The sequence below is a fragment of the Clostridium sp. YIM B02555 genome (assembly GCF_022320955.1).
GTDB classification, from domain to species: Bacteria; Bacillota; Clostridia; order Clostridiales; family Clostridiaceae; genus Clostridium; species Clostridium saccharoperbutylacetonicum.
This window is the reverse complement of record NZ_JAKJJY010000002.1, coordinates 1-57671: the sequence shown is the minus strand read 5'-3', so window position 1 is coordinate 57671 and position 57671 is coordinate 1. Positions and strand designations below refer to the sequence as shown.

Here is a 57671-nt window from a genome sequence, read left to right as displayed (position 1 = left end):
TTATTTTCTATAGCTATTCCTCTAATATCAGTACCGTTTATTAGTTTTTTTAATGATATACCTAAATCGTCCTCTTTGAAAGAATAGTTTGTAGTCATTGTTATGCCTCCTTTTTAAGATTATTTTAGTTCTTTAGCTGCTTCAACAATAGCTTCTGATGTAAGTCCATAATGTTTTAGTAATAAATCGGGCGTTCCTGATTGTCCAAATACATCTTTAAGTCCTATTCGCTTAAGTTTAGTTGGATATTCTTCTGATAAAACTTCTGCTACGGCTGAACCTAATCCACCTATTATACTGTGTTCTTCTGCTGTAATTACTTTACCTTTATTTCTAGCTAAACTTACTATAAGTTCTGTATCAAGTGGCTTTATGCTAGCTATATTTACAACAGTTGCTTCTATGCTTTCTTTACTTAAAATCTCTGCTGCTTCTAGTGCTTTTGCTACCATTATTCCTGTAGCTATTATTAGTATATCGTTTCCTTCTCTTAATACTTCACCTTTTCCTATTTTAAATTCATAGTTTTCATCATGAATTACAGGTGTTGCGGCTCTTCCTAATCTTATATATACCGGTCCATAATATTCTGCTGCTGCGTATACTGCTTTTTTAGCTTCCACTGCATCTGACGGGTTTAAAACCACCATGTTTGGTATACTTCTCATTAATGATATATCTTCTATAGCTTGGTGGCTCCCCCCATCTTCTCCTACTGTCACACCTGCGTGAGTTACTGCTACCTTAACATTTAGCTTTGGATATGCTACAGAGTTTCTTATCTGCTCAAATGCTCTTCCTGCTGCAAACATAGCAAAAGTTGTTGCAAATGGTATTTTTCCGCAAGTAGCTAATCCAGCTGCTGTTCCAATCATATCTCCTTCTGCTATTCCCATATCAAAGAATCTATCAGGTGCCGCTTTCTTAAATTCTATACTTTTAGTTGCTTTTGCTAAATCTGCATCTAATACTACTATATTATCGTTTACTGCTAATTCTTTTAAAGCTTCTCCATATGCTTCCCTTGTTGCTATATTCATTATTCTTCTCCTTCTTTTAACTCATTTAGAGCTTGTATTTTTTGATCTTCATTTGGTGCTGTTCCATGCCAAGAGGCTTGGTTTTCCATAAAAGATACTCCTTTTCCCTTTATTGTTTTTGCTATTATTGCTGTTGGTCTTCCTTTTACTTCTTTTGCCTTTACTAAGGCTTCTTTTATTTCTTCGAAGTTATGACCATCTATAACTAATACATTCCATCCAAAGGCTTCAAATTTCTTATCTACTGGACTTACATTCATAACCTCTTTATTTGATCCATCTATTTGTAGTCCATTTAAATCCACAAATGCTGTCAGGTTATCTAATTTATAATGAGCTGTACTCATAGCAGCTTCCCATATTTGCCCCTCTTGAAGTTCTCCATCTCCTATTATTGTGTATACTCTATAGTCTTTTTTATCTAGTTTTCCAGCTATCGCCATTCCATTAGCTGCTGATAACCCTTGACCTAATGAACCTGTTGACATATCTACTCCTGGAGTTTTCTTCATGTCAGGATGCCCTTGTAATATCGATTCAAATTTTCTAAGAGATTTAAGTTCTTCTTTTTTGAAGTATCCTTTTTCAGCTAAAGCGGCATAAAGTCCTGGTGCCGCATGTCCTTTGGATAATACAAATCTGTCTCTATCTTCCCATTTAGGTTCCTTCACATTTATGTTCATCTCTTCAAAATATAGTACAGTTAGTATATCTGCTATTGATAATGATCCTCCTGGATGTCCCGATTTTGATTCTGTCAGCATTTCTATAATATCTACTCTTATGGCCTTTGCTATATCTTTTAGTTTTTCTGTATTCAACTTTTATTCCTCCTACTATTGGTTAAGGGGATATCGCATAAATAATAGATCCAGTAATATATAGTATAGTAATGAAGTTTCAATACCATCACTATATATTGCCACTGTATTTATTAGTGCGACACCCCCTTGACTTTAAACTTCTTTAATATTTTATAATTCTATCAAGCTTTGTTGCCTTTTAAATTAGTTTGCAGTACTCTTTCTAAAATCGTCTATGATCTTACGAATCTTTCTTGCATTTTCAGCTATATCTTCTGAGCTTCCTTGGGTTAATAAGCCACCGAATCCACAAACATCTACTTTACTTTCCAGCCACATATGCAAATTATCAAGAGTAATTCCACCACTAGCTAGAATTGGCATATCAGGGATTGGTGTTTTGAATACTTTACTTAGTTTTGACCCATAGAAATCTGAAATTGGGAAAGCTTTAATAAATGCAGCTCCTAAACTCAATGCATCCACTGCTTCAGTTAATGATGTACACCCTGGTGCATAAGGAATCTGATATCTATTGCAGATTTTTGCTACATCTTCACTATAATTTGGTGCAATAATGAACTTTGCCCCGTGTAAAATAGCGTGACGAGCAGTTTCACTATCCAAAACTGTCCCTGCTCCAACACAAAGTTCTTCACCATACTTCTCGCTAAGTCCCTCTATGATTCTTCCAGCATTGTTTAATGTATAACTCATTTCCATAACTGGTATACCACCTTTAATACAACCTTCAGCGATTTCGCATGCGCGATCAAACGTTTGTGCTCTTACTATTGCAAGTGCTCCGACTTCCGCCATTTTTTTTGTTATATTCATTTTTTTCATGCCATTCACCTCAATATTCGTTATTTAATTATTTATTTAATTTTGATTAAATTTTCTATTAATACAACCCTTTATTAAATGTAGCTTTGTAAGCTTCAACTACACGCTTGATCTCTTCAAGTTTTTCACCAGTAGGTTGTGTTGCAGGAAGACGTGCAGCGCCAACATTTATTCCATTTAACATAACAGTCTGTTTAATAACAGATGGAATTGTTCCAAACTTAATAATACGACGAAGTTCTTCAATACTGTTTTGTGCTTTTTGAGCTGCTTCCAAGTCACCTTTGATAAAGTTGTTATAAATTGCCACATCAATTTCTGCTAGAAAATTTGCAGTTGCTGCAACTGCACCTTGTCCTCCAGCCTTCAGTATATCAAGAATAAGTGAATCTGAGCCAGAGAATACGCCAAAGTCTTCATCTTTAGTTACTTCAAGATAAGCTTTCATGTTCTCCAATTTTCCACCACTATCCTTAATACCAACAATATTCTTAACCTTAGCTAATTCACGCACTGATTCTGGTTCAATATTAATTCCTGTTTTACCTGGCATGTTATACATCAAAATTGGTAAGTTGACTGCAGAAGCAACTGCTTTGTAATGTTCTATTAATTCCTGCTGTGTTGGAGGCACAAAATATGGTGTTATAACCGATAGCGCACTTGCACCAATCTCTTCCATCCTCTTTGATAAATTTATAACTTCACGAGTGGAATTGCCACCTGTTCCTACAAAAACAGGTACACGATTATTGGTATGCTCTATAACAATTTTTGCAAATTCAACTTTTTCATCATCTGTGAGAACATGACATTCCCCATTTGTTCCTAAAATAAACAATCCATAAACACCTTTTTTTATTAAGTAGTCAACTAATTCATGTGTAGCTTGAGTGTTGATATCTTGATTTTCATCAAGAGGTGTGATCATTGCACATATAATACCTTTATACTCCATTAAATTATTTCCTTTCTAATAGATTCTCCTAAACTTCCGCCTGGATGCCACTTTAAATATTGCTCTGCGTCAAGCCCTTTAGCATACTGCAATGCAATACTTAATGACTGAAGTGCTATTGTTTCCGCAATAATTGACCCACGAGGTGCCTTATTAAGAGAATCTCCTTCCTCTCTAATTCCTGCAAAAATGAATACGTCTGAAGCATTTTTTAGCCATGAATCAGAATTACCACTAACTCCAATAATTTTAGCTTTATTAGCTTTTAATGTCTCAACAGTTGCTTTTAGTTCTTTAGTTTCACCACTATTTGATATTGCTATAACCACATCTCCAGGAACCACTTGTCCACTTGATCCATGTACAGCTTCTGTACCATGCAATGTATATGCAGGTGTTCCAGTAGATGAAAGTAATGAAGAAATATATCCTGAAACATGACCTGGTTTACCAATACCAGTAACATGTACACGTCCATGATTCTTTTCTGATTCAATAATAAGATTGCAAGCTTTATTAATAGCAATTTCATCGATTGAAGCTATAAATGTTGATATTTCATTAGATAATATGTCTAAAAATTCAGGTACTGTATTTTCAATCATAATTTTTCCTCCTTAAAACATGGAGCTGTAACACAAAGAGTAAAAGCAACAATGTTTTATATTAGACTACTAAATTCTAAAAACATATTGTATTTATATTTCTTAATGCAACAGCCCAATATTAATTAGCTTAAATAGGTTTTATTATTTGTAATATGTTATGTAATATGTTTCCAATTACATTGTAATCTATGTTAGGGAATGTAGCGCCTTCTATACCAAGTGTTCCATAAACTGGATATAACAATGTTGGAAGGAATGCAAGGAATAATCCAGCAACGAATGATCCAAGAACGGCACCTCTCCATCCACCTGATGAATTACCAAATACTGCTGCTGTACCACCTGAGAAGAAACAGATGTGAGCAGCTGGTATAATTACTACTGGAAAGACACTAGGCAGTGATACCATAACAATGATTGCTAATAGACCAGCAGTATATGAACAGATAAATCCTAAAATAACTGCATTTGGTGCATATGGGAATACTGTTGGTACGTCTAACGCTGGACGTGATCCTGGAATATATTTTTCTGCTATTATAACAAATGCAGCAGTTATTTCAGCTAAGAACATACGAACACCTGTCATTAATACTGACATACCAGCTACGAATGTAAACGCTTGTACTATAGGATAAACTAACCAGTGCTGTGAACCAGCAAGTGTTTGAGTAAATTCTTGACCTGCTTTTAATGTTGCAACATAGAATAATGCTAACATAACTATTGATAGACCCATTAAAAAGTCTTTAAAAACTGATAACCATTTTGGGAATTCAATTGTTTCTGTAGTTTGATCTTGATATTTTGAGAATATACGACCAAGATAACCCGATAAACCATAACCAATCATATTGAAGTGACCAATCGCTTGTTCATCTCCACCTGTCATCTTACGCATAAATGGTTGACAGAATTGTGGTAATGCAGCAGACATAAATCCTAAAATTGCTCCTGCAACTAAGATTGTAGTCATATCATCAAATCCGTGCGCTTTCATAATTAATACTAATACACAAGAAAAGAATAAACTATGCCCTGTTGTAAAGAAGATGTTCTTAAACTTAGTAATACGTGCAAAGACCAAATTTAATATAAATCCTAAAATTAATGTACACGAAACTGCAAAACCGTATGTCTTTTGAGCAAGCGCTGTAGCAGCTTCAGGTGACGCTATAACTCCTGTTATTCCAAAACCATATTGGAATAACTTGTTGAAATTTTGTAATGAGCCAGTCATAGCAGAAGCACCAATACCAAATACTAAGAAACCTATAAGTGTCTTTGAAGCACCAGTAAATACTTCCGTAGGTGATTTCTTTTGAAGAATCAGACCTATACATGCAACCACACCAAGTAAAACGGCAGGTGTGCTCAATAAACTAATAATAAAATCCATATATATTTCCCCCTCATTTTAATTAAATTTTATTTTTGTTTTGAAGCAATGAATTGTTCTAATGCTGTTTTTATTTCATTACGATCAACAACATTGCGTATTCCAATAACATCAAATTTTAAATTTTTCTGTTTTAATTCCTCCGCAACATCAATTACTGTTTCTACAGCATCTCCATTAAATCCATTTAATGAATCTAATGAGCCATGCTCAACTTCTATTGGAAAATTATTTTCCTTTATTACTTGTTGGGTCTTAATTTTTAACATTAAACTTGAGCCAACCCCTGCTCTACATGCTACTAAAATTTTATACATAGTTATTTCCTCCTTTTATGCTTCATGTGATTTAATAAAATCTATAATTTCCTTAGGATCTTTAGCATCATCTAAAGTTTTAAAGAATTCTTCCATTTCAAATAATTCAACAAGTTCAGACATTGCATGTAAATGACTATTATTATCTACAGCACTTAAGCAAAATATGTATTTTACAGGATCATTATCTGCATGCCCAAACTCAATAGGATTTTCTAAAGTGGCAATTCCTATTGCAATTTCTTTTGTTCCAGCTTCTGGTCTTGCATGTGGCAGTGCTACATGTTTCGTAATTACAATATAGGCACCAGATTCTTTTGCAGTATTAACCATAGCGTCTACATATTCTTCTGTAGCTTTACCATTTTCAACTAGAACGGATGCAGACTGCCTTATAGCATCCTCCCAATTTTTAGCTGGAACCTTTAGCTTTACTAGTGTTTCATTAATAAGATCACTTAACATAAGTCCTTCATCTCCCTTAGATGTAAAATTCTCGATTTGTGTAAAATAAGATAATAATTCATTTGAAAGTAGACTTTCAGAAGTTACTTTTGCATATTTTTTTATTATATGCATAACCTCGTCTATTTTCGGTTGTCTTAAAAAAATATCACCCAATTGAATGTACACTTCACGTGTAATCTTATATTTTTCTTTTTGGGTCATAACAGGACTAACTTTAATTACTGGTACATCTATTTCTAAACCCTCCGCTTTATAATTAGTAGTAAACACAATATCTACATGTTCATCGAAATCTTTTAGTTTAGAGGATTCTAATGGTGATAAAAAGTGTAGTTCTGGAAATAAATTTGTGAGTTCTGCATACAATATAGCTGAACTACCTACACCATTTGAACAAACTATTAATGCTGTTCTTTTTCTAAGAACATCAAATTTTTTCCCATTTGAAAAAATAGCCGCGAAGTGCATTGTTAAATAGGCCAATTCCTCTTCTTGAATTTCTTCTCCAAATAGACCACAGAATTCTTTCATTGCATTGCTTACAATCCTATATACTAATCTATATTCTTCTTTTATTTTTTCACAAAGCGGATTATATATAGGTAGTTTAAATAACATTCTGTAATAAGCTGGTCTGAAATGAGAATATAGTTGTTTGAATATTTTTTCTTTACTTATATAATAAACTCCGCTTAAATACTCAAACTTTGTCATCATTTTGTTCACAATTTCTGAGATTACTCCCCGGTCCATTGTATCTTCTTCAAAATTTCCTACTGATATACCCAAAATCCAAGCACTGATATACATTATATCGTGCGATCTTATCTTATCTTTGCTATTGTATACTTCTAATAATTCTTCAGCAAATCTATACTCCTTCATAGAAGCGATAGCTAAAATATTAGGAATATCTATATTTTCTGAAGTAATCTTTTTCTTTGATAGCATTCTAGCTTTTAGAAAAATGAATATATAAATAAATTCAACTAACCTGTCCTCAACAAAAGTAATTTCGTGTTTTCTTACAAGCTTTGATATAATATCCTTTGCTTTTCCATAACTATCTAATTTATACTCTTTTATAAAAATATCTAATACTCTCGAACCCTCCTCATTAGATAGAGTCTCTAAAATATTTTTAATAAGTATTCTTCTAATTTCCATCTCAGACCCAACTAAATAATAGCCATTTGTACGATTGTTTTTAACTTCAATACCTTTTTTCTCAAGATCCGGTATAAATTCTTTAAAATCAAGAATTACAGTAGATCTACTTACCTTTAGAGAATCTATAAAATGATTAATTGAAATATCCTCTATGTTGATAAAAAGCATTAAATACATATATAAAAGTCGTTCTGCTTTATTAAAGTAGTAAGTGTTTTTAGAATAGTTATTTTTTAGAATTTCTTTAATTACATCCTTTGTCTCTTTTTGAATAATTATATCTTTATTTGCTCCTGAAGTTATTAGTGGAACTTTTTTAACTTTAAACATGTCATTAATTTTATTTAGTCTGTACGTAATTTGTCTTTTTGTAGAATTTGTTTCTTCCTGCAATCCTTTTGTAGTTATCAGTGTACTATTTAATAAAATCTGAAGAATTGATACAATTTCTTTATCCATTTATAATAATCCCCACTTTCTCATTAAGATTAATTATAATCTCATCTTTAGATTTTTATTTTCATCCCCTCCTTGATATTATTTTATTTTAATTGTATATCGTTTTCAATTCAATTTAGGTTCAACTTTTGTCAGCTAATTAGACAAAATTTAAATATAGTTGACAAAACTGTGTGAATTTCTAAGTTCCCTAGCATTTATCAAACACACATCGACAGTATGAGCTTATTTTTTATATCTCTCTTTATCTCTTACCAACAATATTTTTCCTATCAGCTTTTAAAATACCTTATTTAATAATTTCACTTTATATTTTGGTATATAACAATAGAGCTGTTGTTACATACTCCACTTATTGTCTTTATATATTTTAGCTTTAACAACTACTTTTATACAGATCCTACATCATCCCCTTCAAGCTAATATTTTCAAAAATAGAAAAAACTATAAAAATAATATTGTTACAAATGCAAGAATTAGCAGAAAAGTTAGATGCGTATAATGTAGTTAGGGCAATGCCTGGAGTAGGAGATGTTTTAACACCAATATTAATAGGCTCTATTGGAAATATAAGGTGATTCCATAATGGCAAAGCTAATAGCTTATGCGGGCATAGACGCACCAACATTTGAGTCAGGTAATTTTAAATGGACAAGGCAAAAGATATCAAAACGAGGATCTGCATATTTGAGAAAAACAGGATATGAAATAATGACTTCTTTAAATGCCATAAAGCCGATAGTGGATTCAATTGTATATGACTATATGTTAAAGAAAGAATCAGAAGGAAAAGCTAAAAAAGTGTCTAAAATAGCAGGATTGAATAAGTTCTTAAGAATTTATTATGCAAGAGTAAAGGAAGTATATAGCAATGTTAAAAGTAAGCGTCAAAGAATCGACGCGTAGCGTCAGCCTAATTTAAGTGATAAAATATACCCAACGGAAAAGTTTAAATTCTCTGTTGGGTATAAATTTATATGTAAATAATTATTTGGTAGTCTTGGCACACAGTTGATCTGGATTATTTTCTGACCATGGCATACATTTTTCTAGTATATCCCTTTCTTTAATTTCTGAACTAGCTAACACTTCAAATAAATATACTAAATACTTTTCCGCTGCCAAGCCATTGGCTTTAGCCGTTTCAATAATACTATAAAGAAGTGCGCTTGACGATGCGCCTTTTGAAGTCTTAGAAAACATCTAATTTTTTCCACTAACTACAAATGGCTTTATAGCTCTTTCAGCTGCATTATTATCAATTTCAAGATATCCATTCGTTAAGAAAATTCTCAGCAAAAATTTGGTTAGACCGTACATTTCCAATGGTTGAAGAGCTTCCACATACTTTTGTTCCTAGACATCCAGGTAAAAAATTAATAACTATATTTGCTCAAGGAATCTTAGATTCTAATAAAGGTGTAGAAGCCATTAAATATGTTAAGTCCGTATATCCCATAATTCTTTCTGCCCTAATCTTTACCTCCTACTTACCTTGTTGTTCAAAAATATTTGCAAATGCTTGCAATCCTAATGTATAAACTTGTGATCCAAGACCTACAATAATTCCTGTAGCTAGAGGTGAAATAACTGAATGATGACGGAATTCTTCTCTTGCATGTACATTTGACATATGCAATTCAATAACTGGCACTTCTAAAATTGCAAGAGCATCAGCCATACCATAACTATAATGTGTCCAAGCACCTGCATTTAGCATTAAACCATCATAACCTTCAAAATATGCTTCATGAATTTTATCTACAAATTCTCTTTCACTATTTGTTTGAAAATTAGTTACTTCAATATCTAATTCTTTTGCTAAAGTATCTACACTTTGATTAATTTCATCTAAAGTAATAGTTCCATATTGCTTAGGATCTCTCTTTCCAAACATATTATGATTAACACCGTGTAATAACATTACTTTTTTCATTTTAACCATCCTTTCTTTTATAACCATGGATCAATATCCAAATATTCTTGTACTCCATTTTCTTTTACTTGAATTACTTCAATACATAATCCGTCTGATACCTGAAACCAATTATGCCCTTGAGGTAATTCTTTTACATTTCTTGCATAAGCTTTATCTAAAACTTCTTTTTGATTTTCTGTCATAATTCCTAAATGAGCACATCTTCCTTCTGGTCCATCAAAAGATAAATCTTCAATAAGCTGAAGCCCTCCATATAACCACACTTGTCTATTAGGTGCTTCCTTCTGATTTGTCATACGTACATCCATTCCTAACACTTCCTTAAAAAATTCTAAATGCCAGTCTAGATCTTTAACACGTAAAGCCATATGTTCTAAATAAGATGCCATAAAAATCCTCCTTATTGCTTATTAGCATAATCTTTTAACCAACGTTCAATTCCTGTTACACAAGCTACAAGAGTTTCATTTACAGGTGTTGGAATTCCATATTTTTTACCCCATTCAACTACTGATCCATTTATAAAAGTAACTTCTGTAGGACGTCCCATTTCTATACTTTGTAAAATAGATGCTTTAAATGTAGGTGGTAATCCTTCGCTTGCTGCATTCCATGCATATTCTGGATCTTCACTTTTTAGTTTTACTCCTACTGCCTTTGCCACATTTATACCTTCCTGTACTGCTGCAACTGCACAAGCTTTTATTCTAGGTTCATCATAAAGACCACCGTATGGCAACCTTGTTATACCACTTAAAGCTCCTGTTGCTACATTTATAAGAAGCTTATCCCAAATCATACCTGTAATATTATCACTAACTTCACATAAAAGTCCTGCTTTATTAAATTCATCTGCAACTGCTTTTACACGTTCTGTCATCTTACCATCTAATTCACCGATATAAGTGTATTTTCCTTTCACTCCTGCACTTACATATCCAGCTTCTAGTAGAACGCCTCCTACATAAGTTTTTCCCCCTAATACTCTTTCTTTTCCTACTACTTCAGCAATAACTTCTTCATTACCAAGCCCATTCTGTAAAGACATAACAAGTGTATTTGGTCCTATAATTGAGGAAGCATTTTCAATCGCTGTTTTTGTTGCGAAAGATTTTACTAATACAATAACTAAATCTGCATACCCGATTCCCTCAGGACTTGTCTTACCTTTTACATTTACAAAATAATCTTCTTTTCCGTCAGTTAATTTCAATCCTTTTTCATTAATCTTATTAATGTGTTCTTCCCATTGATCAATAAAATAAACTTCTGAACCACCTTTTGCTAAAGTACCTCCTATTGTGCTACCTAAGGCTCCTGCACCTAACATACAAATTTTCATTTATTTATTCTCCTCTCTATACTTATAATCTTTTTAATACATGTTTATCCTATCAAAATCTACATTATTTAAATAAATCTTCAGATAACGTTTTCACTAATTAAATCTTATATTTTAAGATTTAGATAACTATTACAATAATGTAAACTTAAGCGAAATGAAAAATTGTTTAATAAAGCTATTATTATTTATTTTCCATTAGTTATTTTGCGTTTTTTTTCACAAATATAGTTATGCTCTTTCTTATTCTGATAACTAAAATCACACTCCCGTTATCAATTTATATTATACTTATTACGTTAATGTTTTAATATAAAACAAATTGATTTGTATTCAAATTATCTTGCTATTTTATTAATAGGTTTATGGGCTTTTTTGAGCATTCTTTATAGGACACCATAATTATATTGCTTTTTCCTCAAATTATATTGTTGTTTAATAAAAGTATCTTGTTATAATTAAATTACCTAATCAAATAAAGCAGGAGGTTATCATATGTTTTCATATAACTTTGACCAGAAGTTTGAAGATATTTTTGAAGATAATAAATATCCTCAAATGGTAAGACTATGTCATAATTATAATAATCCTGGCTGGACTTATAACTATCACATTCATAAAGATGCAACGGAAATTGTTTATATTGCTGACGGAAAAGCAGAATATACAATAGATATGACAAAATATACTTTAGAAAAAGGACAATTACTTATTCTTGAAAAAGGTATATTGCATTCAATTGCTTCTGATAAAAAAGAACCTATTGATGCCTGGACATGTATCATAAATAACTATAAATTAAAAGCTTTTACAGATGATACACGAATGTTATTTTCAGATATGCACCAAATTATTTCAGCTGGTTCAAATGAGAACTTTATAAAAGGTGTAATGGAAGAAATAAGTTTTTTATGTTTACAAAAAACTCCTTCTGCTAATTTTATATGCAATCTTCTTGCGACTTCATTAGCCTCTGTAGTCTTTGAGCTATTGCCAAAAGAAAAAAAATCTGATAGAAAATTAGAATCTTCTTTTGTAAGAGATATCCTTATATATATTGGTGAACATTACAGAGAGACTATCACAATAAAGCAATTATCAGAAATTTTTCATATGAGCCCAGGACACATAAGCCACTCATTTGCAAAGGAGTATGGAATTTCCCCTATTAATTACTCAATTGATCTTAAAATGTGTGAAGCCAAGTGGTTATTAATTAATACAACAGAATCCCTCACTTCTATATCTGAAAAAATTGGTTACGATAATGCTACTCATTTTACTAATATGTTTATAAAGCGGCTTAATTATTCACCTTTGGAATATAGAAAACTATTTTCATCACAAAATGCAATAAGCGAATCTTATTGTAATGTATAAATATTTACTGAAATTTAAAATATAATATTTAAAAACTTGTAAATGAAAAGGGTTACTTATCTTATTAAAAGTAACCTTTTTCATTTACAAAAATAATATTAGATAAAGAACAATTCAAATATGACTTATTCTGGTAAATCAGTAGATTTTGCAAAATTTTCTCGATATTGTAATGGTGAATAATTCGTTCGTTCCATGAAAAGATTTGTAAAATGATTAGGATTTTCATATCCTACTTTATTTGCTATTGAAATAAGAGAATCTTGTGTATTAATAAGAAGCCACTTTGCATCACTTAAACGGCGTTCAATAACATAGTTAATTGGAGAAATTCCATAAACCTTTTTGAATTCATGGCTGATATGATAACTACTTATATGAAATTGCTCTGACAGTTTCTTTAAAGAAATATGTTTTGAGTAATTTTCATTGATATAAATAATAATGTCCCTAATAAAAGAGGATTTTTTCTGAGCTTTAATTTTAGATGAGTCTTTAAATATATCATAGTATATAGTAATTAAGGTAGAGGCAATCATGTTACATACACATGAAGTGTAAGGTGATTTTTGAATTCGTGCCAAATTCATTTCCACCATGGATCTATGAATAAATTCCCCATGTTTACCTGCTTGAGCAACTGGATGAGTATCCATATGTAAAAGTTGATTAACTTCATTTATGTCTTTAATTGTATAGTCAGTAACACCGCATGTCCATGCATCAATTGGGAATTCATTATTAGAAGCAATTGAATGAATGCATCCACGATCAATTACAAGCACATCTCCTTTTTTCACAGTGTAAATTTCATTATTGATTGAATAAATTCCCATTCCATTTAGAATATATACTAATTCCGTTTCACATTTATGAAGATGATAGTTATAAGTCCAATTAGGATTGTCATGACTATGTGATAACCAAATTGCTTTTGGAGATGAATTGTCTTCGAATATATTAACAATTTCTTTATCAAAATTATATAAAAACATACTTCCTCCTATCATAAATAACAATATAATTAGTAAAAATAGCAAGATAATTTACTAGATAAATGAATTCTATAGCTTAAATAATATATGAAGCAAAAAGAAATAGCAAGATAATTAATAAAGTTAACAAGTCACCTTGTGGTTAATATATTAAATAAATTTATAATTATATATAACAATCCAAAAATTAATTTTTTTAGATTATCCAACAACTAAATCAAAACAAATTATTTAATAGATAAAAAAAACTTATCAAGGAGGAATTAGAGCCATGAAAAAACCAACTAAGATAGAAAAAAAGGTTCCAATTTTAACTGCCGAAGAAGCTGTTTCATATATTAATGATGGAAATACATTAGCAATATGTGGTGCTGGTGGTGGTATTATTGAAGCTACAGAACTAATATCAGCATTAAGAAAACGTTTTTTAGAAACTGAATCACCAAAAAATTTAACTCTTTGGCATTCTAGTGGATTAGGCGATAGAGGAGAACGTGGAATGTCACCTCTTGCAATTGAAGGAATGGTAAAACGTGCTATTGGTGGACATTGGGCACAATCTCCTAGATTAGCTGATATGGCTCAAAACAACTTAATTGAAGCTTATAACTTTCCACAAGGAGTTATGAGTCAGCTTTCTAGAAGTATTGCTTCAGGTCATCCTGGAATTCTTACTCATGTAGGTCTTGGAACTTTCATTGATCCTAGACAAGATGGTGGAAAATTAAATGAAAGAACCACAGAGGATTTAATTAAATTAATGGAAATTAACGGAAGAGAATATTTATTTTATCCATCTATTCCGCTAGATGTTTGTTTTATTCGTGGAACAACAGCTGATGCAGAAGGTTATATTTCATTAGAAGATGAAATATGTTACATGGATGTACTTTCAACCGCTCAAGCAGTTCATAATTCTGGTGGAATTGTAATAGCACAAGTTAAAAGAGTGGTAAAAGAAGGAACAATTCATCCAAAGAAAGTTAAAATACCAGGATATTTAGTTGATGCATTAGTCGTTGTACCAGATCAGAATCAAATGTATAACGGTTCTGACCGTTTCTTATCAGGTGATTATATTGCCGTTACTGGAGAATCAGAGCCAATAAAGCTTGATCAAAGAAAAGTTGTTGCAAGAAGAGCTTTAATGGAAATATTGCCTGGTAATGTAGGTAATGTTGGAGTAGGAATTGCTGATGGAATTGGAGTTGTAGCTAAAGAAGAAGGTGTAGATAAAGAATTTACACTAACCGTTGAGACAGGGCCTGTAGGAGGAACAACTGCACAAGGTATTTTCTTTGGAGCTAGTATCAATGCTCAAGCCGTAATGGATATGCCAGCACAATTTGATTTCTATGGTGGTGGTGGATTAGACGTTGCCTTCTTAAGCTTTGCTGAAGTGGATATGAATGGTAATGTAAATGTTCATAAATTTAATGGCAAAATTGTAGGTACTGGTGGATTCATTGACATTTGTCAGAACTCTAAAAAAGTAGTATTCTGTGGAACATTAAGAGCAGGAGGATTAAAAACTTCCATTGGAGAAGGCAAAATGATTATTGAACAAGAAGGTAAGTTTGAAAAGATGTTAGCTAAGTTAACAGATATTACGTTTAATGGTCTCGATGCTGTAAAACGTGGACAAGAAGTTGTGTTTATTACTGAACGTGCTATTTTCCATCTGGAAGAACGCGGTTTAGTATTAACAGAAGTAGCACCTGGTATAGATATGGAAAAAGATATCATTGAACAAATGGGCTTTAAACCAATTATCTCTGAAAATTTAAAAGAAATAGATAAAAAAATATTTATAGATACACCTATGAATATACGTGATGAATTTATAAATCGCTAACAATTAAAATTTTAATATAAAAAAGATGAGGAGAATAACTATGAATAATTTAAAAGTACCTTTCGAAATTGGAGACACAATATCTTATACAAAAACAATCAGTGAATCAGATGTATATCTTTTTGCCGGTATCACTGGTGATTTTTCACAAATGCATATGAATGAAGAATTCATGAAGACTACAATGTATAAAACAAGAATAGTACACGGAGTATTAACTTTTGCTCTTGGTTCCACAGCATCTACATTAATTCAAACACAAGCAAAAGCTGAGATTCCAAGTGTATCTTACGGATATGACAAGCTTCGTTTTATCAAACCTGTTTACATGGGAGATACTGTAACAGCTGTATACACAATTAAAGACATTGATAATGAAAACTTAAAATCTTATGCAACTGTTGAAGTATACAATCAAAATAAAGAAATAGTAGTTGCTGCAACACATATTTTAAAATTCTTTCCTGTAGAAGGTAACTAGATATAATATGCCATTATTGAACAAGCGTTGTTAAAAAACTAATTAATTAGTTCTTTAACAACGCCCTTTTGATTTATAAATAACTATCTGGCGACAATAATAATTAATCCATAATATGTAAACATAAGTTTTAAATCTTTTCTACAACTAAAATAATTTTTCAGATATGTTTTCTGAAGATAAGTAATGATTATGGATCAATTACTTAATAACTACATAATTTAATTTATGCAAATTTCCCTCGTAGTATGTCTTTTTCTTCTTGAATAAGTTTAATTTTATAATTGGACCTAAACAACTAGATTGTTGTTTAACTTACTAAATATATCAGTATATTCCTAACCTCTCTTACAAAGATAATACACTTGAGAATATTATAAAAAAAGAGTTATAATCAGAAATTAATGAAATGTTAAGTATCTTAAAAGAGAAGGATAGAGAATTGTTTTACAAATTGTATATAGAAGAAAAAGAAATAAGCTTTGAAATCCACCAATAAATTTCATTTTAATTTTAGTCCCCAATATATTACATATTAACAACTTTACTTATAAAATCAACCTCAGTATTTATCAATGTATATGGTGAATACTCCTTATAACTTTCTAAGTAATTTAATGTTACTATTTGTACACCACGTTCTAATGTTGTTACTGTTAAATATTTAGATGCGTATTTTTCCTTCCTGTCTAAAATCAATAATATTTTCACAGTATTCAATAAAACAACTCTTTTTAATCATTTCTACATATGTCCATATAAATAATAAAACTAATTTTATATTATTTTACTTATAACCACAAAACATAAGCTGGAAATATACCTTAAATTAGATACTTCCAGCTTACAACTTGTTATTGAATAAATTTCTTTCATGAGATTGATTAGATCATCATAATTTTATTTGTAATTATGTCTTTTATATCGTAAAAGCACTTTTTATTCCTCAAGTGATTTTGTCCAATCTTTTCCTAAAAATAGTCTACAAAAGAATCCACTTGCTTGTGCTAATGAAAATGCAAGTGCTAGTCCATAAGCAAAAAAGAATATTAATTGTAATGAACCTATAACTGGTGCATTTGCAGGTTGTATCAAAAAAGTAAAAATGGTTTCAACAAGACCTATCAATACAATAGGCGCCATTCCAAATGGAGTTTTACCTAAAAGAATCGGATGAACAGCTAGTATTGCAAAAACTATAACTGTAGTTAAAATTCCAAAAGTTAATTCAGGAGACCATCCAGCTGCACTCATTACACCAGCTAAATATTTAAATATTATCCCCCATATAGCTCCACATACATAGCTTAAAAACATTGGTGGTATTAATTTACATTGAACACCCAAACAAAAAAACAATATAATTGGAATAAATGCCATCCAAGTATACGATACATAGGGTGTTAAAGCTTGGAAAGGTATTAATAAAACGGTAATTAATATTCCTCCAAGTATAGCTTGAATAAAAAGAGCCTTATTTTTTGTCGACATTACTATTTCCCCTTTCCTTTTGCTTTAGAACCAGTTATCTTTTTCTTCTCTATAAACATCGGGTAAGATACGTGCTAAGTTTGAAAATTCTTTAACATTGTGGTTTAATAAGCTTACTGGTCCAATCGATGGAATTTTAAAGCCTTCTGGAATACATTTAACTGGTTTACCATCAACAATCTGCCATCCAAACCAAAAACGCGAACGTAATTCTGAACCGCCTTCTACAGGACGTAAAAAATGAGTCATAACTACAGGTACATCTGGCATATCTCCACCGCCAATAACTTGTACATTAGCACATACTAATGCATTGCAAGCTTCTGTTCCAATTTTACTCATATCATATCCAAGGTCAGATGGCTTTTTAAAACTTATTCTAAGCAAATCAATATTTCCAGTGCCAATGTCCTCCCAAATATTATGGACGCTATCCCAATGTCTCTCTTGCATAGTTAAACTCATATCTCTTGAATGTGCTGGATCATCTAAATAAACATCGTAGTGATCTTCATTATCCCAAATTGCATAACGTAGACGATCTAATGGATGCCATGCAAACCACCAATCAAACATTTCTCCATCTATATTTGGAAAAAATGTTCTATTTGATATTAGAGCTGTACCATCATCCAGAAGCCACCATCCAAATTCTCCTGGTAAATCTCCTGACTTAAACAAATCATTTCTATCATGGATGCTTAATGCTGTTGAATTATCATAAGGTTCTGATGTAATTAAATCATATTTATCCTGCGCTCCTACAGAACACTCTTCTTGATAGTACTTGAAATACCTTTTCTCGCGATCATTATTTGTTACTGGAACTTTCTTTGCCATATTGAACACACTCCTTTAAATTTATTCAAATTATTTTTCAGTATATTTAATAAGCAAAAAGTATGCCAAAGTTTTCAAAACCTCTAAAGCCGCTCTAATTGGCAAAATATTTGTTTTATATTTTAAACAAATTGTATAATTATTATACAATTGTGCAGACATACGACTTATATATTATACATATGTTGACTGTAAACATTTTCAATAATATACTTATGTTAATGAATAGGAGGTAATTCTAAATGTATTTTAACTTTACTTTAGATGAAATTAAGACACGAGGTGGCATTCTAGACAAACTTCTTGATACAGCTTTTGATGCTGCTATTATAATAGATAAGAATGGGTATATTATTCATTGTAGTGAAGGATCTGTGAAACTTACAAATATATCATTGGATTCTGCAATAGGCAAACATATCAGCATTCTTGACGCCGAATCCCCTTTTGAGCATGTTCTAAAAACCGGCAAACCTGAGACAGGAATTATGGTTGTTCTTAATGGCCGAAAATGCATGACTAATTTAATCCCCATTATTTCAAATGGAGAAATTATCGGACTAATTGGAATGGTTCTTTTTCAAAATTTAAATACTTTAAAAAACATATTAAAGAATATAACTAAACAAACCCAGTCCGAATTCACAAACATAAACGATATAGTAGCTAGGGTTGATTCAAACTATACTTTTGATGATTATATAGGGGAAAATCACATGATAGAAGATATGTTAGAAGAATGCAAAAGAGCCGCTAGAACAATTTTTCCTGTTCTAATTATTGGTGAGACAGGAACAGGAAAAGAAATATTAGCAAATGGATTTCATTCTGAGGGCATGGAATCTTTTTCACCTTTTATAAAGATTAATTGTACCGCCATACCGGATGAATTGCTAGAGTCAGAACTATTTGGATATGAAAAAGGAGCTTTTACGGGCGCAGTATCTACAAAAAAAGGGAAATTCGAGTTAGCTTCAGGTGGTTCCATTCTTTTAGACGAAATTGGCGACATGAATTTACGACTTCAAAGCAAATTGCTTCGTGTTTTAGAAGAGAGAGTATATGAAAGGATTGGTGGAAATAAACTATTGCCACTCAACGCTCGAGTAATTGCTTCTACAAATAAGGATCTTAAAGAACTCTGTAAAGAAGGTAAATTTCGTCAAGACTTGTACTATCGACTAAATACAATAGAAATTAAGGTTCCACCTCTGCGAGATCGAAAAGATGATATACCTCTTCTAATTGAGCACTTTATTCATCAAAACAATTTAAATGTTTCGTTTTCTAATGAGGCATTAGAAATATTCTTTAAATATAATTGGCCTGGAAATATACGTGAATTACGTAATGTGGTAAACCGCCTAAGTGTTAATTATTCAAAAAAGGAAATTAAACCAGAGCATCTGCAACAAGTTATAAAAGATTATTTTAATTTATCTTCTACTTTAACTGATGAAAATTTATTCCAACCCCAAACTAGCTCTACATCATTAGAAAGTTCATTTGAATCTCATGAAAAAGAACTTCTCATGAACACTTTGCAGAATTGTAATTATAATATTTCAAATGCAGCTAAACAACTCAAAGTTTGCCGAAGTACACTTTATAATAAAATAAGAAAATATAATCTTACTTTAATCAAAAAGATATGACTTAGCATGATTTGTGCATAATTTGGAGTAATTTCCTCTAAAGCTGCGGTTATTTCTTCAGTATCAGCTGCCTGCGATTCTGCAATCATATTTGTACTATTAATTTCACCAATAACTCTATCTATAGATTTTCTCATTTCAAGAAGTAAATCTGATATTTTCTTTGCTGCTTCACCACTCATTTGTGAGAGCTTTTGCAATATAGACAAAAATTAAAGACCCACGAAAATCAATTTTAGATTTTCGTGGGTTTCATGGTGGAGGCGAAGCGTGACCTTTAAAATCCACTATAATTAAATTTTATGATATTTGTGCTGTGGTCTACCCACTTTACCGTATTCCACCAACCTTTCAACTTTATGTTCCTTTCCCATATATTCAAGATATCTTCTTACTGTTACTCTTGCTATCCCTAATTTTTCTGCTAGATTCTCCGCTGTAAAATCCTTGCACCTACTTTTTTCTATTTCTCCCCATATAGCTCCATATGTATATTTATTAAGCCCCTTAACAAAATCATCTTCCTCTTGAGAAATATTAGCGCTAGATATCATTTTATCTAAATCCTTTTGTTCAATTTCATAATTTCTTTCAAACTCATAATACCTATTTTTAAATTGAATAAGTGCTTCTTTAAATCGTTTGAAACTAAAAGGTTTTATTAGATAATCCACAACCCCATATCTAAAAGCTTCTTCTATTCTTTTAATAGACTTGTCTGCTGTAATTAAGATAATATCGGTATCAATCTCTTGTGCCCTTATCCATTTTAATAAGTCAATTCCGTTTTCTTTAGGGAGATATACATCAAGTAGTATTAAATCTGGCTTATTAATTGATATAAGTTTTTTTGCTTCATTAAGATTTGAAACAGCTTTATATAAAACAAATCCTTCAACTCTTTCTAAAAACCTAGAATTTATTTCTCTGACCATAGGATCATCTTCAGCAATGATTACTTGAATCAATCTTCTCACTTCCCATCATTGGTATTGTTATATTCCAAAGAACACCATCATTTTCCTCAAAATATATTGTACCATTAAACTCATTAATTATTTTTTTTATAATATACATACCTTGACCACGTTGGCCTTCCTTCGTCGAAAACCCTTGCTCATATATTTTTTCTTTATATTCTTCTGGAATTTTACCACCGTTATTTTTCACTTTTATATTTAAAAAATCATTATTTTCAACTATTTTTATAAATATATATCCGTTTCCATCATTTTCAACTGCATCTATAGAATTTTCTATTAAATTTCCTACAACTGATACAATTTCTTCAGAGGTCATATGCTGTGGAAGTTTTGTAAGTGTTGAATTTTCATCTATTTTGAGCTTAACCCTAAACTCCTCAGCTTTATTATATTTTGACAATAACAGTGCTGACAAAGAAGCATCTTTTATATTCTCTGTTAATATATTATTTATATTGTTTCTTACCTTTGCCACATGTGATATAAACTGTAATGCTTCTTCATACTCTTCTAGCTGTATAAGTCCTGCTATAGTATGAAGCTTATTCATAAATTCATGATTTTGAGCTCTTAATGACCAAGCCATCTTTTGAGCTCCAGTAAGTTCTTCTGCCATTCTTGTAACCTCGGTTTTATCTCTAAAGCTGGCAATAGCTCCTACAATTCTTCCTCTACTTATTATAGGAACTCTATTGGTCACTATAATAGTATTATTAATTCTTTGCTCTTCCTCAAACTCTGATTTCCCAGTTTCTAAAACATTAATTAAGCGGGTATTGGGAATAACAACTTCTGCGTTCTGCCCTATAATCTCTTCCTTATTAATATTATTTTCAAAACGTAGTATATTTAAGGCAGAATCATTTATAAGAGTTATTCTAGCTTCATCATCAACAGCTACTAATCCTTCATGAATAGCATCTAACATTCCAATTTTTTCATTATAGAGCTTCGAAATTTCATCAGGCTCAAGTCCAAGTAAAGTGTTCTTTATGTTGCAGGCTAATAAAAAAGCTCCTATTACACCTGCCATAAGCCCTCCAAGAGCAATTAAAGCTATATATAAAACAGCTGTTTTCTTAGATGTCTCAATGCTTTGTGTAAGTGTGCCCACACAAACAAAGCCTATTCTTTTACCATTTTCTGAATCATATATTGGTGTAAAAGCTCTCAAAGATTTCCCTAGTGTCCCAGCCGCCTCAGAAATATATGTTCCTCCATTTTCGACTACTCTATACTCATCTCCGCCCTCAAACTTTTCTCCAATCATTTCAGGATTTGGATGAGCATATCTAATTTCTTCGTTATCTGCTACAATTATATATTCAACTTGTTCTAACTCCTTAAGCTGCATATTAACATAACTTTGAATCTCTCCACTCGTATCTCTACTCTCTAGAGCCTTTACTATCTCAGTAGAATGCGCTTCCATCTCAGCTACATTCATAATATTAGTCCTAGCTTTACTTTCAATATTTCCAGTCATCCAAGGAACAACGAAAGAAACGATTATAAAGATAGAAATAAAAACTACTGTGATAACTAATAAAGTAATTTTTGTTTGAAGTTTCATTGCTTTTTCCATATTCTTCATCTCAACCTTAATATATCTAAATTTAAGTTTTAAATAATGTAATTCTAGCTAATTACTCATAAAAATTATGATAAAAATTTTTATGTTCATCTTATAATAAAAAACTATAATACCAAAACCTTTAGAATAACCTCTATAAATATAGAAACAATAATGTGGGAATGATACATCTTAAGCTATTATATATCACTCCTTGATTATTGTCTTTCATTTTTTTGTATTTAATTCAATCTCTGTTATTAATAAATGTATAAGCTCCTCTTAATCGATAGTCCCTTTTATTACGCTACAGCCTCTTTGTTTAACTGTTTAATTTTACTCTTTTTAAGAAATCTAAATGCATAAGTAACAACAAACGGACAAACAATAGCTGATATTACGCAAGACGCTGCCACTTGTGCTGTAGCTGCTGTAGCAATAGCAACTAGCGTTGGGTCAGTCGCTGCAACTGCAAGCGGTGTCGCTACTGCATTTCCCGCAGTCGACCCTGTTGCGAGTCCAAGTACAGGATCCTCTTTGAATAACTTCATGAGAACAAAAGAACCTATTCCGGTAAATGCTGCTATCACTCCTAATAATATACCAGGACCTCCAGCAGTCACAATATTTTCAAGATTCATTCCTGCACCTAGTGGAAATGAAAAGAATGGTATTAATAATAATTTACTTCCGCCAAGAAATTTTCTCATGTCAGCATCAAGATTTCCAAGTATCATGCCTATCAATATTGGAACTAATACCGCCACAAGTGACATAAAAGGAATCTGGGCAAGCCCTGATGCACCTAATGCAACTAATGTAAAAAATGGGCCATCTTTTATGGACAAAATAGCATACGCCCCTACATCAGTTTCATCACCATATTGTGAAGCAAGTGATGCATACAGTCCACCATTGCAATTTGTTAATGCTGCAAGAATGGCAAGTGGTGACAACCCTAATACTCCGGCAGGTCCAAAAACTTTACCTACAAATATACCAATACCAGCACCTACTATAAATTGTCCTAATACTAATAACACACCTTTTTTTATTGCCTTTGGTGCTAATTTGAAATTAATCTGTGAACCAATTAAAAACATGAAACAAGCCAATATTGTTGATGATGCTTTAGGTCCAAATAACGCTGTTGTAAATCCGCCAATCTGTAAAAATTGTGGGCAAAAGGTATTAACTAAAACCCCTAAGAAAAGTGGAACAACCATCATTCCTCCTGGAATTTTATCAAGTGTCTTCTTAATTGGAATTTGCATTTTTATACCTCCATTTCTTTTTATGTGCATGAAAGAAGAAAATACCTAATCCTAATGGTGTATTATTTTCTCTTATTATGTATTAATCCTTGAGAACATTTAGCACAATTTTTATATTCTTGCTGCTCCGCTTTCTCTTGCTGCTTTTTTTATTGCTTCAGCTACATTAGCTGCAACAGTTCTATCTAATGCGTAAGGAATTACATTGTCTTCATTTAAATCTTCATCTTTTATCATAGAAGCTATAGCATAAGCTGCTGCAATTTTCATTTCTTCATTAACTTCTTTTGCTCTAACATCTAAAGCACCTCTGAATATTCCTGGGAATGCAAGAACATTGTTAACTTGGTTAGGAAAATCTGATCTTCCTGTACCTATGACTTTTGCTCCAGCTGCTTTAGCTTCATCTGGCATTATTTCTGGAGTTGGATTTGCCATTGCAAATAATATGGCATCTCTATTCATAGATCTAACCATATCTTGGCTTACTATTCCAGGCGCTGAAACCCCTATAAACACATCTGCACCAACTAGTGCATGCGCTAAATTTCCTTTAATATTATCCGGGTTAGTTACCTTTGCAAGTTCCTTTTTAGCATCATCTACCCCTTCAATCCCTCTGTAAAGAATCCCCACTTTATCACATGCAATTAAATTCTTTACTCCTGAAGAAAGTAATAATTTAGCTATAGCTGTTCCTGCTGCCCCTGCCCCATTTACAACTACCTTTAAATCTTCTATTTTTTTATCAACTACTTTCAAAGCATTTATAACACCTGCAAGTACAACTATTGCTGTTCCATGTTGATCATCGTGGAATACAGGTATATCAAGTTCTTTCTTTAACCTTTCTTCAATTTCAAAGCATCTTGGTGCTCCTATATCTTCAAGATTAATTCCACCAAATCCTGGTGCTATAAGCTTTACAGTTTTTACTATCTCATCAACATCTTTTGTGTCTAAACATATTGGAAATGCATCAACATTTGCGAATTCCTTAAATAATACTGCCTTTCCCTCCATAACTGGAAGTCCTGCCTTTGGTCCTATATCTCCCAATCCTAATACTGCTGTTCCGTCAGTCACAACTGCAACTAAATTTCCTTTTGAAGTATACTTATATACATTTTCCTCATTTTCATAAATCTTCCTGCATGGTTCGGCAACTCCTGGAGTATACGCTAAACTTAAATCATCTCTTGTTTCAACTTTCACTTTTGATACTACTTCGATTTTTCCTATATTTTCTTCATGTAATTTTAAGCTTTCCTCAAAATAATTCATTTTCATGACTTCCCTTCATTATTAGATATATTTGTACTGATTTCCTCAATTTTTATAATAGCATCCAATTTTATAAATTAAATCTTATGGACTTAAAAAATGTATTATGGTCATAAAAAATAATTTGTTATATATTTAACAAATTATTAAATCACCTATATTTACTGCTTTCCTTCTATTTCGTTGTTTCTTTCAATAATTTCACTTCTACTATCTGTAGAAGTTCCACATGATTTTTTATTATTATCCTTTTGAGGTATGTAAATTATATTACCACCCACATATTTTTGTATCTGAAGAGCTAATTTGTATACCCGTAGCAATAGAAAAACACGACCACATGTAAGCAGCTATTTAAGCCAGATACAAATGGTCGTGGATTTTATGGTGGAGGCAAAGCATGACCTTTAAAATCCACTTATTTTTCCACAAATTACATACACCAATTTGGTGGATTATAAAATTAATTTATAGATTCAAATAAATCTATACACCGATTATATATTAATCTTGTTCTTTCTTGATCACTCAAGTTATTCCTTTCAATTAAATTCATTGATATCAAATTCTCATAACTGTTTAATAAATCCTTATTTATTTCATTTTTATAAAAATATATTACTATATCTACTAACCCATTTTCTTTCAACTGTTGTATTTCATTTATATGTAATACCTCTGTTATTAGAACATCTGGATTTGTAAATTTATATAGCATTTTTACTTTGTCTAGTATGTATATATCTGAATCATTTCTTTCTAGCACATAAATACCATTTTCAATAGAACTTTCTCCAATCCTTGATATAGCAATACTATTATAGTTATCTTCTATAAAATAAGTACGCAATGATTCTATTATTATATTTATATTTATCTCTGCTTCATTATATATGACTATATTAGGCATTTGTATTTCCTCATCACTGTCCAAACAATCATAATAATCTTCCCCTAAAATTATAAACTTATCTATAGAATCATTTATATAATTAGCATTAACCAACAATTCATGTTTAATATCTTCTACTCCTCTTATTCCTCTTTTGATAAGTTCACATACCTTTGCTGTAATAAATGGTGCTGTAAAGCTATTACACTTAGTCATCTCACTCACTAATAAACTCCCATCTGTTAGTTTATGCTCTAATTCTTTTCCATCATAAGAACTAAAAGCTATAACCTCAATACCATCTATAGCTTTTACATTATATATATATTCATTTGGTCTTAAGCCAACGCCTCTTGAACATCTAACACCAATTACTTTAGGCAAACATGCTGGATATGTTAATCTGTTCTCATTACTCTCTGCTGCTACAATAATTGCTCCTTGTTTTACGAGTAATTCTATAGCTTCCTCTATTATCTTAAAATAGGCAAAATTAGTAGTACCTATACTCATATTAATTACCTCTACTTTGTTCTCTATGCACCATCTAATTGCCTCTAATAAATTGTCTATAATATTTATTTCACCTTCGCACTCAAAAATATTTATACTATATAAATCATATTCATATGTATGTACAAAATGTGCAAACACTTCCTCGCACAGCGTTCCATGCCTAAAACCTGTTGAACTTCCACTTATTTCTTCTCCATGTTTTCCTAAATAACTAATTTTTTTGTTTTTTACGTTGTAGCACTCTATAATCCTATCTTTATTAAAATCCACCCTATCTATTCCGTCATCAATTATAGCAACTTTTATTCTTTTCATATTTCCACCTAAATTATATAATTAAAACTCCCTTTAATTTAAATTAAAGGGAGCCTAACACATATAAGTAACTGTGTATTAAATTACCAAATTAATTTCTTAACTTAATTAATGTAAATTTAATTTTATCTACCGTTGCCTAAATGTGAAGCACTAATACCTCTTCTTAATGATAGCATAGCATTACTTCCGCAGCTACAGCTACAGAATAAGCCATACATTTCAATTGTATTTTTTGATACTTGATTTTTTTTAACTAATTTCTTCATTCTTAATCCCCCCATAATTTTTGAAAATATTTTATAAATAAATATAGGTTACCTATATGTGTTTCATACTGCCATATGTTTTTTTATCCCATCCGCTAAATTACTAATTGTCATAATACCAATATCTTCTGTTTCAAATACAGATACAATCTCTTTTCCTAACTTCTTTTCTATATCAAAAACAATATATGTCATATCTCTTGGTGTAATGTGGTATTCATCACCAAATAAATTTAAATTTCTATCAGTAATATTTATATCTACTATATCTTCAATAACATTAATTATAATGTTCTCAATTTGCTTTTTTTCCATTGCATTTACACTCCTTTTAAATTTGTACAATTCCTTCTGTTAAGTCTGAAATTATGCACTCATAACCACCAACAAACGAATTTTCATCTAATATGCTGAACAAATTTAAATTATGTGCCTTATATATATCCTTTTTTTCAGAAATAAATTCCATGACTTTATGATTAGATATAGTTGTAAAGTAAACCTCTCCTGATGAAGGCTCTCTTTCATATTTTATATTGGCTAAATTAAAATAATCTACATCACATTGCAACGCATATTTACAATATTGTTTAATATCATTCAATGTTTTTATTTCAATTTCTTTTGTATAATATATACTGAGAATGCCAATATCAATTGGTACAGCCTTACTCATTATAAGTGCCAACTCACCAAAATAATTTGTATACTCATTTGACAATGGCATAATCCCACCTGGTATTCCTAGTATTATAATGTCTGGCTCTTCATTTATTTCAATATTATGAATATAATGATTAAAATTTAATATTTTATTTTCCATGCTCATATCAGAGGCAAATAGAAATTCTGGCAGGTTGTAAATTCCAAATAATTCACTATACTGCTTTGTACCCAGCTGACTTACTTTATAACCATCTTTTTCAAATTTACTTCTAAGTCCTAATTGAATATCAAATTTATTACAATAATCCCCTACCCCAAAAACACCTAAAATTGGTGTATCAATCTTATATAATTTATGTTTAAATTCTCTAATTACAAATTCACTAAAATCAATCATTGTTGTATTTATAAAATTTACATCCACATTTATATTTTCTTGTAAAGACAATTTTTTATATAACTCCTTAGTCATTACAATTTCCTTATTCTGTCCATTTGCCATATTTATTTTATTTAAATATGTATCAAAAAGAGATTGTTTTTTAGTATCAGAAAAAAATACAGCATCACACTTTTTTAGTGCATCTTCAAATTCTTCTGAAATTATCATTCCTGTTTCTTTACCACCATCCAATTTATTTGAATCCTTGCCATTAAGTCCCCATCCCTTAGGTGATATTACATTTATAAGCTGATAATTTTTTAGATTTTCTCTATATCTTGCAATATCTGTTACTTCTTTATCAAAAGGATATATCATTAATTTTTTCATCAAAAACATCTCCATTAAAATCAAATTTAAAATTCTTTAACATACAAATATCTTTAAAATCTTCTAATATACTATTTCTGCTGTCTTTACATTTAGATAATCTCTTACTCTTTGATATTTCATCAATATCATCAGCAAATGCAGCGCACATATCGCAATAATGAAAAGCCCAGCAACTCTTGCATTCATTTTCAGTTAATTTTCCTATATTAATCAACTTAACAGCTTTTTCTATATCTATTCCTTTTTCTAAATTACCTATATTCATTGGTTTAGAACTTTCGCTGACACGCTCGCATGGATAAATATCTTCATTAACATTAACAAATATGCGATGAACCCCTGGTATACATGGACCTCCTGGGTGAGCTCTTCTAGGCATCTCCCCCTTATCAACTAACCCTTGATAAGTTTTTAGAGTATGGTTAAATCGCTCTTGAAATATTTTAGACGCAAATTTTTTATCTAATCTTCCTAAAACAGCCAGCAACAATTTAAATTCACCATAACTATTTGCAATATAAAATTTTTCATCATAATTGCTGTAATCATTTGAAGTATATAAATCATTAACAGTATTTGCACTTACAAAACTATTTCCTATAACCTCATCATGCTCTAAAAAGTTTTTTACACAGCTAAAATCACTTTTAGGAGCTATTACTGTATTAAACATTACTCTATTTGCAAACTCAGGATACCAATTTTTAATGTCTTTAATATTATCCATTATCATATCAAAAGAACCTTTACCATTTACAAATTTCCTGTTTAAATCATGCATTTCCTTCGTTCCATCTAGACTAATTACTATCTGAAAATCGTATTTATCAAATAATTCAACTACTTCTCGATTAAATAAAGTACCATTAGTAGTCATACTATATGTAATCTTCTTTCCCTCTACTTTTTCTCCTGCGTACTCAATACATTTTTTTATTAAGTCAATCTCTAATAGTGGTTCTCCTCCATAAAATGATATGTATACATTTTCTAAATTACTTGAATGATTTAATATATAATCTATTCCTTTTTTAGCTGTTTCAAAACTCATTCTTTTGCTACTATGTGTCCGATTATCATAATTACCTTGTCCATAAAAACAATAACTACATCTTAAGTTACAATTTTGTGTCACTTGAAGAATTAATTGTTCTGCTCTATTATCTATAAGTTCTTCTATACTATCGGTTAGAGGATGTTCAATTTCAAATAATTTTGTCCTTTTAAAAAATCCTTGTTTAATATATTTATCAAGCTTATCAATATTTTGTTCAAATGATTCATCATTTCTTATTGTAGCTAACAAATCATAGTCACACCTACTTACTTCAAATATTGTATTTTCTTCTCTATCATATACATAATACTTTTTATTAACTTGAAAACATTTATATACTCTATTCATCTAATATTAACTCCTTTGTAAACAATTGTTTTGCAATATCTCTGGCATTATCTGATTACTTTTTAATAAATTCTTATAACTATCAACGCAAATAATATGCCCTTGATCTAATACAACAATCTTATCCATATGTTCTAAAATTTCTGGTCTATGTGTAATAATAAATACAAATGGATATGTATCATAATCACTAACTAATCTATTAAATAATTGCTCAGATTCCATATCATAATTGGAAGTAGCCTCATCTAGCACTAGTATTGGACTATTTTTTTTAAGTAACGTTCTTATGAGTGCAACCTTTTGCTTTTCACCACCAGATAATTTGCTACCCCTAATTCCTGCATCTGTTTGAAATTCCTTAGGCAGCTCTTCTATAAATTTCAAAAAGGATTCAATCTTTTTATCAATACATTGCTTTTGAATTTCTTCAACACTCAATGTATTTTGAAGTGATATGTTGTTCTTAATTGTAGTATTAAATAAATAACTATCTTGACTCATTACAGCAAATAAATCTCTATATTTATCAATATCTATTTTTTGAATATCTAAATCATCTATGTAAATTGCACCCTCTGTTGGATCATAAAATCTTAACAATAAATTAACCAATGAACTTTTACCACTTCCATTTGCACCTACAAATGCCACTTTTTCACCTGCAGTTAACTCTAAATTAATATGTGATAGAACTTTTTTTGAGTCATAAGTTAAGCTAACCTCATTAAATCGTATTACCTTCGGTTCTTGTAATTTTTTTAACTCTTTGATATCTTGATTTTCTTCTATGCCACTTATAAACTTAAAGTAATTTTCAAAAGCAGGTTTTATATTAGCTATCTCATATTTAATTGTCATAAATAATGAAATAGGTGTAATTACAAATTCACTATAGGTTACAAACGTAATCAAAACGCCAATTGTAATTTCTTCCTTAATAATTAAAGCGATTCCTAATATATATAAATAATTAAATATTATATTTTGTAAAAGGCTTCCACTATTTTCACTTATTTGATCTAAAACTTGAAATTTATTACTAAGTTTAAATCTTTCACTTTGCAATTTTCTATATTCATTTTTCTTAATTTGATATAGGTTCCATAACTTTATTTCCTCTACTCCATTCATTATATCCCCATACCACATACCTATTTTTTCAGTAACTAACAAAAACTTATTAAATACATTAGTCTTAATCTCAGTTAACTTGTTTATTATTAAATACTTTACTGGAACTATTATCAAAATGAACAATGTCAATTTATAGCTAATTAGCATCAATCCAATAATTCCACCTATAACCTTAAAAATTTGCATTGCTAAAATTAAAAAACTCTTGTTAGCTACTTGAGCAATTGTGTCAATATCACATGATATAGTACTAAAAATTGATGCAAATCCTTCATTTTTTAGATACTGAACTTTCATTCTAAGTATTTTGGAAAAGGATTCCACCTCTAAATCAAGATGAACTTTATTTTGCATATTTATATGTATAATACCTTGAATGAAACTTAATCCTTCTTGAATTAAAAATAGTATTATTATGTAAACAACATATTGTGTTGTCACTTTTATATTTAATAGCATGACTCCTTTATCCATCAAATTTTGAGTTAAAATAGGCGCACATATGCTAGCCAATGCTAATATAAAGGTACAAGCAAAAGAGAATATTATAGATAATTTATGTGAACTTAATAAAATAATTATATTTTTCATAATTCCATTTTCTTTATTTATTGCACTCACCTCTTTTTACTTCATATGCATTAGCATTACATTTACCCATAAATATTTAATAATAATGAATTTTAAAATTAAATTAATTTGTAATTTATATGATATTTATGTCATCTCTAATAACATGACCCAATTTTACCTTATTTTATTTCAATAGTTAAATAAAGTAAATACATATTTCACTAAATATATACAATCAGTCATAAAGACAAAATTATATACAGTATATACTTTTATTCCCAAAAACTTACTTTTTACGATAATACACTTGACTTTTATTAAAGATTCGACACATTTAATAAAAAATACTCCATCATCTACTTATAAATAGACCTAGAGTATTTCTTATAACACCTTGTATATAATAAAAATAACCCAAGACAATTAAACATAATTGTCTTGGGTTTCATGGTGGAGGCGATGCGTAACCTTTAAAATCCACTAAAATATTACTTCTTCTATTACTTCTTCTATTGCTTCCTTACATATTGAAACTGCTTTATCTATTTCTTCCTCATTAATGATTAATGGAGGATTAAAATATAGCACATTGCCAAGCGGTCTTAGTATTAACCCTTTATTTAATGCCTTTTTATACACTTCATACCCAATCCTAATCTTAGAATCATAACTTTTTTTGTCTTTTTTATTAGTTACAAGTTCCATTGCATTAATTAATCCAATGTGTCTGATTTCACCTATATGTGGATTTTCTATTAAAGCATTATTTAATTTATTATTTAAATATTCTGCTCTTACTTTTGCATTTTCTAAAATTGCTTCTTCCTTTAAAACCTTTTGAACTGCTACAGCTGCAGAACAGCCAAGAGGATTTCCGCTATAAGTATGACTATGCATAAATGCTTTTCCTTTATTGTAATCATCATAAAATGCATTATAGATTTTATCTGTTGTAATTGTTATTGCCATAGGCATATAGCCTCCTGTTAATCCTTTTGATACACACATAATATCAGGACTGACACCTGCATGTTCAAAAGCAAACATTTTTCCTGTCCTTCCAAAGCCAGTGGCAATTTCATCTGCAATAAGAAGAACATTATATTCATCACATAGTTTTCTCAATTTTTTTAAATATACAGGAGGATAAATTCTCATTCCTGCACTACCCTGCAATAGTGGTTCAACAATTATTGCACAGGTCTCTTCACCATACTTTTCAAAAGACTTTTCTGCATTCTCAAAGCATTCTGCATTGCAACATTCTCTGGCTTTACCATAAGGACACCTATAACAATCGGGAACTTCCACATGAATTGTATCCATTAACATTGGTTTATAAATTTTTGCATATAGATCCATACTTCCAACAGATAATGCTCCAATAGTCTCTCCATGATAACCTTCATTTAAACACATAAACTTTGTTTTCTTCTTATTTCCTGTTTGATATTGATACTGAAAACTCATTTTTAAAGCACATTCAACAGACGCAGAACCATTATCAGAAAAATTAAATTTTGTAAGACCTTTTGGAATGATTTTGCTTAACTCTTCACAAAGTTTTATTGCTGGTTCATGAGAAAAATTAGCAAAAATAACATGTTCTAAATTATTAAGCTGATTTTTTATATACTCATTTATTGTCGGATTACAATGTCCAAGCAAATTGCACCACCACGAACTTACTATATCTATATATTCTTTACCATCTTTATCATATAAATAAATACCTTTTCCATGATCAATTATGATAGGCTTCAAATCTTCATAATCTTTCATCTGAGAGCATGGATGCCATATATATTTTAAATCTTTTTCAACTAAACTCATATTCATTCTCTTCTCTCTTTTATTTAATGCATATTCAAAAAATAATAAGTCAGTATTCTAGTCTATTTTCCGTATAACGAAGCTCGACTCGTATACACTCCCTGAGTAAGTGATCCACACAAAATCATATATTATTTCATCATGGCTTATTATTTTCTTTAATATGCCTAAAAGTTTACTCATATATTTCTAATAATTTATTAATATCAATATTTAATTCTTTATCATTTTCTTTTACTACTCCTATTACCGGGATTTTTGTAATTGCCTCTATCATTTTTTTATTATCTTCATGCAGCAGATTACCTTCATTATAATAATTTAATATAATTCCTTTTACTGATATATTTCTATTCTTTAAATATTCTGCAGTAAGAACCACATGATTAATTGTTCCAAGGCCTGCATCCGCAATAATTAATGTTGAAAGTCCTAATTCTTTTATAATATCTTCAAGCATGATTTTTTTATCATCATACCTTATAGGACATACTATTCCACCACTGCCCTCCATAGTTAAATAATCATACTTTAATAAAGAGTTATTAAAAGCTTCTATAACTTTATTCATATCAACAGGATTTCCTTCTATTTTTGAAGCTAAATGTGGTGATACAGATTCTTTATATACGTATGATACAAGATTGTCCATAGTTTCATTAATATTAGCTATTTTATTTACATAATAAGCATCACCTGGTATAAGTCCATTTTCTGAAATTTCTGCCCCGCTTAATGCTGCTTTATAATAACCTGCATTATATCCTGCATCTCTTAATTTTTTTACTATAAGTGCTGTTACAAAAGTTTTTCCTATATCGGTTCCTGTTGCAGTAATAAAAATCTTCTTACTCATTCCAAAGTTCCACCTCATATCCAAGCTCATTAATCATTTTCATATCTGTTTCTATTGATATTCCAGATGTAGTTAACATATCTCCTGAAATTGCTGCATTAGCACCTGACAAAAAACATTTTCTACCTTTATCAGACAATAGACCTCTTCCACCTGCAAGTCTAATTGATGCATTAGGTACTAAAAACCTAAATATTGCAACTATCCTACACATCTCATCATTAGTGAGTTTTTTATTATTTTCATATGGTGTACCTTTAATTGGATTTAACATATTTACAGGAATTGAATGTATACCTAAATTTCTTATGTCAATAACCATTTCAATTCTGTCTTCCATAGTTTCTCCAAGTCCTATAATTCCACCACTGCAGATATTTAACCCAGCACTTTTTGCGTCATTAATTGCATTTATTTTTTCATCATATGTGTGAGTTGTACATACATTTTTAAAATTATTTCTTGAAGTCTCTAAATTGTTATGCACTCTTGTTAATCCTACTTCTTTAAGTTTTTTGTATTGTTCCTTGTTTAAAAGTCCAAATGATCCACAGACAGCTATATTGGTTTCTTTTCTTATCTTTCTTACGCTTTTACATACATTATCCACTTCATCATCATTTAATTTTTTTCCTGAAGTTACAATTGAATATCTAAGTACTCCTCTATCATCGTTATATTTTGCCTGTTTTAAAATTTCCTCCCCATCTAGCAAAGAATATTTCTCAATGTTTGTATTATGAAACGAAGATTGTGCACAAAACTTACAGTTTTCTGAACACTGACCACTTTTCCCATTTATAATTGTACATATATCAAAAATATTACCGCAGTAATGCTTTCTTATTTCATTTGCTGTACTGCATAAATTTTCTAATGGCTCATTAACTAAAAGTAATGCTTCATCTTTTCCTATCATTTGTCCACTTAATACTTTATTTTTTATTTCTTTTAATGTATCCATAATACAATTTTCCTTTCATCATAAAAATGCTATCTAATAAATTTAATTGTAGGAATAAGACGCTTATAAAGAAGTGCACTTAATATACAAAGTAAAATATCTCCTGGAACTGCTAAAATAAAACAATATAAAAACAGTGGCCATACACCTATTGGAGTGTTAATTACAAAATTGCAAATTATATAATAATAAATCATTCCCAGACTATAAACAATGGCTAGTCCAATAAAATTAGCTGTTAAGATCCTTTTATATGTTGGATTAGATTTTTCATTTGCAATTTTTCCAGTAACATAGCTTGCAATCCAAAATCCAATTATATAACCAAACGTTGGTTTAAATATATAACCTAATCCTCCCCCTTCAGTAAATATAGGCAATCCTATAAACCCAAGCAGAATATATATTAAAACACTGTATGCACCCATTTCCCCTCCAAGTAGAAGGCCTGCCATCATAGTAAATAAAAACTGAAGCGTAAATGGCAATACTGGTATTGGAATCTTAATAAATGCTCCCACTGCAATTAATGCTGTAAAGAGCCCACATAAAATTAACTGTTTTGTTGTCATCTTTTTTTTATTTCCCACTATGCTTATTTTTTCATTTTCCATTGTTTTCCCTTCCTTTAAAATCCAATATATACCTTCATTCTAGAATTGTCAACCTTATTTTTTTCATCAAGTTTACAATATAGTTTGCAAATATTTATTTAAGATCTAATTAAAATTGTACATTTTATACATAAATTAAAAATAACCCACAAAAATCTAATTTTTAGATTTTTGTGGGTTTCATGGTGGAGGCGAAGCACTACCTTCGAAATCCACTAAAATATAACATTTTTTATTTCCAACATATATCTGCTGCTTTTCTTGGTACAGTTCTTAAATATTTCACATCAGGATATCCTATTACCATACATGTTACAACTTTCTTACCTTCCTTAACTCCAATAAAGTCTAAGATCTCCTTACTCTCCTGAGCAGCCTTTACAAAAAATCCGCTGAAGAATGTTCCAAGACCTAAATCATTAGTCATAAGTTCCATATTTGAAGAAGCTAATGCTCCATTTACATCTGAATTAGCTGTAACGATTATTATTGCTGGCGCATTACAAAATAATTTATCATTCTCATTAGGATTTTCCATATATTCTTTATACATTCTTATCCATAACTCAGCATAACTCTTATACATAATCGTTTCTGGAGATAAATTAGCTAGCATATTTTCACCAATTTTTTTCAAACTCTCATATGTTAAAGCTTTAAGCTCTTGTAATTTTTCTTCCACTACTATATAAGATACATCCTGCATGTTTATAGCAGTTTGAGTAAATCTGCCAGCCTCAATAATTTTTAAAATTTTATCCTTCTCTACTTCTTTATTCTTAAATCTTCTTACACTTCTTCTAAATTTAATAAAATTCAGTAGATTATCAGCATCCACTGAAAACTCTTCCTTATTATAATCCTTAACTTCTTCCATATTGTACTCATCTATTGATATTGCTTCTTTAGGGCATACAGCTATACAATGTCCACATTTAATACATCTTTCATTGTTAATCCTGGCCTTGCCATCAACTATTTCTATATCATTTGGAAAACAGTCTTTAACGCATAACCCACAACCAATACACTTTTTAGCATCTACATTCATCATAACTACAATCTACTCCTTATATTTCGACTTATACATGAATAAAAGTTATAATACTTTTATAGTTTTACACTTGTACTTTATTATTATATATTTAAAATTATACATATGTCCAATCAATAATATTCACTTAACTATAACTAAAAGTTATACATTTACAATACCTTTTTATTAAATGCGCCTCTATTTAATAGGAATGGACGTAATGTTGAACTCACCCATTTTGGGCAGGCATTTTTAAAGCATGCCACTCTAGCCCTACTCCAAATTAAACAAGGAATCCACGAATTGCAAGACATGTTAAATCAGGAAAAAGGGATTATATCTATTGCCTCTACCTATTGTATTGGCTCATATTTTATGCCTTTAATAATTAGCGGTTTTTTAAACCAAAACCCAGATACTAAATTTCAATTTAATCGTGAATCAATACCGGATATATTACGTGATTTAAAGGATGGTAAAATAACTTTAGATTTCTATATTAACTGTAATTTTTGTGTAATTGGAATGATGAGTCCCCCCCTTAAATGTTATTATGGTAAAATTCCAAATTAAAAGTCTCAAAAAAGAATGAGATTGCTGTTTTAATGCAACCTCTTCTTTTTTGAATTACATATAATTAAATATTGATTTTGATATCACTTACCGGGTAGGCTACACAGGGATGAATATAGCCAAATTGCCTGTCTGACTTTCTTAATCTAACAGTAGACGGATGATATACGGTACCCTCAACAAGCTTAGTGCGACACAGACTGCACTCCCCTGATCTGCATTTTGCTTCCCTTGTTATTCCGTACCGCTCAAGGGTATTTAACAGTGGTTCAGTGGCTTTAGCTTCTATTACTCTCTCGTTATTTATTATTACTTTAAATACAGAATTTTTATCCACCCCCTGAGGCCATCCACTGAGCTTGGTTGGATCAGAAGGAGCACTTTGAACCTCTCTTCTAACATTTATATCTTTTACCCCAATTTTTTTAAGTTCACCAATCACAAAATTATACATGACCTCCGGTCCACAAAGAAAGAACACCTTTCCTTCTATGTTCCCTACAACTTTTTGAATAATATCGGCTGTGATAAAGCCAGTTAATCCATTATATCCCGCATCCGGTTCGGATATAACCAAGCTCAGCTTAAAATTTGGATATAATTTCTCAAGCTTACGAAGCTCCAATTCAAAAATAATGTCATCCTTATTTGCACAGCCGTAGATCAACTCAATGTTCTTGGTTGTATCATATTTCTCATAATACGTTTGCACCATGCTCATAAAAGGAGTGATTCCACTTCCCCCAGCAATAAATACAATATCATTGCCATGAATAGGATGATGATAGAAATGTCCATCTGGACTGGTGCTAGATATTAAATCCCCTGTTTTTAATTCGTTAAGTAAATAATCTGACACAAAGCCGCCACCCTTCTCACGAACTGTAATTTCGTAATAGGCTGTCTGGGTTGATGGTGACGAAATGCTGTAAGGACGGCTGGTTTTCACTCCGTTGACATCCAGTATAATATTAATATATTGTCCTGGTACAAAAGGAGGTAAGTAGCCTGTTACTGAAGCAAGCCTGATTGTTTTGGCTGTTGGTGTCTGTTGGTTTATTTGTACAACTCTGTAGTCTATTCTATTTGGATGATATTTGTCTACGCTTTCTTCTAGTCTGCCCTTTGCAGCTCTGTTGTCAACATTGAACATGTGAGCGAATTCAAGCTGCATACGAAATTTTTCAATACCTTGCATACCTTCTAATTTGTTGTTCATTATTTCTCCTCCTTTTCAAAGTCTCTGAGCATAAGATCAGACGCTGCTTTACCTGACTTATATGTCATGTCAAATCCGCCCATTAATACTGAGCATCCACAGAAATACAATCCTTTGATTGGACTTCTTACTTCAAGCTTATTTGCAATATAATCTTTAATATTTGGTTCTGTGGCATATATTGATCCTCCCAGAGATCCTAAATAATTCTGGAAAGTCAATGGGGTAGCCATTTCTATTTCCTCAATATGATTTCGTGCATCTGGATACAAATCTAAAAAGAAGTCCAAGACCTTTGTTCCAAATTTCATCTTTTCTTCATGATATTGTGCTGGTGCCATCTGCATCCAATGCTCAGATGTCTGTTGACTCAGCATAGATATTACACATGTACCTGGATCGCTGTATTCAGGGTCGTCAATGTTATAGCAGGAGTAGTAAAGTCCCTTAATATCCCTGTCTGTTCTTCTCATTGTGACATCAAAAGGCGTTTTTGTCTCAATCATTGGATTAATAACAAAATTAGTACCGTGTTTAATTCCTGCCTCTTGATAGCTGCAGTTTAATCCAAGGAAAACTGCAAAAACGGATTCCGCAGGAGTTGATACCTTCAAGTTCATAAAGACTTCATCTGATACATGTTTTTCATCGATCATATCAACATATACTCTGGTTTTATTAACATTACAAAGCACTGAATCCGCTTTAAAGACATCCCCCTTTGTGGTTAATACCCCGGTGACTTTACCGTCTTCAATCAGGAGTTCTTTTACTTTCGTATTGCACATAAAAGTTCCACCACAAGACTCAAACTCATCTACAATTGCCGAAGATATGCTCTGAGAACCACCGTTTACATTGCAGGTTTCCCCGCCTCTAAAATAAACCGATGCATAGGTCATAAACGGAAGTCTTTCTATAGGCATTCCGGCGTAATCTGAAAGTACAGAATATGCGGCAGTAACCATAGGATTTTTAAAATGTTCACTCATTACTTCCGTTACCAATTTTCCGCCGTGTTCAAACAGGCATGGAAAGTCTTCTGCTGTAATCTCCCTGTCCTGGGCTAAGAAATCATACAGCTTATCATATTCTGTTCCAGCAGTGTTTACAAGTTCCTGAAACAATTCAATTCCTTTTGCTTCATCCGGGGAAACAGCCTGTAATATCTTTACAAATCCTTCTTTCGCCCCCGGAACAGCCACCCCGCCAAACCCTTTTACTTCAACACTAAATGCTTCTTCCTGATTTACAAACTTAATTTTGTTATAAATCCCTAACTTCTCAAAAATCTTTCTTAAAAGCCCTTTATTTCCATATGGATCCTCATTAATTCCATATAATTGGTGCAAAGCTGTATCGAATTCAAAACGTCCTCTTACAAATGTTGTGGCACACCCTCCAGGCACATTGTGCTTTTCAAGCAGGAGTACCTTCTTCCCGTGCTTTGCCAGGTTTAATGCCCCAACAAGACCTCCATTTCCAGAACCAATTACGATAGAATCATACTTTGTCATAAAATCCCTCCTTATTAACATTTTTTAGTCCAATAAATAGCTTGATAAAATTTCACTATTTAATATAATTAATTATAAGGTCTCCCGTTGCTGGAGAGTCAATATATATTGGGGGTAAAGAAGTTGATGAAAATGCAATATTATACAATTGGTCAGTTTTCCAAAATATTAAATATCCCTGTAAAAACAATCCGCTACTATGATGAGATTGGTTTAATAAAGCCTGCCTATATCAATAAGGATACAAACTATAGGTATTATTCAACTCAGCAGTTTATTTATTTTGATTTGATACGACATCTTAGCAAGCACTTAAATATGCCATTAAAAGAAATCAAGGAATATATTTCCATAATTAATAATGATGGAAATTTAGCAGACTATTTATTTGAACATCAAAAGTTTTTAGAACGTAAAATTATGAACTTGCAACACGCCAAAGATGTCCTTAATTTGAAAATTACGGAGTTAAATCAATTGACAGCACCAGAATTAAATTCAATTAAAACAAAATTACTACCATCGCGTAAAATCTACTATGAAACAAAAAGTACCAAATCACCTGACGAAGTTCAATATAATATGCGAAGGTTCATGTCATTAATTGGGAATGACGAAGATAGGCAAATATGCAATTTCTATGATTATTCTACACTTATAAATACTTCTGTTGGTGTTGTTTCTAATTTTGAAAATGTATACAACTCTGTTATTCTACCTGAGGGAGAGTATTTAACAATTGACTTTTTATATTCTGATAGTAATTTTATAATTGCAGCTGAAAAATTAAAAAGTTATGTACTTGAAAATCAGATAAACGTAGATTGCAGAGTAATTCATACATTTCATATTATAGATATTTCTGCCATATTGCCTAATGATTACATTACACAACTGGAAGTTTTAAAATTATAGAAGTTTTCTTTAAGCTTATATTCATATTGAATACCTTTTTTAATTTTAGAAAAGGGAAAATAATTTATTCTCGAATATATTGTAATCTTTTGGCTTTATTATTGTCTCCTTTTTTTTGTTGCCTTAGCGATTCGAGTTTGTAGTCTATTAACATCAAATTCAACTTATTTCCAGTCAATTGTTTCCCATTGAAATCCAAGTGATTTTGTGTCTTTTAGTTTCTCGGTTTTATCCGTCGTTGAATTACTAAAATTCATAAATATATAATCCTTTCCTACTAAGAAATACCATAGGATAAGTCTGCACTCTTTCGAGTTAGGGCAAATTTTGAACCTCTATCTGTTTTCATTACAAAATCAGAATTCGCTTTTTATCCTTTTCTTCTGCCCTCTATGTCTTTTCGCCCCTTACGGTTATATACCTCTCGGCGGAGGAACATATAGGGTTTACCAAGTTCCACGTAATACATATATGTAAAAACAGGGGACGCCGAAACTAAGGTTTCGTTACGCTCCCTGCTTTATTGTAATATTATTGAATTCGAACCCATTTGACTTTAATTAAAAAGTTCCGTTCTAAGGGAAAATAGGCGGACAATACGCGGACCAGTCACCTAAATTATTGGGATCCAACATCGCCTTAATTTTTGCCATCCACAAATGATAGTTATCATAATGAGGTCCCCAATACTCGACGACATGTTGTACCGGCTCAATCTGCAGGCCGCCCCCCAGTAAAGGAACACCATATTGTGCAAACTGCCCTTTGGGATCTATAGTCTTACCTGCCAGTTCTCTTACCCCCGTACACGATTCTTCATCGTAAGGATCGTAGAGGTAAACATTCTCAACATGGGAACCAATACTAGAATTCTCAAACGCCGTAATAAAAGCATCACCCATCGCGACATGTCCCTTTTGTATATATTCTGCGGTTAACGCCCTGCCTCTTCTACGGAACTCCTTGAGCATATCATTAGTACCATCGGTGCAAGGGGAGACAAAGAATTCACCCGTCGCCCGGAAAGCCGTTCTCACCATACAAAATCCCCAAATCGCATTCGTGAGCAACATATTCGTTATCTGAGAATCATTCAGTTCGGGTGGAATACACCCCCCATATTTTTCAACAATCTTTTCAAGACATTTTACGCGGTATTCCATGCTTCTTTTTGTTGGGGCACAAATCAGTGCAAGAATGGATTTTTCATCGTCGTCCGGATCCTTCGGAGGCGTCTTCTGAACCATTTCCCATAATTGATCATTGCCTTCCCCTACTAGAATATTGGCTTCTTGCATCAAAGTAAAGGCTATTTCAGCTTGACCGAGTTCACGAAAAGCTTCCCATCTATTATCTATAGTAGGGAATCTAAGACGGAATAACTTAAAGTTTTCAATACCATTCACCGGATACCTCAGTGACGGGAACGGAGAACCCCCGAATTCCACCTTCGGTGGACCGTACCACGGATATAACTTGACACTGCATTTGGTAATAACACCATGACCACCATTGGCACCAGATTGGCCTCTCAGTACCCCTCTCATACTAGGCCCTGGCCCGTCACAGGAAAACCCTGAAGCCCCGGTTTCCATCGAGCCCATCTTCATTATATCACCGGTGGGGAGCACCCACTCAGCGCCAAGGAGGTTACGTCCGAGACCGCCGGTAAAATTTTGGCTTGTAGACCCTCCAAAATGGCTGCACGTAGATGCAACTACACCGGTGCTGGGTCCGCTAGCTATTGGATTTGATATAAGACCATACTTTTGCAATTCTATATTGAGACGGTATTGTGAAACATATGGTTCCACCACTGCCTGCATATTTTTAACATCTATTTCCAGAATACGATCCATCCTTCGTAAATCGATAAGAATGGAATTTTCAGTCAACAGCGCCGTAGCAACAATTTCAAATCCAGAGGAAAAAGGCTTGAAGGTTATCTTGTACCGGTTGCACACCCGTACTATGGCCTGAACTTCTTCCGTGCATCCCGGCATGACTACCGCGCCCGGCCGAGTAGACCATTTTGACCCGAAAACAAGCTTATTTCCCCACATCTGATTATACGTTTCTAGAATCGCCACATCTTGGGTTATATGTTCTGGCCCTACAATATTCTCTAGAGCAAGATACGCATCCTTTGTCAACACTATCTTTAACCTCCTTTACTAAATAGCTTTCCGGACGAGATCAATGATATCATAGATCTCTATATTTTTACCAGTTTCCCTTGAAGCATCCGTGAAATTCCTGATGCACCACGGACAAGCGCTCACGATGGCCTTGGCCCCAACTGCTTTCGCTTCCTTTAACCTTTCGGCGGCAGTCTCAATGGCAAAGTCGGGATATGCATCTTTTACTCCCCCACCAGCACCGCAGCACCAAGCTGATTCCCTGTTGCGGTACATTTCTACCAGCTTAACACCCGGGATACTCTGTAAGATTTCTCTAGGAATATCATAGACTCCATTAACTCCACGCCGGAACTTTTTCGGAGGTTCATGGACAGTCACATGATTCAAAACTTTAACTTCCTTTCCCTGCCAGTGAACCCAAGGTTCGGCCAATCTCCCCAAGTGACAGGGATCATGATAAGTTACGGTCAATGGAACCTCTTTGGTCAGCTTGATTTTTCCCTCTTTAATCAGCTGGTGAAGATATTCTGTGATATGCAGTACTTCAATATCGATTTTTTTGCCCTTTTTATCATATAATACTTTGAAAGACTGATAACAGTCTGAGCAAGGAGTAACGATTGTTTTAACACCTGCTGCTTTTAAGATTTTCAGGTTGCCCTCAGCGAACTTGGTAAATTCATCAACATACCCCATTTCATATGCCCGGCCGCCACAGCAAATTTCCTTACGGCCCATGATTCCCACATCGACACCAGCATCAAGCAGTATCGAAAGTCCCGCTCTGACCGTCGGACGCAACTCTTCATCAAATGAATACCGGCAACCGGCGTGGTATAAAACCTCCGCCTTCTCCTTTGATAAGTCTTTCACTGCCAGGCCATCAGCCCAATTGCCTCTCTTCTTACTTGAACGCTGCATCATATTGGCTTCTTTGTTCAAGCCTTCGATCACACGCATATGTGCAGGGTTTCCATGACCCTCCTCTACGCACTTGATCCGTAATTCCTGCATGCATTGCAGCGGTTCGATGTCAAAGAGAACTTTACAAGAAACGTCACATAATCCATCCATCATACATTTATAGACGGGGTCCACTACATCTTTAGTCTCTATCCTTTCATTCAGTAGTGACAGAGCCATGTTGAACTTGCCTCCTGCTGAATAAGCGTGAAAACCATACTTCTTGCTAGCAGGGCATCCAACGGTGAATTCGGCATCCTGCTGGTTTTCAAATGGTATCCATTTGCAGTATGAACATCTGATGCATTTTTGCGAATCGCGTTCATAATCTCGTAACGCCATTTTATCAACTCCTAACTTTTCCATTTTTAGAAACAACATTTCCCTGGATTGAGGATATTATTGGGATCAAATATAGCCTTGGTCTTTCTCACCATGGCGGTGGTTTGAGCAGTCCGTCCGTACACTATGCCGGCCCATGGTCCGTATGGCCGCGAGAAGAAAGCCCCTATTTTGTGCAGTTCTTCACAACTGCTGCTTACAAGCCCTTTGGTCCTTTCTACTTCTGCCGGATTGACCGGATCATAATACAAATCAAACTCACAGTGGCAGCTTGTCCCCTGCACCATCATCTGAATGTAAACCCCCATATCTTCTCCGCGATATTTACAGGATTCCACCAGAGTATTCATGGCATCAATAAACCTAGGGGTTAGATCCAGGGTTGTCTGGAAGAACGTCTCCTGGCACCCTCCTTTATAGCGCAGTTTCCAGTAAGGATCGTCTGATGGCATGGACAACAATGCATAAATATCTTCTGCATAAACGTCTGAAATGGCATTCAATGCTTTCAAGCCTACGCCGGCAAGCATATCCGTGAAATCAGCTTCTTCACATTGCACCTTCTCTTCAGGGAGGATCCCATATCCTTCGAAGCTGACAACAAGGATCCACTGCGGTAAAGTCTCTCTTAATTTGCGAATCTCTCCGGGGTCTTTAGCAATAAGACAAGCTAAATTTAGAGCATTCAATAAGAAGCAGTGGTTACCCATTCTATTTCTTACCAGTTGATAATACACCTCAATTAAAGGCTCGATGGTTTCTGACGGGACCATAAAAGTCCGGCTGATCTTGGCCAGAGTACGGCATTTAACAGTTGCCCACGTGACAATTCCCATCGTTCCCTGCCCTCCCGCTACTATTCTGGCTGCATCAAACTGACCAGGACCACAAGGATTCATTTGTACTCTGCCTATTTCCCACTGTTTTTCAATGGTATCCGGTCCGGCAGCCTCACCGGTGCGTAATTTATCCCCGGTGCCATAGATTATTTCAGCACAAAGCAATGGGTCAATACTGTCAAACTGCTGGCTCGGCGCGGTAGTGGGTTCCCGCTCCAAGACACTGCCTACCACCGATTTGGAACTTCTGGGACACAAGGGCATATAGGCCGTCAAACCTGCCTTTTTTAATTCCGACTGGAGTTCCCCGAAGGTTACCCCCGGTTCCACCATAGCCACATTGTTCCTTGGATCAATCCTGATAAATTTCTTCATTCTACTGAGATCAACGATAACAGCTCCCCCAACGCTGGGAATGGTATCCCCGCGGAAGTGCGGCGCGCCTGAACTCACTGGCACCAAAGGCGTACCGGTTTCGTTCGCCCATTTTACCACCTTTTGAACCTCCTCGGCACTGCCGGGCTTAACGACCCACTTTGGCCTGACTCTAGGCATAAAGCTAAGATCAAAGGAATATTCATCTAAGATAGCAGGATCATCCAACACGTTACTTTTACCAACAATGTCTTCTAAACTACTCCTTGCTTTCATATTTAATACATCGCCTCCTCTTTATTACTTTATTACAATTTTAATACATCACCTCCTCTTTATTACAATGATAATATCTTCCCCAAGGGCAGAGTCAATAGTTTCAAAAAAATATTTAATACTACACATTTACGTCGGTTTCTACCTATTTTATACCGATTCCGCTCCTTATGATTGATAGATATTTACCCATCTGTTACAATAATAATATCTTCCGCATGGGCAGAGGCAACAGACAAAGCCACCAGAAATGATGCAGTATTAGGAGCAATTATGAAACCAATCGATTTGGAAAGGAGTTGAATGTTTATGAAAAAATACTTTTCAATTGGAGAAGTGGCCAATTTTTTAAATATTTCTATTAAGGCACTCCGGATATATGATAAAATGGAACTTTTAAAACCTGCCTATGTTGATCCCAAAACCAGCTTTCGCTATTATACAATGGAACAATTTTTCTATTTGGATTTAATCATATATCTTAATAAATATTTGAAGGTACCGCTAAAAACTATAAAAACACACATGATAAATAACGATAGAGACGACGAGAAATTAATTAGTTTTTTAAAAGAACAAGAAAAAAATCTAGATAAGGAAATAGAAAAACTTGAATTCTCCAAATCAACACTTAAGAAAAAAATTGATGAACTTAAAGAGCTTCAATTGGATAAAGCTATCGGAACAATTTATGAAAAATATATTGAGGAAAGAAAAATATTTTTCACACACACTGAAAATTCACAAAGTCCCGAAGAGGTAATATATAGTTTAAGAAAATTATCTGCGATTGCTAATCATCAGAGTTTTATGTATGATCAAACATTAAGCTGCATTTATTCTTTTAATGAATATTGTACAACAAATCAATTGTTGACCAAAGCTGTTGGAATAATTTCGGATAAGGAGCTTAGGGGTTTAAACTGCTCTATAATACCTAGCGGTAAATATTTATGCTTAACTTTTAAATACTCGGAGGGAAATCGTAGGACAAGCTTTGAAACATTTCGAAATTATATTTTAGAAAATAAAATAAATACAGAAGATCATATGTATTATCTAATGAAAGCAATAGATATATCTGCTGTAAGTTCCGGTGATTATACGACGGAAATACAAATTTTGAAGGAGCTATCTTAATGACTGTATTGGAATCAAACTGTACATAACAAAAGCGATATGCAGAAGATTCTCGGCAATCAGCTGGAAAGGTTGAATACAGATCATACTGATTATTATCTGCTCCACGCGATAGAAATAAATTCCTGGAGCAAGCTGCAAACCTTTGATGTATTGGAGTTTTTGTACAGATAAATCAAAGATGGAAAAATCATAAATCCTGGCTTTTCATTCCACTGTACAAATGACTTGTTCCATCAGATTGTAGACGCCTATCCATGGACGTTCTGCCAGATACAATATACTATACTTGACGAATATTTTCAGGCGGGCACAGAGGGACTAACATATGGGGCCTCAAAGGATATGGCAGTCGTGATCATGGAGCCGCTTCGTGGCGGAATACTCGTTAAGAATATCCCAAAAGAAATTTTGAAGGTCTGGAACAATTTAAGGGGTAGTATCAGCAAACTTTTCTACTAATCAGGATACAACAATAGAAGATGCTTTCAGGTTCATATTAGAGAATCAATCTAGACCTAAATCCTTGGTACCTACAGTAAAAATCGAAAACGAAGTCATTATGGCAGATATGGTGGAATAGGCTATTATCATGTTTCAGACACTTATATTGCTCTATTCAGCCATTTTATTCCCTGTGACGTTTGGGAGGCAGTTTATATTCTGGATGCACTACTTAATAATACATCTGATCAAGATGTTGAAATAATATTTTCAAAAGAATAACACCGGAAACGGGAATCACCGATTATTTATCAGAATGAAACTCATTTCCGGTTTACATACATTTTTATTCAAATCAGTCTATAGCTTTTAGAATACTGGAACAGCAGTACCTTTGTACTTTTCATTGATAAAGTCTTTAACTTTCTGTGAAGGGATGACTTCGTCCAGTATTTTAATTTCTTCCCTGTTTTCATCACCTGTGCGGACGGTAATTATATTCGCAAAGGTTTTTGCTGTTTGTGTAACTAAGCTTTTCAAAAACATTTCTTCTTTACTATTGCAAGTTAAATTGCTCATGTTTTTCTTCTCAATATCATCAAATATTAATTCATCAATAGTAACACCTAATTCTTCACTCAATAGTTTCATTAAATAAACATTTGGCTCTTGCTTACTATTTTCTTGTGTACATCTAGATAAATATCAAGCACCTACTCCAAGCTTTTCTTCTAAGTCTTTTTTAGTTATCTTATTCTTTTTTGCTAGATAGTTTATATTTTTCTTTAAGAATTCATTACTGTACTCCTTTATTTTTTCCATTATAACTATCATTCCTTTCATCGTGCTCAAGACACAAATTTTACGGAAATGGTTATTGTATAAATAATGCATCTAAATTATAAGAAACTATTCTTTACATTAATCACTTTACAATTATTGTATCTAAATTTGGTATTTAATTCAATTGCAAGATTTGATTGTTTTAAATGATATACTTTTTACCATTTTATTCTTATATAACAATTATTTAGTTTTTTATAATAAAAAATTGTTATATATGATCATTTTATAACACTATTGATACTGAATATAATTCTGCCAAATAGTGCACACCCAAACAAAAAAATGCACACCCCTAATTCCAAAAGCATCAGGGGTGTGCATGTTCAACACTAAACTCTATAAATCTAAGCTAAAAACTTAAAATTTTCTACCACAGTTTGTCCTTAAAAACAACAAAAACCCTTGAAATCAAGGGTTTTCCATTGTATCACAATCTCGGTGATCATTTGGTGGAGGCGACGGGTGTCGAACCCGTGTCCGAAAGCAGCTGAATTTATCTTTCTCCGAGTGCAGTCTAAGTTTTAAGATTCCCCCAAAGTATCGCCCTTAGACAGGCTATACTTCTCGGTAGCTTCATAAATACCCCTCTAGCTCAAAGCTTTGCTAGGCTTCGTTTCCTACTTAATGACACCAGTGATCCAGGCCGTAGGCAACCTGGGCTGATGAACAGCTTTAAACTAAGCTGCTATTGCAAAATTATCTTCTGCGTTTACATTTAATGCATACTTTATTAACGAGGCACCATGCTTCCCTCGACTCGCTTAATAAACTCATCCCACCCCCGTCGAAGCCAAAACGCCCCCATAGTTTAAGATGGTTTAATAACATATTCTATTTTCAAAGAATGTTCATCTTGCATAGTCTATTCTATCTCAATCAGCTTAGACTGTCAACTGGAACATTGTAACTCTATATGAAATCACTAAACGCATTATAATACTTCAATTGCGATCATTGTTGAATCATCCTTTAGTTTACCAACTTCTAATATAGTGTCTTCTAAAAATTCATTAATATAATTTTTAAATTCTTTTATTCCAACGTCTTCCATATACTTCTCTACAACCTTATCTTCATCTAATATAAAATCTAAGCCATCTGTAAAAAAGTAAATTTTATCGCCTTTATCAAAGGAAATTACCTGTTCAGAGAATTCACTGTCTTCAAACATTCCCAAGAAAGTTCCTTCTGCAATTTTTTCTTCTGCTTTTTCTCTTTCAAAAACAAACTGATTTATTCCTGCTCCAACTACCTTAAGTTCTTTCTTTTTAAAATCCATACTAAAACAGCATACTGCAATATAATTTTCTTCATAATAATTTACTAATTTCTTATTTAAATTTTTCACTATTTCCATTGGCTCATGGGTAATAGCTATTTCTTGAAAACATAATACATCAAAGGCAGATATACTTAAGGCTGCTGATATTCCTTTTCCTCTAACATCAACAATCATACCAACAATTAAATGTTCATTTATTTTATATATACGATAAAAATCCCCACTGATTGTATTTGCAGGCACATATACTGTTTCAATATTAATAAACTCTCCTGCAGGGAAATCCTTTTGAAGAGTTTTTCTTTGAAATTCTGCTGCCTTATTTAACTCCTGCTTAATATCAGTTATGTCCCTAAGCACTGATATAATTGCTGGCTTTCCTCTGTAAGATATATAACTATTTGAAATTTGTAATGTAGCTGCTTTCCTATCAGAAAGAATAAATTCATATTCAGAAATATCTTTAACTTTTTTATTAGCTATTATATTTCTAAATCTTTTATGCAGCATCTTTACATATTTCTCTTGAAAATGCTTATATATATTGCTTCCAATAAGTTTATCATAGCTTAAATTGAGCAAATTACATGCTTCTCGGTTTCCTAAAACTATAATATTATCCACAATTATTACTACTGCATCTGGTATACTGTTGATAACTTGTTTATATCTGTCTTCATTTTCTTCAAGTATTTTATGAAGAATTCTTTTTTCCGTAATATCACTTAGTCTTTCAACAATATATATCATTTTACCATTATCATCAAAGACAGGATTATAACAAACATCCATAAACTTATTTAATTCAGCCACATATTTTTCCTGGCATATCATCTTTTTTGTCTTAATAACTTCATCAAAGGCGCATTCTGGGCATTTTTCATTTCTGCCCAGAACTTCATAACACATTTTACCTTTGACTTCTTTTGCTTCTTTTCTATAAAAATTATATCCAGCTTCATTAAAAAAGCATATCGAATAATCCAAATTATATACTTTTATTACATCAGGAATTCCATTTAATATTCCATTAAGCTCTTTTTCTAATAGTTTATGCTCTGGTTTATCTATTGTAACTTTGTTTAAAATCATATTATTTTGCAACATTTCTACTACTTCTTCCTCTTTATACATAAACTGAAACTTCCCCTAATTATGGATTTATTTCAAAAACCTTATCTAATCGTGTTAATTTAAATAACTTTTCCACTTCTGGTTTTAAGGCTTTTAATTTTATAGTTCCACTTTTTTCAACACATTTTTTGTAAATGGCAACTAATGCCCCAAGGCCTGTACTATCAATAAAATCGCATTTGCTAAAATCAAAAGTAAAGTTCCTTTGACCTTTTTCTATTAATTTGTTTATCTCTAGCCTAAAAACTGCTACTTCATCTACTGTAAAATCTTTTGCTATGCTAATAGTAGTGTTATTTTCCATCCTCATCACCTCATACTTTAAACTTTTCAACAAGTCTAGTTAATTCTTCTGCCATAGCACTTGTTTCTTGTGCTGTTGCTGTGAAGTTGTTTATTACATTTGCTTGCTCTTCCGATGCAGCAGATACATTTTCACTACTTGCAGTATTAGATTCAGTTATTGTTGCTATTTCATTAATTAGCTTAACAACCTTATCTGATGATGCAACTTCATCTCCAGTAATATCAAGTATTTCATTAACATGCTTAACTATATTTTCTATTGCCTTCATAATATCAACGAAAGCTTTATCTGTTTCTGATACTATCTTAACTCCATTATTAACTTCAGATTTTGACTTATCCATTGATTTTACTGCATTTTGTGTCTGTTTAACCATTTCGCTAACTAATTCAGCAATTTCCTTTGATCTTTCATTAGTTTCTTCTGCTAATACTCTTACTTCCTCAGCAACTACACTAAAGCCTTTTCCATGTTCCCCTGCTCTAGCTGCTTCTATAGAAGCGTTTAATGCTAACAGATTTGTTTGTTCTGCAATTTCATTTATAGTGCTTACAATTCCATCTACTTTTCCAGACAATGCATTTAAAGCATCTAGAGCTTCTGCAGTCTCATCACTTCCACTGCTGATCACATTAATAACTTTTACTGTTTCCTCTACTTTCTTTCTTCCAAATTCAGCCGCACTCATTGTATTTCCTGCATTTGTACTTGTTGCATTAGCTCTGTTTTGTGCTAACTGCACAAGGCTTGATAATTGCACTAATACCTTTGAAATATCGACTATAGATTCATTTTGCCTTTCTGCATCTACAGCCACTTGATTTATAGTTGCACTGATTTCCTCTGTAGTTGCACTGATTTCTTCTGACGAAGCTGCCATTTCTTCTGAAGCTGCTGTTAATTGTCCAGAAGCACTTAGCACTTTTCTAACTATTTCATCTTGATGTTCTATCATATTATTGAAAGATTTTCCAAGCTCACCAATTTCATCTTTTCTCTTTAAATCAAATCTAACTGTTAAATCTCCATCTCCAGCACGTTTCATTAATTTTTCTAACTTTTTAATTGGATTACTAATGCCCTTTGTCGAATATATAAATGCACATACCATTGCAATTATAATTGATATCAATACTATGACCATTGTATAATTTCTTATACTTATTGCTGGTGACATATAATCATTATAATCTGCAGTTGCTGCAATTGCCCAATCACCAACTGGTTGATAAACTACATATTTCTTCACATTGTCATAAGTATAAAATCCTTCTGAAGCTTTTCCTGCTTTCATATTTTCAATTATATTCTTAAGTTCTTCATTTGTTGTATCTCCAGCATTATCCTTTAATATTTTCGAATTATCTGGATGGTAAACAAATAATCCAGTTTTTCTATCAATCATATAAGCATATCCACTTGTACCAAGTTTAATTTGTGCTGCATAAGATGAAATACCAGCAAATTTTATACTTCCAATTAAAGTACCAATAACCTTAGTTCCATCTTTAATTGGATAAGCTATAGAAATTCCAAGATTTCCTGTAGTTCTAGAAACCAGAGCTTCACTAACACATTCGCTTCCGCTAATAGCAGTTTTAACATAATTTCTATCACTCAAATCTATATCAGGGGTTTTAGTTTGATTATTTATAAGCTCCTTACCAGTCATATCAGTTACAATTAAAACTTCCATATAATCTTGATTCTTGTTTTGAACCTTCATTATATAATCAAATGCTTTATTCATATTTTCAATATTAGAATTTGCAATTGCATCTTTAATATCGCCATTTAAACTTGCTACTTCTAAAGTGCTTTTCAACGATTTGATTCTAGCATCAATTAAATTAGCTGCTGCAAAAGACTGTTCTTTCAATTGTTGTTCAACAGAACTTTGTATTGCTCTGCTAGACATTGTGTATGAAATTGCTCCTAAAACACTCATTGGTATTGAAATCACACAAAAGAAAGTAATCATTAATTTTATTTTTAAAGAAAATTTCATAATCTGTCCTCCTGTAGTTTTTAAACTTTATTATCCCTCTTTATCCTATTAAATGTTTTTTTCATAATTATAGAATTTCCTTCTATTATTACTTCATCAGTATAAGATCTTATAATATATAAACCTCGTCCACTTTCTTCTAAAAGATTATCCTCATCAACTTCTCTGAAAATATCTTCCCCAACAATTCCTTCTCCACAATCTGTTACCGTTAACGTTAATATCTCTTTACTTAGATTCCACTGGACATAAATAGACTTCTCCTTATTACCTTTATTTCCATGAATAAATGCATTATTAATAGCTTCAGATAGAATTAATTTTGTTTCAAAAGATTGCTCTTTTAAATCTAAATCTTTTAGAATATTTTCTAATTTGCTATTTATATCGTCCACTCCATAGAATACCACTTCCCCTTTGGTATTTTGCATAATCAAAATTCCCCCTTTGTTGTGAAATTAGTCGCAATAATGGAAGCCATCATATTAATATGCAAATAATTACTTTTACATTATTGCACTTTTTCCTCTCTTTTTCAACATGTGCATCCTCCATATAACGAAAATTTAATGCATAAACTTAAAATAAAATAGCTACTTAAAGATAAATAATCATCTCTAAGCAGCTTATAAAAAAATCGAGTGAAAATTAAATTTTATTAACTAAATTATGCAATAACAGTAGCCCCATCATTTTCTTCATTATTATTTTCACTTACCAATAACTTTACAAACTTTTCTCCATAAGGAAGACAAAATTGAATGAATGGTCCTGTTGATAAAAGCGCTAAGATTGTTCCTAGCCCAATTGTTCCGCCTAAAATAAATCCTATTATTAAATATCCTGCATCAAGTCCAATTCTAATCCAACGATATTGTATTTTTGTCTTATCTTGAATAATAAATGGAATTATATCATTAGGAGCAACTCCTAAATTAGCTGCTGATTGTATTGAAAAACCAATAGCAATTATAAAGCATCCAACTAAAATTAATACTGCTTTTAAAACATAATTATAAGATTCAACAGGAAAATATGAAACTAATCTTACTCCAAGATCTATTATTGGTCCTACTCCAACAACACAAATTAAAGTTCCAATATTTATTTTCTTTCTATCAACTACAAGTATTATAACAAATAATGTTATCAAAAGAATCATATTAGCAACTCCTGGAGTTACTTGAGCTGAGCCTGCTATCCATTTAACTAAGAAAAAATCTTTTAAACTTGTCTTATCTAAAGTTGCTGCTAAGCCTTGAGTAAAAACAGTAAAAGTGTCCGAACCTATGCTTGTCTTTAAAAATAATGCCACTCCAAATTGAATAATACTCATACCTACAAAAAACAAAATTAATCTTTTAATTAAATCAAATGCTTTGTTCATTTTTCATCATCCCTTACTACGTTTATTTCTGCAAATCTTACTTCAAATATATTTCGCTAATTTTAAATATAAAGGCCATAAAATAATAAAATTTCACCTTAAATAATTTCTAATAGGTATTTTATATTAAATTTTGAATTTTGTCAAAAAATCATTCAATTTCATTCAATTTCGTTCAAAATTATTCATTTTCATTCAAAGTATTAAAAAAGGATATTTATTCAAGTGGTTTGAAATAAGTGACTTTCTTATACTTATTTAAACTCTTACTAGAATAAATATCCTTCAAATTCTTATAAAGCAATAGTTTTCTTAATTAAATATTATAACCCACAATTAGTAATTTATATTTTATAATTAAGCTTCTATTTTGCTTGTAAATATTCATCTATAGCTTTTGCAGCTTTCTTTCCTGCTCCCATAGCTAAGATAACTGTTGCTGCTCCTGTTACTGCATCTCCACCAGCATAAACTGCTTCTTTAGTAGTAAGACCAGTTTCTTCTTCAGCTACGATACATCTTCTCTTATTAATTTCTAATCCTTTAGTTGTTGAAGAAATTAATGGGTTTGGAGATGTTCCAAGGGACATTATTACTGTATCTACGTCCATTACAAATTCTGAACCTGGAATTTCAACTGGGCTTCTTCTTCCAGATGCATCTGGTTCTCCAAGTTCCATTTTTACGCATCTCATACCTTTAACCCAACCCTTCTCATCAACTAAGATTTCATTTGGATTAGTTAATACATCAAAGATTACTCCTTCTTCCTTAGCATGATGTACTTCTTCAACTCTTGCTGGAAGCTCAGATTCTCCTCTTCTATAAACGATATGGCTTTCTGCTCCAAGTCTTAATGCAGTTCTCGCAGCATCCATAGCAACATTTCCACCACCAACTACTGCTACTTTATTTCCAGCTCTAACTGGTGTATCATAACCTTCAACAGCAGCTTTCATTAAGTTTACTCTTGTTAAGAATTCATTTGCTGAAGAAACACCATTTGCATTTTCTCCTGGTATTCCCATAAACTTAGGAAGTCCAGCTCCTGAACCTATAAATACAGCTTTAAAGCCTTCTTGTTCAAATAATTCATCTATTGTTATTGTTCTTCCTATAATAACATTAGTTTCTATTTTAACACCAAGTTTTTTAATATTTTCAACTTCATGCTTAACTACTTTTTCTTTTGGAAGTCTGAATTCTGGAATACCATATTCCAATACTCCTCCAGCTTTATGTAAAGCTTCAAAGATTGTAACCTCATATCCCTTTTTAGCTAAATCTCCAGCACAAGTTAAACCTGCTGGACCACTTCCAACAACTGCAACCTTAATTCCATTCTTAGGCTCTGTTTGACTTAAATCAACATCATGCTCTGCTGCCCAATCTGCTGTAAATCTTTCAAGTTTACCTATAGAAACTGAATCTCCTTTAATTCCTACAACGCATTTTCCTTCACATTGTTTTTCTTGTGGACATACTCTTCCACATACAGCTGGAAGTGAGCTATATTTTGAAATTTCAATTGCTGCATCTTCAAATTTTCCATCTTTAATATGTGAGATGAAACCAGGAATATTAATTGAAACTGGACATCCTTCAACACATTTAGGAATTTTACAATTTAAGCATCTTGCAGCTTCTTTTGTTGCTTCTTCTTCATTATATCCAAGGCATACTTCTTCAAAATTTGTAGCCCTAACCTTTGGATCTTGTTCTCTTACTGGTATTCTAATCATTCTTTCTTTCATATCCATTATTTATCACCTCTGCAACCACAGCCCCCATGGCTATGAGTATTTCCTTCTTCTAATTCTAGCTGTGCTTTTCCTTCTTCAGTTTTATACATAGCTTGTCTTCTCATTGATTCATCATAATTTACTAAATGACCATCAAATTCTGGGCCATCAACACAAGCAAATTTAACTTCTCCTCCAACAGTTACTCTACAAGCACCACACATACCTGTACCATCAACCATTATCGGATTTAAACTTACTGTTGTTGGAATATTTAATTCCTTTGTTAACATAGATGTAAATTTCATCATTATCATTGGTCCAATAATAACAGCATGATCATATTTCTTTCCTTGATTATTAACTAAATCTTTTAACATATCTGAACCTGTTCCTTTAAATCCATATGAACCATCATCAGTTGTTACATATAGGTTTCCAGAAACTTTTTTTAATTCTTCTTCATAAATTAATAAATCTTTATTTCTACTTCCTAATATAACGTCTACATTCACTCCATGCTCATGCATCCATTTAACTTGTGGATATACTGGTGCTGCACCAACTCCACCTGCAATAAAGATAAGTTTCTTTTTCTTTAATTCTTCTAAATTTTCATGAATAAATTCACTTGGTTGTCCTAATGGTCCAACAAAATCAGCTACAAAATCACCTTCATTAAAAGTAGCTAACTGTTTAGTTCCTTTACCTACTGTTTGAAAAACTATACTTATTGTTCCTTTTTTTTCATCATAATCTGCAATTGTCAAAGGAATTCTTTCACCTTTTTCATCATTTTTAATAATTATAAATTGTCCTGGTTTTGCAGATTTCGCAACTCTTGGAGCTTCAATATCCATTAAGAATATGTTGTTTGTAAGCTCTCTCTTATTAACTATTTTATACATGCCATAGCACCCCTTTATAATATCTTAAGTAATTTACCTACTTAATAGTTTACACCATTATTCTGAATTTTTAAAATACTTTTTATGGTTTTTTAAGATGTTTTTAGGATTTTATAATTTTTAATACAACAATAGGGTAGTAATATACATATATTACTACCCTACTATGGCTTTTAATTATAGATATCTAAATTAATAATTCAACTTATAAATGTAATATATATGTATTATTGAGAAATTATAATCGTAATACTACACTAGAAATCAGATACATTTTTCTGGAAGCAGGCATGTGAAATTGA

At 32.0% G+C, this 57671-nt stretch carries 53 protein-coding genes, 1 other RNA gene and 2 pseudogenes (1 of these 56 running past the window's edge); 9 read left to right on the top strand and 47 right to left on the bottom strand.

Translation table 11 applies throughout. The annotated features are described in order from the left end of the window. From L3B98_RS03785 to L3B98_RS03745, 9 genes are all read right to left on the bottom strand, one after another. Positions 1-98, bottom strand: partial view of a phosphomannomutase/phosphoglucomutase gene (locus tag L3B98_RS03785; RefSeq protein WP_238915676.1) — the 5' portion only. It extends 1417 nt beyond the left edge of the window; only the first 98 of its 1515 coding nucleotides appear in the window; it begins with the start codon at positions 96-98; its stop codon lies off the left edge, out of view. Positions 99-119: 21 nt separating this feature from the next. Beyond that, on the bottom strand, positions 120-1040 hold the full coding sequence (locus L3B98_RS03780; protein ID WP_238915675.1) for a transketolase family protein: 921 nt from the start codon (positions 1038-1040) through the stop codon (positions 120-122). Further along, a complete protein-coding gene (locus L3B98_RS03775) occupies positions 1040-1861 on the bottom strand; it encodes a transketolase (RefSeq protein ID WP_275298366.1) in 822 nt (273 codons plus the stop codon). The genes L3B98_RS03780 and L3B98_RS03775 overlap by 1 nt, the downstream gene beginning before the upstream one ends. A gap of 186 nt (positions 1862-2047) precedes the next feature. After that, the gene (locus L3B98_RS03770) at positions 2048-2689 is read right to left on the bottom strand and encodes a ketohydroxyglutarate aldolase (RefSeq protein ID WP_238915674.1); all 642 of its coding nucleotides are present in this window, start codon (positions 2687-2689) and stop codon (positions 2048-2050) included. 58 nt (positions 2690-2747) lie between these two features. Next, the gene (gene dapA, locus L3B98_RS03765; protein ID WP_238915673.1) at positions 2748-3647 is read right to left on the bottom strand and encodes a 4-hydroxy-tetrahydrodipicolinate synthase; all 900 of its coding nucleotides are present in this window, start codon (positions 3645-3647) and stop codon (positions 2748-2750) included. Continuing rightward, positions 3647-4252 carry an SIS domain-containing protein gene (locus L3B98_RS03760; RefSeq protein WP_238915672.1) on the bottom strand — a complete coding sequence of 202 codons (606 nt, stop codon included), beginning with the start codon at positions 4250-4252 and terminating at the stop codon, positions 3647-3649. Before L3B98_RS03760 ends, dapA begins: the two co-directional genes overlap by 1 nt. 130 nt (positions 4253-4382) lie before the next feature. After that, positions 4383-5654, bottom strand: a complete 1272-nt coding sequence (locus L3B98_RS03755) for a PTS ascorbate transporter subunit IIC (protein WP_238915671.1) — start codon at positions 5652-5654, stop codon at positions 4383-4385. A gap of 29 nt (positions 5655-5683) precedes the next feature. Beyond that, positions 5684-5971: a PTS sugar transporter subunit IIB gene (locus L3B98_RS03750; RefSeq protein WP_238915670.1), complete on the bottom strand. Its 288-nt coding sequence runs from the start codon at positions 5969-5971 to the stop codon at positions 5684-5686. 15 nt (positions 5972-5986) lie between these two features. After that, positions 5987-8068 carry a BglG family transcription antiterminator gene (locus tag L3B98_RS03745; RefSeq protein WP_238915669.1) on the bottom strand — a complete coding sequence of 694 codons (2082 nt, stop codon included), beginning with the start codon at positions 8066-8068 and terminating at the stop codon, positions 5987-5989. Positions 8069-8653: 585 nt separating this feature from the next. Between L3B98_RS03745 and L3B98_RS03740 the strand changes: the two genes are divergently transcribed. After that, a complete protein-coding gene (locus L3B98_RS03740) occupies positions 8654-8974 on the top strand; it encodes a transposase (RefSeq protein ID WP_343073594.1) in 321 nt (106 codons plus the stop codon). A gap of 81 nt (positions 8975-9055) precedes the next feature. Here L3B98_RS03740 and L3B98_RS28825 read toward each other — a convergent pair. Beyond that, a pseudogene (locus tag L3B98_RS28825) lies at positions 9056-9355 on the bottom strand (transposase); the annotation flags it as partial. Positions 9356-9363: 8 nt separating this feature from the next. Between L3B98_RS28825 and L3B98_RS03725 the strand changes: the two are divergent. Then, positions 9364-9528, top strand: a pseudogene (locus tag L3B98_RS03725) (flavodoxin family protein); the annotation flags it as partial. A gap of 26 nt (positions 9529-9554) precedes the next feature. On the opposite strand, the gene aroQ reads toward L3B98_RS03725, so the two are convergent. From aroQ to L3B98_RS03710, 3 genes are read right to left on the bottom strand one after another with little or no spacing between them, the layout of a single operon-like run. Next, on the bottom strand, positions 9555-10004 hold the full coding sequence (gene aroQ, locus L3B98_RS03720) for a type II 3-dehydroquinate dehydratase (RefSeq protein WP_238915668.1): 450 nt from the start codon (positions 10002-10004) through the stop codon (positions 9555-9557). A gap of 17 nt (positions 10005-10021) precedes the next feature. Next, entirely contained in the window at positions 10022-10396 is a 375-nt protein-coding gene (locus L3B98_RS03715) for a VOC family protein (RefSeq protein WP_015395076.1), read from the bottom strand. 11 nt (positions 10397-10407) lie between these two features. After that, entirely contained in the window at positions 10408-11349 is a 942-nt protein-coding gene (locus L3B98_RS03710) for a ketopantoate reductase family protein (RefSeq protein ID WP_077366175.1), read from the bottom strand. A 495-nt stretch (positions 11350-11844) separates the two neighbouring features. Here L3B98_RS03710 and L3B98_RS03705 point away from each other — a divergent pair, with 495 nt between their 5' ends. Next, positions 11845-12729, top strand: a complete 885-nt coding sequence (locus tag L3B98_RS03705) for an AraC family transcriptional regulator (protein ID WP_238915667.1) — start codon at positions 11845-11847, stop codon at positions 12727-12729. 125 nt (positions 12730-12854) lie between these two features. Here L3B98_RS03705 and L3B98_RS03700 read toward each other — a convergent pair whose 3' ends face one another. After that, a complete protein-coding gene (locus L3B98_RS03700) occupies positions 12855-13724 on the bottom strand; it encodes an AraC family transcriptional regulator (protein WP_238915666.1) in 870 nt (289 codons plus the stop codon). A 271-nt stretch (positions 13725-13995) separates the two neighbouring features. On the opposite strand from L3B98_RS03700, the gene L3B98_RS03695 reads away from it, so the two are divergent. Continuing rightward, on the top strand, positions 13996-15579 hold the full coding sequence (locus L3B98_RS03695) for a CoA-transferase (RefSeq protein WP_238915665.1): 1584 nt from the start codon (positions 13996-13998) through the stop codon (positions 15577-15579). Positions 15580-15619: 40 nt separating this feature from the next. Next, the gene (locus L3B98_RS03690; RefSeq protein WP_015395081.1) at positions 15620-16060 is read left to right on the top strand and encodes a MaoC family dehydratase; all 441 of its coding nucleotides are present in this window, start codon (positions 15620-15622) and stop codon (positions 16058-16060) included. Positions 16061-16588: 528 nt separating this feature from the next. Here L3B98_RS03690 and L3B98_RS03685 read toward each other — a convergent pair. From L3B98_RS03685 to L3B98_RS03675, 3 genes are all read right to left on the bottom strand, one after another. After that, positions 16589-16771 (bottom strand): DUF6718 family protein, encoded by a 183-nt coding sequence (locus L3B98_RS03685; protein WP_238915664.1) that lies wholly within the window; start codon positions 16769-16771, stop codon positions 16589-16591. A gap of 228 nt (positions 16772-16999) precedes the next feature. After that, positions 17000-17551: a DUF1097 domain-containing protein gene (locus L3B98_RS03680; protein ID WP_238915663.1), complete on the bottom strand. Its 552-nt coding sequence runs from the start codon at positions 17549-17551 to the stop codon at positions 17000-17002. A 24-nt stretch (positions 17552-17575) separates the two neighbouring features. Next, positions 17576-18391 carry a hypothetical protein gene (locus L3B98_RS03675; RefSeq protein WP_077366180.1) on the bottom strand — a complete coding sequence of 272 codons (816 nt, stop codon included), beginning with the start codon at positions 18389-18391 and terminating at the stop codon, positions 17576-17578. Between the two features lie 242 nt (positions 18392-18633). Between L3B98_RS03675 and L3B98_RS03670 the strand changes: the two genes are divergently transcribed. After that, positions 18634-20046 carry a sigma 54-interacting transcriptional regulator gene (locus L3B98_RS03670; protein ID WP_077366181.1) on the top strand — a complete coding sequence of 471 codons (1413 nt, stop codon included), beginning with the start codon at positions 18634-18636 and terminating at the stop codon, positions 20044-20046. Here the strand turns inward: L3B98_RS03670 and L3B98_RS03665 are convergent. The 18 genes from L3B98_RS03665 to L3B98_RS03580 form a co-directional block, all read right to left on the bottom strand. Continuing rightward, a complete protein-coding gene (locus tag L3B98_RS03665) occupies positions 19998-20228 on the bottom strand; it encodes a hypothetical protein (protein ID WP_238915662.1) in 231 nt (76 codons plus the stop codon). The two genes, L3B98_RS03670 and L3B98_RS03665, sit on opposite strands and share 49 nt — an antisense overlap. Positions 20229-20339: 111 nt before the next feature. After that, positions 20340-21014, bottom strand: coding sequence for a response regulator (locus tag L3B98_RS03660; protein ID WP_015395100.1), 675 nt, complete (start codon positions 21012-21014; stop codon positions 20340-20342). Further along, positions 20992-22614: a sensor histidine kinase gene (locus tag L3B98_RS03655; protein WP_238915661.1), complete on the bottom strand. Its 1623-nt coding sequence runs from the start codon at positions 22612-22614 to the stop codon at positions 20992-20994. Before L3B98_RS03655 ends, L3B98_RS03660 begins: the two co-directional genes overlap by 23 nt. A 290-nt stretch (positions 22615-22904) precedes the next feature. Continuing rightward, positions 22905-23876 carry a 2-keto-3-deoxygluconate permease gene (locus tag L3B98_RS03650; protein ID WP_077366185.1) on the bottom strand — a complete coding sequence of 324 codons (972 nt, stop codon included), beginning with the start codon at positions 23874-23876 and terminating at the stop codon, positions 22905-22907. Between the two features lie 111 nt (positions 23877-23987). Then, positions 23988-25160, bottom strand: a complete 1173-nt coding sequence (locus L3B98_RS03645) for a malic enzyme-like NAD(P)-binding protein (protein ID WP_015395103.1) — start codon at positions 25158-25160, stop codon at positions 23988-23990. Positions 25161-25623: 463 nt separating this feature from the next. Beyond that, positions 25624-26883, bottom strand: a complete 1260-nt coding sequence (locus tag L3B98_RS03640) for a S8 family serine peptidase (protein ID WP_238915660.1) — start codon at positions 26881-26883, stop codon at positions 25624-25626. Positions 26884-27008: 125 nt separating this feature from the next. Next, positions 27009-27152: a CLI_3235 family bacteriocin precursor gene (locus L3B98_RS03635; protein ID WP_015395105.1), complete on the bottom strand. Its 144-nt coding sequence runs from the start codon at positions 27150-27152 to the stop codon at positions 27009-27011. 63 nt (positions 27153-27215) lie between these two features. After that, a complete protein-coding gene (locus L3B98_RS03630; RefSeq protein ID WP_015395106.1) occupies positions 27216-27467 on the bottom strand; it encodes a hypothetical protein in 252 nt (83 codons plus the stop codon). 16 nt (positions 27468-27483) lie between these two features. Continuing rightward, the gene (locus L3B98_RS03625; protein WP_238915659.1) at positions 27484-28590 is read right to left on the bottom strand and encodes a TIGR04066 family peptide maturation system protein; all 1107 of its coding nucleotides are present in this window, start codon (positions 28588-28590) and stop codon (positions 27484-27486) included. Next, positions 28562-29998, bottom strand: a complete 1437-nt coding sequence (ccpM, locus tag L3B98_RS03620) for a Cys-rich peptide radical SAM maturase CcpM (protein ID WP_238915658.1) — start codon at positions 29996-29998, stop codon at positions 28562-28564. Before ccpM ends, L3B98_RS03625 begins: the two co-directional genes overlap by 29 nt. Positions 29999-30004: 6 nt before the next feature. Then, positions 30005-31726 carry an ABC transporter ATP-binding protein gene (locus L3B98_RS03615; protein ID WP_238915657.1) on the bottom strand — a complete coding sequence of 574 codons (1722 nt, stop codon included), beginning with the start codon at positions 31724-31726 and terminating at the stop codon, positions 30005-30007. A 462-nt stretch (positions 31727-32188) separates the two neighbouring features. Further along, complete coding sequence (gene bioA / locus L3B98_RS03610) at positions 32189-33541, bottom strand: adenosylmethionine--8-amino-7-oxononanoate transaminase (protein ID WP_238915900.1); 1353 nt, start codon at positions 33539-33541, stop codon at positions 32189-32191. 175 nt (positions 33542-33716) lie between these two features. Beyond that, complete coding sequence (gene bioD, locus L3B98_RS03605) at positions 33717-34397, bottom strand: dethiobiotin synthase (protein ID WP_015395111.1); 681 nt, start codon at positions 34395-34397, stop codon at positions 33717-33719. After that, entirely contained in the window at positions 34390-35361 is a 972-nt protein-coding gene (bioB, locus tag L3B98_RS03600) for a biotin synthase BioB (RefSeq protein WP_077366193.1), read from the bottom strand. The genes bioD and bioB overlap by 8 nt, the downstream gene beginning before the upstream one ends. A 29-nt stretch (positions 35362-35390) precedes the next feature. Then, a complete protein-coding gene (locus L3B98_RS03595) occupies positions 35391-35975 on the bottom strand; it encodes a biotin transporter BioY (RefSeq protein WP_015395113.1) in 585 nt (194 codons plus the stop codon). Between the two features lie 232 nt (positions 35976-36207). Further along, positions 36208-37029, bottom strand: a complete 822-nt coding sequence (locus L3B98_RS03590; RefSeq protein WP_238915656.1) for a nitroreductase family protein — start codon at positions 37027-37029, stop codon at positions 36208-36210. Positions 37030-37648: 619 nt separating this feature from the next. Next, the gene (locus L3B98_RS03585) at positions 37649-38803 is read right to left on the bottom strand and encodes an FAD-binding oxidoreductase (RefSeq protein ID WP_077366196.1); all 1155 of its coding nucleotides are present in this window, start codon (positions 38801-38803) and stop codon (positions 37649-37651) included. After that, the gene (locus L3B98_RS03580) at positions 38803-40320 is read right to left on the bottom strand and encodes an NAD(P)/FAD-dependent oxidoreductase (RefSeq protein ID WP_238915655.1); all 1518 of its coding nucleotides are present in this window, start codon (positions 40318-40320) and stop codon (positions 38803-38805) included. Before L3B98_RS03580 ends, L3B98_RS03585 begins: the two co-directional genes overlap by 1 nt. 126 nt (positions 40321-40446) lie before the next feature. Here L3B98_RS03580 and L3B98_RS03575 point away from each other — a divergent pair, with 126 nt between their 5' ends. Next, positions 40447-41235, top strand: a complete 789-nt coding sequence (locus L3B98_RS03575) for a helix-turn-helix domain-containing protein (protein WP_238915899.1) — start codon at positions 40447-40449, stop codon at positions 41233-41235. Positions 41236-41810: 575 nt separating this feature from the next. Here L3B98_RS03575 and L3B98_RS03570 read toward each other — a convergent pair. Genes L3B98_RS03570 through L3B98_RS03560 form a run of 3 tightly spaced genes read right to left on the bottom strand, consistent with a single transcriptional unit; the run spans position 41811 to position 46171 of the window. Further along, positions 41811-43391 (bottom strand): FAD-binding oxidoreductase, encoded by a 1581-nt coding sequence (locus tag L3B98_RS03570; protein ID WP_077366199.1) that lies wholly within the window; start codon positions 43389-43391, stop codon positions 41811-41813. Positions 43392-43409: 18 nt separating this feature from the next. Continuing rightward, complete coding sequence (locus tag L3B98_RS03565; protein WP_238915654.1) at positions 43410-44705, bottom strand: (Fe-S)-binding protein; 1296 nt, start codon at positions 44703-44705, stop codon at positions 43410-43412. Positions 44706-44707: 2 nt separating this feature from the next. Further along, positions 44708-46171: an FAD-binding oxidoreductase gene (locus L3B98_RS03560; RefSeq protein ID WP_238915653.1), complete on the bottom strand. Its 1464-nt coding sequence runs from the start codon at positions 46169-46171 to the stop codon at positions 44708-44710. A gap of 309 nt (positions 46172-46480) precedes the next feature. On the opposite strand from L3B98_RS03560, the gene L3B98_RS03555 reads away from it, so the two are divergent. Beyond that, complete coding sequence (locus L3B98_RS03555) at positions 46481-47311, top strand: MerR family transcriptional regulator (protein ID WP_198046260.1); 831 nt, start codon at positions 46481-46483, stop codon at positions 47309-47311. Positions 47312-47833: 522 nt separating this feature from the next. After that, on the top strand, positions 47834-48037 hold the full coding sequence (locus tag L3B98_RS29055) for a Tn3 family transposase (protein WP_343073620.1): 204 nt from the start codon (positions 47834-47836) through the stop codon (positions 48035-48037). A gap of 87 nt (positions 48038-48124) precedes the next feature. Here the strand turns inward: L3B98_RS29055 and L3B98_RS03550 are convergent, their stop codons facing one another. The 9 genes from L3B98_RS03550 to L3B98_RS03510 all read right to left on the bottom strand — a co-directional run bounded on the left by L3B98_RS03550 (position 48125) and on the right by L3B98_RS03510 (position 57369). After that, entirely contained in the window at positions 48125-48406 is a 282-nt protein-coding gene (locus tag L3B98_RS03550) for a MetQ/NlpA family ABC transporter substrate-binding protein (protein WP_077366203.1), read from the bottom strand. 642 nt (positions 48407-49048) lie between these two features. Further along, positions 49049-49404: a transfer-messenger RNA gene (gene ssrA / locus L3B98_RS03545) on the bottom strand. 128 nt (positions 49405-49532) lie between these two features. Further along, complete coding sequence (locus L3B98_RS03540) at positions 49533-51017, bottom strand: SpoIIE family protein phosphatase (RefSeq protein ID WP_238915652.1); 1485 nt, start codon at positions 51015-51017, stop codon at positions 49533-49535. Positions 51018-51036: 19 nt separating this feature from the next. Continuing rightward, positions 51037-51321, bottom strand: coding sequence for an STAS domain-containing protein (locus tag L3B98_RS03535; RefSeq protein WP_015395125.1), 285 nt, complete (start codon positions 51319-51321; stop codon positions 51037-51039). A 10-nt stretch (positions 51322-51331) separates the two neighbouring features. Further along, on the bottom strand, positions 51332-53332 hold the full coding sequence (locus tag L3B98_RS03530) for a methyl-accepting chemotaxis protein (protein ID WP_238915651.1): 2001 nt from the start codon (positions 53330-53332) through the stop codon (positions 51332-51334). Positions 53333-53352: 20 nt separating this feature from the next. After that, entirely contained in the window at positions 53353-53763 is a 411-nt protein-coding gene (locus L3B98_RS03525) for an ATP-binding protein (protein ID WP_238915650.1), read from the bottom strand. Between the two features lie 236 nt (positions 53764-53999). Continuing rightward, entirely contained in the window at positions 54000-54719 is a 720-nt protein-coding gene (locus tag L3B98_RS03520; protein ID WP_238915649.1) for a hypothetical protein, read from the bottom strand. A 365-nt stretch (positions 54720-55084) separates the two neighbouring features. Then, positions 55085-56479 carry an NADPH-dependent glutamate synthase gene (gltA, locus tag L3B98_RS03515; protein ID WP_015395129.1) on the bottom strand — a complete coding sequence of 465 codons (1395 nt, stop codon included), beginning with the start codon at positions 56477-56479 and terminating at the stop codon, positions 55085-55087. Continuing rightward, positions 56479-57369, bottom strand: a complete 891-nt coding sequence (locus L3B98_RS03510; RefSeq protein WP_238915648.1) for a sulfide/dihydroorotate dehydrogenase-like FAD/NAD-binding protein — start codon at positions 57367-57369, stop codon at positions 56479-56481. The genes gltA and L3B98_RS03510 overlap by 1 nt, the downstream gene beginning before the upstream one ends. Between the last annotated feature and the right edge of the window lie 302 nt (positions 57370-57671).

Excerpts from the sequence above, each read along its gene's own strand:
- L3B98_RS03780 (WP_238915675.1), bottom strand. The coding sequence starts at position 1,040 with ATGAATATAGCAACAAGGGAAGCATATGGAGAAGCTTTAAAAGAATTA.
- L3B98_RS03770 (WP_238915674.1), bottom strand. The coding sequence starts at position 2,689 with ATGAAAAAAATGAATATAACAAAAAAAATGGCGGAAGTCGGAGCACTT.
- dapA (WP_238915673.1), bottom strand. The coding sequence starts at position 3,647 with ATGGAGTATAAAGGTATTATATGTGCAATGATCACACCTCTTGATGAA.
- L3B98_RS03760 (WP_238915672.1), bottom strand. The coding sequence starts at position 4,252 with ATGATTGAAAATACAGTACCTGAATTTTTAGACATATTATCTAATGAA.
- L3B98_RS03755 (WP_238915671.1), bottom strand. The coding sequence starts at position 5,654 with ATGGATTTTATTATTAGTTTATTGAGCACACCTGCCGTTTTACTTGGT.
- L3B98_RS03750 (WP_238915670.1), bottom strand. The coding sequence starts at position 5,971 with ATGTATAAAATTTTAGTAGCATGTAGAGCAGGGGTTGGCTCAAGTTTA.
- L3B98_RS03745 (WP_238915669.1), bottom strand. The coding sequence starts at position 8,068 with ATGGATAAAGAAATTGTATCAATTCTTCAGATTTTATTAAATAGTACA.
- L3B98_RS03740 (WP_343073594.1), top strand. The coding sequence starts at position 8,654 with ATGGCAAAGCTAATAGCTTATGCGGGCATAGACGCACCAACATTTGAG.
- aroQ (WP_238915668.1), bottom strand. The coding sequence starts at position 10,004 with ATGAAAAAAGTAATGTTATTACACGGTGTTAATCATAATATGTTTGGA.
- L3B98_RS03715 (WP_015395076.1), bottom strand. The coding sequence starts at position 10,396 with ATGGCATCTTATTTAGAACATATGGCTTTACGTGTTAAAGATCTAGAC.
- L3B98_RS03710 (WP_077366175.1), bottom strand. The coding sequence starts at position 11,349 with ATGAAAATTTGTATGTTAGGTGCAGGAGCCTTAGGTAGCACAATAGGA.
- L3B98_RS03705 (WP_238915667.1), top strand. The coding sequence starts at position 11,845 with ATGTTTTCATATAACTTTGACCAGAAGTTTGAAGATATTTTTGAAGAT.
- L3B98_RS03700 (WP_238915666.1), bottom strand. The coding sequence starts at position 13,724 with ATGTTTTTATATAATTTTGATAAAGAAATTGTTAATATATTCGAAGAC.
- L3B98_RS03695 (WP_238915665.1), top strand. The coding sequence starts at position 13,996 with ATGAAAAAACCAACTAAGATAGAAAAAAAGGTTCCAATTTTAACTGCC.
- L3B98_RS03690 (WP_015395081.1), top strand. The coding sequence starts at position 15,620 with ATGAATAATTTAAAAGTACCTTTCGAAATTGGAGACACAATATCTTAT.
- L3B98_RS03680 (WP_238915663.1), bottom strand. The coding sequence starts at position 17,551 with ATGTCGACAAAAAATAAGGCTCTTTTTATTCAAGCTATACTTGGAGGA.
- L3B98_RS03675 (WP_077366180.1), bottom strand. The coding sequence starts at position 18,391 with ATGGCAAAGAAAGTTCCAGTAACAAATAATGATCGCGAGAAAAGGTAT.
- L3B98_RS03670 (WP_077366181.1), top strand. The coding sequence starts at position 18,634 with ATGTATTTTAACTTTACTTTAGATGAAATTAAGACACGAGGTGGCATT.
- L3B98_RS03665 (WP_238915662.1), bottom strand. The coding sequence starts at position 20,228 with ATGAGTGGTGAAGCAGCAAAGAAAATATCAGATTTACTTCTTGAAATG.
- L3B98_RS03655 (WP_238915661.1), bottom strand. The coding sequence starts at position 22,614 with ATGGAAAAAGCAATGAAACTTCAAACAAAAATTACTTTATTAGTTATC.
- L3B98_RS03650 (WP_077366185.1), bottom strand. The coding sequence starts at position 23,876 with ATGCAAATTCCAATTAAGAAGACACTTGATAAAATTCCAGGAGGAATG.
- L3B98_RS03645 (WP_015395103.1), bottom strand. The coding sequence starts at position 25,160 with ATGAATTATTTTGAGGAAAGCTTAAAATTACATGAAGAAAATATAGGA.
- L3B98_RS03640 (WP_238915660.1), bottom strand. The coding sequence starts at position 26,883 with ATGAAAAGAATAAAAGTTGCTATAATTGATGACGGAATAGATAGGGTG.
- L3B98_RS03635 (WP_015395105.1), bottom strand. The coding sequence starts at position 27,152 with ATGAAGAAATTAGTTAAAAAAAATCAAGTATCAAAAAATACAATTGAA.
- L3B98_RS03630 (WP_015395106.1), bottom strand. The coding sequence starts at position 27,467 with ATGGAAAAAAAGCAAATTGAGAACATTATAATTAATGTTATTGAAGAT.
- L3B98_RS03625 (WP_238915659.1), bottom strand. The coding sequence starts at position 28,590 with ATGAAAAAATTAATGATATATCCTTTTGATAAAGAAGTAACAGATATT.
- ccpM (WP_238915658.1), bottom strand. The coding sequence starts at position 29,998 with ATGAATAGAGTATATAAATGTTTTCAAGTTAATAAAAAGTATTATGTA.
- L3B98_RS03615 (WP_238915657.1), bottom strand. The coding sequence starts at position 31,726 with ATGAAAAATATAATTATTTTATTAAGTTCACATAAATTATCTATAATA.
- bioA (WP_238915900.1), bottom strand. The coding sequence starts at position 33,541 with ATGAGTTTAGTTGAAAAAGATTTAAAATATATATGGCATCCATGCTCT.
- bioD (WP_015395111.1), bottom strand. The coding sequence starts at position 34,397 with ATGAGTAAGAAGATTTTTATTACTGCAACAGGAACCGATATAGGAAAA.
- bioB (WP_077366193.1), bottom strand. The coding sequence starts at position 35,361 with ATGGATACATTAAAAGAAATAAAAAATAAAGTATTAAGTGGACAAATG.
- L3B98_RS03595 (WP_015395113.1), bottom strand. The coding sequence starts at position 35,975 with ATGGAAAATGAAAAAATAAGCATAGTGGGAAATAAAAAAAAGATGACA.
- L3B98_RS03590 (WP_238915656.1), bottom strand. The coding sequence starts at position 37,029 with ATGATGAATGTAGATGCTAAAAAGTGTATTGGTTGTGGGTTATGCGTT.
- L3B98_RS03585 (WP_077366196.1), bottom strand. The coding sequence starts at position 38,803 with ATGAACAACAAATTAGAAGGTATGCAAGGTATTGAAAAATTTCGTATG.
- L3B98_RS03580 (WP_238915655.1), bottom strand. The coding sequence starts at position 40,320 with ATGACAAAGTATGATTCTATCGTAATTGGTTCTGGAAATGGAGGTCTT.
- L3B98_RS03575 (WP_238915899.1), top strand. The coding sequence starts at position 40,447 with ATGAAAATGCAATATTATACAATTGGTCAGTTTTCCAAAATATTAAAT.
- L3B98_RS03565 (WP_238915654.1), bottom strand. The coding sequence starts at position 44,705 with ATGGAAAAGTTAGGAGTTGATAAAATGGCGTTACGAGATTATGAACGC.
- L3B98_RS03560 (WP_238915653.1), bottom strand. The coding sequence starts at position 46,171 with ATGAAAGCAAGGAGTAGTTTAGAAGACATTGTTGGTAAAAGTAACGTG.
- L3B98_RS03555 (WP_198046260.1), top strand. The coding sequence starts at position 46,481 with ATGAAAAAATACTTTTCAATTGGAGAAGTGGCCAATTTTTTAAATATT.
- L3B98_RS03550 (WP_077366203.1), bottom strand. The coding sequence starts at position 48,406 with ATGAAACTATTGAGTGAAGAATTAGGTGTTACTATTGATGAATTAATA.
- L3B98_RS03540 (WP_238915652.1), bottom strand. The coding sequence starts at position 51,017 with ATGTATAAAGAGGAAGAAGTAGTAGAAATGTTGCAAAATAATATGATT.
- L3B98_RS03535 (WP_015395125.1), bottom strand. The coding sequence starts at position 51,321 with ATGGAAAATAACACTACTATTAGCATAGCAAAAGATTTTACAGTAGAT.
- L3B98_RS03530 (WP_238915651.1), bottom strand. The coding sequence starts at position 53,332 with ATGAAATTTTCTTTAAAAATAAAATTAATGATTACTTTCTTTTGTGTG.
- L3B98_RS03525 (WP_238915650.1), bottom strand. The coding sequence starts at position 53,763 with ATGCAAAATACCAAAGGGGAAGTGGTATTCTATGGAGTGGACGATATA.
- L3B98_RS03520 (WP_238915649.1), bottom strand. The coding sequence starts at position 54,719 with ATGAACAAAGCATTTGATTTAATTAAAAGATTAATTTTGTTTTTTGTA.
- gltA (WP_015395129.1), bottom strand. The coding sequence starts at position 56,479 with ATGGATATGAAAGAAAGAATGATTAGAATACCAGTAAGAGAACAAGAT.
- L3B98_RS03510 (WP_238915648.1), bottom strand. The coding sequence starts at position 57,369 with ATGTATAAAATAGTTAATAAGAGAGAGCTTACAAACAACATATTCTTA.